The organism is Herbaspirillum huttiense, from assembly GCF_047300815.1.
In the GTDB taxonomy this organism is placed as follows: Bacteria; Pseudomonadota; Gammaproteobacteria; order Burkholderiales; family Burkholderiaceae_D; genus Herbaspirillum; species Herbaspirillum huttiense_A.
In genome coordinates this window covers 3,699,557-3,755,885 of sequence record NZ_CP178608.1, presented here as the reverse complement: position 1 = coordinate 3,755,885, position 56,329 = coordinate 3,699,557, and the positions used below count along the sequence as shown (strand labels likewise).

The window sequence follows — 56,329 nt, the reverse complement described above, 5'->3', positions numbered from 1 at the left end:
CGCAGCTTGTGCGGTGCCAGCGCCAGCGCCACCGCCGGTTCGCCGCGCGACAGATGCATCGGCGGCAGCACGTAGGATTGCGCCGCATGGGCATCACGCGGGGTCAGGATGGGTGGCAGTTCTTCATAGTCGATCACGGCCAGGCGGGCCGCGCGGCGGGCCTGGTCATGGCTGTCGGCCACCACGATGAAGACCGGCTGGCCCACGTATTGCACCAGGCCATCGGCCAGTACCGGGTCGTCATGGATGATGGCACCGCATTCGTTCTCGCCCGGAATATCGGCAGCGGTGAAGACGGCACGCACACCCGGCGCGGCCTTGACCTTCTCCAGGTCGATCGCGCGCACCCGTGCATGGGCCTTCTGCGACAGGCCCAGCGCCGCATGCAGGGTGCCGTGCAGTTCGGTGATGTCGTCGGTATAGGTGGCTTCGCCGGTCACGTGCAGGATCGCCGATTCATGCGGATGCGGCTTGCCCACGGTGGCCCAGTCCTTGGGCGGCTGCACCAGGGTGTTGAGGAATTGTTCGGTTTGCTTGTTCATGCGGTTCTCCTGCAGGTTCGGTCCAAGGGCTTCACGCGGCGCTGACCGCGAAGGCGCGCACATCCTCGCGCGCCAGGGGCGCATCGGTGCGCGTTTCCAGCCAATAGCGATAGAGCAGGTTCTGCGCCGTGCGCAAGCGATAGGCGGCGCTGGCCCGCATGTCCGACAGCGGTGCGTAATCCTGTGCCAGTGCGGCCATGGCCGCCTGCACTTGCGTTTCGCTCCAGGCGCCGCCCTGCAGCAGCGCTTCGGCGTGGGCCGCGCGCTTGGGGGTGGCGGCCATGCCGCCGAAGGCGATGCGCGCCTCGGCGATGGTGTCGCCGTCCATGCGCAGCGCGAAGGCGGCGCAGACCGCAGAGATGTCCTGGTCGAAGCGCTTGGAGAGTTTGTAAACCCGGAAGCGCACGTCCTTGCGCGGCAGCGGGATGCGCACGGCCTGCACCACTTCATCAGCTTGCAGGGCCGACTTCTGGTAGGCCAGGTAGAAGTCTTCCAGCGGCATCACGCGCTGGCCACGCACGCTGGCCAGCACGATCTGCGCGCCCAGTGCGATCAGCCAGGGCATGGAGTCGCCGATGGGAGAACCGTTGGCGACGTTGCCGCCCAGCGTGCCGGCATTGCGCACGGGCAGGGAGGCGAAACGCTGCCAGAGTTCCGAGAGCTCTTCCGGATAGTGGCGCGCGGCTTCAGCATAGGCCTCTTCCAGCGAGACGCCAGCGCCGATCTCCAGCATGCCGTCCTGCACCTGCATGGCGCGCAGTTCTTCCACGCGGCCGATGTAGACGATATCGCCCAGCTCGCGCATCTGCTTGGTCACCCACAGGCCTACATCGGTGGAGCCGGCCAGGATGCGGGCCTTGGGCAGGTCGGCGCGCAGTTGCACCAGTTGTGCCAGCGTGCGCGGTGCGTGGAAGGTCTGGCCGGCATGCGTGACGGCCAGCGGCGTGTCCTGGTCGATGGCGCGCAGGGCGGACTTGACGGCCTCGCGGTCGAACTCGACCTTGGGCAATTCACCCATGCGGCGTGCCGCATCGATGATGGGACGATAGCCGGTGCAGCGGCACAGGTTGCCGGAGAGGGCATCGTCAATCTCGCGCTTGTCGGGCGTGATGCCGTCCTTGTCATGCTTCAGGTACAGGCCCCACAGCGACATCACGAAGCCCGGCGTGCAGAAGCCGCATTGCGAGCCATGGCATTCCACCATGGCCTGCTGCACCGGATGCAGGCAGCCGTCGGACTGCTTCAGGTCTTCCACGGTGAACAAGGCGCGGCCGTCCAGCGTGGGCAGGAATTGGATGCAGGCATTGACCGTCTTCAGTTCCAGCTGGTCATCGCGCAGTTCACCCACGACCACGGTACAGGCCCCGCAATCGCCTTCGGCACAGCCTTCCTTGGTGCCGGTGCAATGCAGGTCCTCGCGCAGATGCTGCAGAACGGTGCGGGTCGTGGGTTGGCCTGCTACTTCGTGGGTCTGGCCGCGAAAGTAGAACTGGATGGGGCGGGTGGTCTCTGGCATTTGGCTTTTACTCGAAATGGATTGTCTACAAAACAGACTGCTTTATGGCGCGCTCCAGGGCGTATCGTGGGGCGTGCTTCTTGTTGTTGGATCTGCTTTCAGGCGGCACCTCCGCTTGGGGCGGTGGCCGGCCTGTGGTGTCTCCCGTGGCCAGATGGCATTCAAGAAACGTGCCGGGGTCGTCAAAAGAGGAAACCGATTGTCCGCGGATGATTGTTGCGAACGATTGTCGGGTTCCCTCTTGTCACGATCCCGAAGAGGCGGCCGGTTTGTCACCGGGCTGCCTCTTCGATTTTTCCTTTTGCTTCATGAGGCGGCGTGGCCGCTCATTCACCGCCGAGGTAGATGATCTTGAACAGGAAGATCGCGGCGATGATCCAGATTACCACTGATACATCCTTCATACGACCCGTCAGCAGCTTCAACCCGGCATAGCTGATGAAGCCCAGCGCCAGGCCATTGGCAATAGAGTAGGTGAAGGGCATCACCAATGCGGTGATCACGGCCGGTAAGCATTCGGTGGTGTCTTCCCAGTCGATATGCACCAGTTCGCGCAGCATCAGGCAGGCCACGAAGAACAGCGCCGGTGCCGTGGCGTAGGCGGGGACCACACCGGCCAGCGGGGCGATGAACAGGCACAGCAGGAACAGCACGGCGATGGCGACCGCAGTCAGGCCGGTGCGGCCCCCGGCTTGCACGCCGGCAGCGCTTTCGATGTAGGCGGTGGTGGAGGAGGTGCCCAGCAGGGAGCCGGCGACAATGGCGGTGCTGTCAGCCATGAGGGCCTTGTTCAGGCGCTCCATCTTTCCATCCTTCATCAGGCCGGCACGGGTGGCCACGCCCATCAGGGTGCCGGTAGCGTCAAACAGCTCGACCAGGAAGAACACCAGCACCACGTTCAACAGGCCCATGGAAATGGCCCCCTTGATGTCCAGCTGCAGGAAGGTCGGGGCGATCGAGGGTGGGGCGGCGAAGATGCCGGAGAAATGGTTGCCGCCGAAGACGAAGGACAGCACCGTCACCAGCACGATGCCAATCAGCAGTGCGCCACGCACCTTCAATCGGTCCAGCGCCACGATCACCAGGAAGCCGATGATGGCCATCACCGGGGCAGGCTGGTGCAGGTCGCCAAGGGTGACGAAGGTGGCCGGATTGGCGGCGACGATGCCGGCGCTCTTCAGGGAAATGATCGCCAGGAACAGCCCGATGCCTGCCGGGATGGCCGTGCGCAAGGACTGCGGGATGCTCTTGATGATCAGCTCACGTACCCGCAGCACACTCACCAGCAAGAACAGGCAGCCCGAAATCAGCACCGCGCCCAGCGCAGCCTGCCACGGGAAACCCATGCCCTTGACCACGGCATAGGCAAAGTAGGCATTCAAGCCCATGCCAGGGGCCAGGCCAATCGGATAGTTGGCATACAAGCCCATGATCAGCGTGCCGACAGCTGCCGCCACACAGGTGGCCACAAAGACCGAGTCCTTGGGCATGCCGGCATCCCCCAAAATGCTGGGGTTCACGAAGATGATGTAAGCCATCGTCAAAAAGGTGGTCAGGCCGGCCAGCAACTCCGTGCGGACGGTGGTGCCGTTCTCTTCCAGGCGGAAGAACTTGTTCAAGGCGTTCATTGTGGGTTGTCTCCGTTTGGTCCGTTTTTATGCGCCGGAAAACTTGCCTGGCATTGGCGCTGTGCATGCGCTTGAGCATGCGTCAGGGCCGGGGGCAGGCAAAAAATGGGCGGTGCTGGTGGGGGTGCTTTTCGCATTGTTTTGGCAGCGTTGCTAATGTCGTTGAAATTCATCTGAGGGATGTAAGGGCTGGCACATAGCCATTATTAACCTGGAGTTATAACTGGGATATTGGGCGGAAATCAGCGCTGGCGCTGGAGATTGTTGCTGCGCATTGGTGACACGGAGGTATCGAATCTTGTGTTTCGCAGGCGAGATTTTGCCAGTTTTATCTGGTGGGGGCTTTTTGCGGCGAGGTTTGTTGTTTTGGGGAAATTATTTGCTTGCTTGCTTGTTTTCTTGCTTGGGTAGTCTGCACGGAATGCTTTCCTGCGCTCTAGCTTAATTCTTGTCTCTCTCCGGTCGGGAGAACGCGCCGGGAGCGGCCCGGCAGCCGCTCACTTTTCTTGTCTCGCCAAGAAAAGTAAGCAAAAGAAGGCGACCCCAAAGAGCCAGCCCTCCTCCGGAGGGTCCCCGCCGCAGCGAAGCGAAAAGTGGGAAGGATAGAGTCGCTTCGCTCCCACTATCCTTCTGATCCACTTTTCGCTCCGCTGCGGCGGCTGGCTCTATGGGGACGACACCCCCACGGGCTCGCCTGCGGCATCGCCCGGCTTGCTCGCCTGCGGCATCGCCCCGGCTTGCTCGCCTGCGGCATCGCGCTTGTCATGCCTTTCGCGCGCGATTCCAGTAGTCTTGTTGGCTGTAGACTTCCTTCAAATAATCAATGAAGAAACGCGTCTTCGCCGGCAAATGCCGCTGCTGCGGATACACCGCCATGATGTCGTAATGCGGCAAAGCATACTCGTCCAACACCGTCACCAACTCCCCCGACGCCAGCTGCGCCTGGATCTCCCACGTCGAACGCCACGCCAACCCCAAGCCTTCACTGGCCCAGCGATGCAACAACTCCCCATCGTTGCAATCCAGATTGCCCTGCACCTTGGTAATCACCGGCTTGCCACCCTGCTGGAAATACCACCCCCGCTGCTGCCCACCCTGCAAATTGAACGCCAGGCAGTTGTGCTGCGCCAAATCATCCAGCGTGCGCGGAACACCATGACGATGCAAATACTCCGGCGCCGCACACACCACCCGCCGGTTGCTCGCCAACCTCACCGCCACAAAACTAGGCTCAATCGCGCCCCCAATGCGGATGCCCAGGTCATACCCCTCACGCACCAGATCCACCACGCGATCCGTCAGATTGAATGAAATCTGCACCTCCGGATGCGCCGCCAAAAACGCCGGCGCATGCGGCGCCACATGCAGCCGCCCATACGCCGCCGGCGTCGAGACCACCAGATGGCCCGTGGCCTTGTGCCGTCCCTCGGCAATGCTCTTTTCGGCCGTGTCCATCTGCTCCAGCAACTTGCGGCAATGATCCAGAAACACGCTGCCCTGCTCCGTCAACGTCAAATGCCGCGTCGTGCGATGCATGAGCTTGGTGCCCAAGCGTTTCTCCAATGCATCAATGCGCCGACCCATCATCACCGGCGTCACCTTGTCTTCCAGCGCCGCCGCCGCCAGGCTGCCCTTGTCCACCACCAGCACGAATGCTTCGATCTGCTTGAGTTTGTCCATCAATCCCTCCCGGCCTGAGTGTAATTCAATACTTTTTGGATGTTTCCATACTTTTGCTCAGTAATCAGTGGACTGTGATGATACTTATCATCCGGATTTGTAATGACTAGCATGGCCTCCAGCGATCACACATCCACCAACGGACATCCTGGAGAACGAGCATGGCAAAGATGAGAGCAGTCGACGCGGCAGTGCACGTATTGGTCAAGGAAGGCTGCCTGCAAGCCTTCGGCGTGCCCGGCGCCGCCATCAATCCCTTCTATTCGGCCTTGAAGAAACACGGCGGCATCAGCCACATCCTGGCCCGCCACGTGGAGGGCGCCTCCCACATGGCCGAAGGCTATACCCGCGCCAAGGCCGGCAACATCGGGCTGTGCATCGGTACCTCGGGGCCGGCCGGGACCGACATGATCACCGGGCTCTATTCGGCCCAGGCCGATTCCATCCCCATCCTCTGCGTCACCGGCCAGGCACCCCGCGCCCGGCTCTACAAGGAAGACTTCCAGGCCGTCGACATCGAATCCATCGCCAAGCCCGTCACCAAATGGGCCGTGACCGTGCGCGAACCCGCCCTGGTGCCGCGCGTGTTCCAGCAAGCCTTCCACCTCATGCGCTCCGGCCGCCCCGGCCCGGTACTGATCGACCTGCCCTTCGATGTGCAAATGGCCGAGATCGATTTCGATCCCGATACCTACGCACCACTCCCGGTCTATCGTCCCGCCGCTACCCGCGCCCAGATCGAGAAAGCATTCGACATGCTCAACGCGGCGCAGCGCCCGCTGCTCACCATCGGCGGCGGCGTGGTCAACGCCGATGCGTCCGCACTGGCGGTGGAGTTCGCCGAGCTCACCGGCATCCCCGTGATCCCGACCCTCATGGCCTGGGGCACCATTGCCGACGACCACCCGCAGATGGCCGGCATGGTCGGCCTGCAAACCAGCCACCGCTACGGTAACGCCACCCTGCTGGCCTCGGACTTCGTGCTCGGCATCGGCAACCGCTGGGCCAATCGCCATACCGGTTCCATCGATGTCTTCACCAAGGGCCGCACCTTCGTCCACGTCGATATCGAACCGACCCAGATCGGCCGCGTCTTCGGGCCGGATTACGGCATCGTCAGCGATGCCGGTGCCGCGTTGAAACTCTTCGTCGACGTGGCCAAGGAGTGGAAGGCCGCCGGCCGCCTGCCCGACCGCTCAGCCTGGCTGGCCGAGTGCCAGCAGCGCAAGAAGAGCCTGCAGCGGCGCACCCACTTCAATGACACGCCCGTCAAGCCGCAACGCGTGTATGAGGAAATGAACCGCGCCTTCGGCCGCGAGACCTGCTATGTGGCCACCATCGGTCTGTCGCAGATCGCCGCCGCGCAATTCCTGCACGTCTATCGCGATCGCCATTGGATCAACTGCGGCCAGGCCGGGCCGCTGGGCTGGACCATTCCCGCTGCACTGGGCGTGGTGGCGGCCGATCCGCAGAAGAAGGTGGTGGCCATCTCGGGCGACTATGACTTCCAGTTCATGATCGAGGAACTGGCCGTGGGCGCGCAGTTCAAGCTGCCTTACCTGCACGTGCTGGTCAACAACTCCTACCTCGGCCTGATCCGCCAGGCGCAGCGCGGCTTCGAGATGGATTACTGCGTGCAGCTGGCCTTCGAGAACATCAACGCTCCCGAACTGAACGGCTATGGCGTGGACCACGTGGCCGTGGTCGAGGGCCTGGGCTGCAAGGCCATCCGCGTCACCGATCCCAATGCCATCCAGGATGCCTTCGCCCAGGCCCAGCGCTGGATGGCCGAGTACCGCGTGCCGGTGGTGGTGGAAATCATCCTCGAACGCGTCACCAACATTGCCATGGGCACCGAGATCGATGCCATCAATGAATTCGAACCCCTGGCCGAGCGCGCCGACGATGCGCCCACCGCCATCAGCCTGCTCGACTAAAAACGAAGGAGACCCGCCATGACCCAACTCGCCGCCAATCTCACCATGCTGTTTACCGAACAGCCTTTCCTGGAACGCTTCCAGGCCGCATCGCAGGCCGGCTTTCGCGCAGTGGAATTTCTCTTCCCCTATGCCTTCGCGCCGGAACAGATTGCCGATCAATTGCGCGCGCATCGCCTGCAACTCGTGCTGCACAACCTCCCGGCCGGCAACTGGGACGCCGGTGAACGCGGCATCGCCTGCCATCCCGATCGTGTAGCCGAGTTCCGTGCCGGGGTCGATGAAGCGATCCGCTATGCCCGCGCGCTGGAGGTGCCGCAGCTCAATTGCCTGGTCGGAATCCTGCCGCCGGGCGTCTCGCGCGAAGCGGCGCGCGAGGTGCTGGTCGGCAACCTGAAATACGCGGCCACGCGCCTGAAGGAGCAGGGCATTCGTCTGCTGATCGAGCCGATCAATCACTTCGACATTCCCGGCTTCTTCCTCAACACCACGCGCCAGGCGGTGGAACTGATCCTGGCCACCGGCTCGGACAATCTCTTCGTGCAATACGACATCTATCACATGCAGCGCATGGAGGGCGAACTGGCCAACACGCTCAAGGCCAACCTCTCTCTGATCGGCCACGTGCAACTGGCCGACAACCCCGGCCGCGGTGAACCCGGCAGCGGCGAGATCAATTACCGCTACCTGTTCAACTGGCTGGAGGCCATCGGCTATCGCGGCTGGATCGGCTGCGAATACAAACCGCAGGCCGGGACCACCGCCGGACTGGGCTGGATCACGCAACACGGATTGCAGCCAGCCTGAACACATGACAGCAGGATTTCATCTTTCTTGAGGAGACACAGCATGGCAAAAGTTGGATTCATCGGCCTGGGCATCATGGGCGCACCCATGGCGGAAAACCTGCAGAAGGGCGGCCACAAGCTCTACCTGCACGACCAGAAAAATCCCCCGGCTCCCTTGCTGGAGGGCGGGGCCACCGTCTGCACGTCAGGCGCGGAAGTGGCGCGGCGCGCCGACATCGTCATCGTCATGGTGCCGGACACGCCCCACGTGCAGGCGGTTCTCTTTGGTGACAAGGGCGTGGCCGAAGGCCTGGCGCCGGGCAAGATCGTGGTCGACATGAGCTCCATCTCGCCCATCGCCACCAAGGAGTTCGCGCAGAAGATCAATGCGCTCGGTTGCCAATATCTGGACGCGCCGGTCTCGGGCGGTGAAGTGGGTGCCAAGGCGGCCTCGCTCACCATCATGGTCGGCGGGTCCGAATCGGCCTTCAACGATGTCAAGCCGCTGTTCGAACTGATGGGCAAGAACATCACCCTGGTCGGCGGCAACGGCGATGGCCAGACCACCAAGGTCGCCAACCAGATCATCGTGGCCCTGAACATCCAGGCCGTGGCCGAGGCCTTGCTCTTCGCCTCCAAGGCCGGGGCCGATCCGGCACGGGTGCGGCAGGCGCTCATGGGTGGCTTTGCCTCCTCCCGCATCCTGGAAGTGCACGGAGAGCGCATGGTCAAACGGACTTTCGCGCCGGGCTTCCGCATCGAGCTGCACCAGAAGGATTTGAACCTGGCCCTGCAAGGCGCCAAGGCATTGGGCATCAGCTTGCCCAATACGGCAGCGGCCCAGGAACTGATGAACGCCTGCGCCGCCAATGGACTGGCGGGGATGGATCACTCGGCGCTGTGCCGGGCGGTGGAGATCCTGTCCAATCACGAGATCGCCAAGGCGTCCTGAGCGGAGCTCATCATCGTCAAGAGGGCTTGCCGGGGGCAAGCCCTCATCGCTTGCGCCTTCGCGCATGTCGTCCACGCCATCACAACCTGTATTACGGGAGATTCCTATGCGCCGCCTGCGCCAGGCCAAAATCGTCGCCACCCTGGGTCCCTCCAGCGCCACGCCGGAGATGATCCGCGCGCTCTTCGACGCCGGGGCTGACGTATTTCGTTTCAACTTCAGTCACGGCAGCCATGCCGATCATCACGCGCGTTACCAGATCGTGCGCCAGGTGGAGCGCGAAGTCGGCCGCCCTATCGGCGTGCTGGCCGACCTGCAAGGACCCAAGCTGCGCATCGGCCAGTTCGACGGGGGCAGGGCAGTGCTGCAGGCCGGGCAGGTGTTCACCCTCGACCGTGATGCCTCCCCTGGCGACCAGCATCGCGTCTGCCTGCCCCATCCTGAATTGTTCGAGGCCATTCGAGCCGGACAAAGCCTGCTCATCGATGACGGCAAGCTGCGCCTGCAGGTAGAAGCCAGCGATGGCCATGCCATTCGCACGCGCGTGGTCAATGGCGGCGTGGTCTCCGACCGCAAGGGCGTCAATGTGCCCGACGCGGTCTTGCCGATTCCGGCGCTCACCACCAAGGATCGCCGTGACCTGGACTTCGCGCTGGAGATGGGCGCGGACTGGATCGCGCTGTCCTTCGTGCAGCGCCCCGAGGATGTGCTGGAGGCGCGGGCGTTGGTGGCCGGGCGCGCTTCCATTCTCTCCAAGCTGGAGAAACCGGCCGCGCTGGAGCGGCTCGATGAGATCGTGGCGGTGTCCGACGCCATCATGGTGGCACGCGGCGATCTCGGTGTGGAGCTGCCGCCGGAGTGTGTGCCGGGCACGCAAAAGCGCATCCTGCGCGCCTGCCGCCAGCAGGGCAAGCCCATCGTGATCGCCACGCAAATGCTGGAATCGATGATTGCCGCACCGGTCCCCACGCGGGCCGAAGTGTCGGATGTGGCCAGTGCCATCTATGACGGATCGGATGCGGTGATGCTCTCGGCTGAATCAGCCAATGGCAGCTATCCCTTGCAGGCGGTCACGATGATGGACCGGGTGATTGCGGAGGTGGAAAAGGATCCGTTGTATCGCACCCTGATGCAGGCCCAATACGCCACCCCCGAACGCAACCGGCCCGACGCCATCTGCGCGGCCCTGCGCGACGTCACCGGCATCCTCGGGGCGAGTGCCACGGTGACCTATACCAGCTCGGGGCATACCAGCCTGCGCGCGGCGCGTGAACGTCCCGCTGCGCCCATTTTGAGCATCACGCCGCAACTGGCTACGGCACGGCGGCTGGCGCTGGTGTGGGGCGTGCATTCCACCATCAGCGAAGCCGTGCATGACGAGCGCCAGATGGTCAGCGCGGCCTGCCAGGCGGCCGTGCGGGAAGGGTTTGCGCGCAAGGGAGACCAGATCGCGATCACCGCGGGCATGCCCTTCGGACAGCCGGGCAGTACCAATCTGTTGCGGGTGGCGGAGGTGTGGGGGTAGGGTGCCGGCACAATGAAAACGGCCCCTTGCGATGTTCCGGAGGAGAAACATCGCAAGGGGCCGTGCTTCATCAAGGCAGCTTACTTCGATTCGGCCAGCTTGCTTTCCTTGACGCCGGCCTGTCCTTCTTCTTCATCGACCAGGTGCAGCTTGTTGCGGGCCATCAGGATACCCATCTTCACTTCCTGCCAGATGTAGGTCAGTACGCCCGGCTTGGCATCGATTTCCAGCGTTTCGGTATTTTCGGCGGTGGAGGTGATGACGTGCTTGCCAGGCGTCAGCTCCTTGTAGAGATAAGTGTGTGCCGCCGTGCGGCCCAGCGGGGCACCATCGACTGCGACATCCATGCGCACGGCCGCGCCCATGGTTTCATTGCGGTAGACGTAGACAGCACTCTTGTCCTTGTCGATCTTGAATTCCTTGAGTTGTGCATCCTTGGCCGGATCGGCCATCGGTACGGCGCAACCGGACAGCGCCGAGACCAGCGCGAGACTGAACAGCATGGCTTTCATTGGTTTTCCCCTTGGGTTGTGATGGCGATGTTTTTCTTGCTTCTTATTTCTGGGAGACGCCTGCTTTGCCGGAGCCATTCGTCTCGATCTTCTTGTCGATCACGGTATGCGTTTGTTCTTCCTCGATCCATACCGCGGAATAATCTTCGCCCAGTTCCCCCTTGACCACGTAGACCTTGCCGGCCTCCGGTGTGAACTGGACCTTGCCTTCAACGCGATAGACAGGATTGGTCAAGGCCAGGATGGGCGCGGCATATTGGGTCTCGCCGCGAATGCCCAGTGTGGTGGGTTGGATCGGGAAATCGTGGCTGATCAGGTAGACCCGCATGAACAGAAACTTGCCCTGGTTCTCCGCACGCGTACGCATGGGGGAAGTGAGGACCGACTCACCGTCAACGGTATCGATGTAGAAGATATCGGCTTTTTGGGAAGAGTGGCGCTTGGTCGAATCCTTGATGGTCGCCTTCGGCCCCTGATAGTTTTCCGGCAGCGTCTGTTTGAGTCCCGCGCAGCCTGTCAATGCGATGGCGGTGGCCAAAGCCAATCCAGTCAATCTCATTTTTCCCCTGACATCTGTGTTGTTGAATGTCTTGTTTTTCTACTTCTTTATTTTCGCCACTGCCAGCGCTCCCGACGCAGCTCAGCAATGACGGAAGGAATAATAATCCATCTTGCAAGAGTTGTCAGTGCACCGCTTGCACCAGCGCCGGTTGCCGAGGATCGTGCCGAACCGGTGCTGCCCGCCGCGCACCTTACGCACCGAGCCTGAACACCTCCACGGCCTCCTGCAACTGTCCGGCCTGATGGCGCATGGCCTGGGCCGCTGCGGCGGCCTCTTCCACCAGCGCCGCATTCTGCTGGGTCGATTCATCCATGAGCGTGATAGCGCGATGAATCTCTTCAATGCCGCTGCTCTGCTCCCGGCTGGCCGCACTGATCTCGGTAATGATGGCGTTGACCCGCTGCACGCTCTGTACCACGTCATGCATGGTGCTGCCGGCCTGCTGTACCAGCGTGGCGCCGCTGTCGATGCGGCCCACCGAATCGTTGATCAGCACCTTGATTTCACGGGCAGCGGTGGCGCTGCGTTGTGCCAGCGACCGCACTTCGGAGGCCACCACCGCGAAGCCTCGTCCCTGTTCGCCCGCGCGTGCCGCCTCCACGGCCGCATTCAGGGCCAGGATGTTGGTCTGGAAGGCAATGCCGTCGATGACGCTGATGATGTCCACGATCTGGCGCGAGGAGGCATTGATGTCGGCCATCGTCCTGACCACCTGCTCCACCACCTCACCGCCCTGCACCGCAATGTGCGAAGCATTGCCGGCCAGCTCGGTGGCCTGGCGGGCATTGTCGGCGTTCTGCCTGACGGTGGAGGTCAGTTCTTCCATGGCGGCAGCGGTCTCTTCGATGGAGCCTGCCTGCTGCTCGGTACGCGCCGACAGGTCCAGGTTGCCGCTGGCGATTTCTTCAGCAGCATGATGAATGGTGTCGGTACCGAGGCGCACGCGGCTGACGATGTTGCGCAGGTTGTCGTTCATCAGTTTCAAGGCCATCATCAGTTCGCCCGTCTCGTCCCGTGAGCTCACCTCGACCCGCGCCGACAAGTCGCCTTGCGCCACCCGCCGCGCCACGTCCACCGCATTGACCAGCGGCCGCGCAATGCTGCGCGAGACCAGCCATGCCACGCCCGCCGCCAGCAGCAGGGCAGCCAGCGCCAGGCCGTTGATGATGTTGCGGGCGCTGGCGGAGTCCTGGGTGGCGGCCTCGCCGGCCGCATCCATCAGGCCACCCTGGTAGTCGAACATGGCATCGAGCGCGATGAAGTACTGGATCTGCACCGGCATGAATTGCTGCGGCAGGTACTGTCTGGCCTCGTCAACCTGGCCCGCCACTGCCAGGGCCAGCAGCTTGTCGCGCGCCGGCACGTAGGCCTGGCGCGCGGCAATGGCAGCCTCGACGTAGCGCTTGTCCTCCTCGGTCCGCGCGACCTCCTTGAGCCTGGCCAGCGAGTCGTTCATCTTGCGGTCCGCCGCCGTGGCGTCGGCAACCAGGGCCTTGATGCGTTGCGGATCATCAGTGAGCAGGATGTCGCGGATGTCGAGCGCAATCTTGTTGACCTGGATCTGTACCGTGTTGGCCATCACCGTCTTGGGATAACGGTCCTTGACGATGAGGCCGATCCCGTCCGCCAGTCGCATCAGCTGAAGATTGCCCAGTACCGCAATGGCCAGCAACAGCACCATGACCGCGCCGAAGCCGAGCGCCAATCGCGCCCCTATTTTCATGTCTGCAATACGCATGCTGCTTTCTCCTTTGCCGATGTCAGCGTGCCGCTTCAGCCAGCTGGTACGCCAGATGATTGTGCCGCTCCAGCACCGCTCCCAGGTCAATGGTGGTGAGCTGTCCCTCGCGCACGATCACGCGGCCGTTGATGATGCTGGTGTTCACGTTGGCGGGTGTGCAGAAAACCAGTGCGGCCACCGGATCATGCAGCGCGCCGGCAAAGGCGATCTGGTGCGTGTCGAACATCACGACGTCGGCGGACATGCCGGGCTTGAGCGCGCCGATGTCGTCGCGATTCAATACCTTGGCACCGCCCAGGGTGGCCACTTCCAGCGCCTGGCGCGCGGTCATGGCGTCGGGGCCGAAGCCGACACGCTGCAGCAGCATGGCCTGGCGGACTTCGCCCAGCATGTGGGCGCTGTCATTGGAGGCACTGCCGTCCACGCCCAGGCCGACCGGCACGCCCGCATCCAGCATCTTGCGGATGGGCGCAATGCCGGAAGCCAGCCGCATGTTGGAACAGGGACAGTGCGCCACGCCCGTGCCGGTGCGGGCAAACAGGTCGATGCCATGCTCGTCCAGCTGCACGCAGTGGGCGTGCCAGACGTCGTGGCCGACCCAGCCGCAGTCTTCGGCATATTCCGCCGGCGTCATGTTGAATTTCTCGCGGCTGTAAGCGATGTCGTTGACGTTCTCGGCCAGGTGGGTGTGCAGCGATACGCCATAGTGACGCGCCAGGTCGGCGGCCTCGCGCATCAGGTCACGCGAGACCGAGAAAGGAGAGCAGGGCGCGACCACGATGCGCTGCATGGCGTGGCGCTGGCTGTCGTGGTAAGTCTCGATGAGGCGTTGCGTGTCCTTGAGGATGGCAGGCTCTTCTTCCACCACACGGTCCGGTGGCAATCCGCCCTTGGACTGGCCTACGCTCATGGCACCCCGCGCTCCGTGGAATCGCATGCCGATCTGGGCAGCGGCCTCCAGGCTGTCGTCCAGGCGCGTCTGGTTGGGGTAGATGTACAGGTGGTCGCTGCTGGTAGTACAGCCCGACAGGATCAACTCGGCCATGGCCGTCAGCGTCGATACCCGGATCATCTCGGGCGTCAGGCCCGCCCAGATCGGATACAGATTGGTCAGCCAGTTGAACAGCTCGCCATTCTGCGCGCTGGGGATCGCACGCGTGAGGCTCTGGTACATGTGGTGGTGCGTATTGATCAGGCCCGGGATGACCACATGATGGCTGGCATCAATGACCTCGTCCGCCTCCTGCGGAAGATCTTCCGTCTTGCCGACCTGCTCAATGACCTTGCCTCTGATGTACAGCGCACCATCGGCGATCTCTTCACGGCCCTCGTTCATCGTGACCAGGACGCGCGCGTTCCTGATCAACAGCGTCTTGCCTGTTGCTTGCTCTTGCATGATGTTGGACTCCTTCTTGGCTTCCTTGTTGATGTGTTTGACTTGCGGGTCGGCGCAGGTGACAGGGGGGAGTCCCTTTCTTGCCCTATTAACGACTGCGACGGGTGGGGTTGTTGGGAGGGTTTAGGTCCGTTTAATGCTTGTTTTGTTTTGCGTTAAGGTTTGCTTAATGCTGGTGTTTTCGTGTTGTTGAGCTTTGGGTAGTCTGCACGGAATTTCTTCCTGCGCTCTAGCTTAATTACTTTCTCTCTCCGGTCGGAAGAACGCGCCGGGAGCGGCCCGGCAGCCGCTCACTTTTCTTGTCTCGCCAAGAAAAGTAAGCAAAAGAAGGCGACCCCAAAGAGCCAGCCCTCCTCCGGAGGGTCCCCGCCGCAGCGAAGCGAAAAGTGGGAAGGATAGAGTCGCTTCGCTCCGGCTATCCTTCTGATCCACTTTTCGCTCCGCTGCGGCGGCTGGCTCTATGGGGACGACACCCCCACGGGCTCGCCTGCGGCATCGCCCTTGTCTTGCTCGCCTGCGGCCTCGGTCGTGCTCGCCTGCGGCTTCGTCCGGCCCGGTGCTGCAAATTCCCGTTCGGACTGAATAGCGGCACAGCCGCGTATCGAAGACGCGCAGAACGCTAAATCATATAAATCATTAACGCTTCGCCTCAAAACTGCGCAGGAAATCCAGCAAAATCTGCCCCGATACCTCCGCATCATCCGCCGTCATCGTCTCCAGCGGATTGTGGCTGATGCCGCCATTGCCACATCGCGTAAACAACATGCAGACATCCGTCAGCTTGGCTATCGCCATCGCATCATGCCCGGCTCCGGAAGCCAACTCGAACGGCGTCACCCCGGCACGCTCCGTCGCGGCACGCAACTGATCCATCAGCCACGGCGCACACGGCGCAGCCGCTGCGCTCAAGGTCTCCTCCAGCTTGAAATCAATGCTGCGCCGGCCACAGATCTCCTCGATCTTGCCCAGGATGTCCTTCACCGCCGCCATACGCACCTCATCCACCGCCGCACGTATGTCCAGCGACAACTGGCACGCACCCGGAATCACATTCGTCGATCCGCGCGGTACCTGCAATTGCCCCACCGTACCCACCAGCGCCGCATGCTGGTCCTGCGAACAACGCTGCTCCACATAAAGGATGATCTCGGCCGCCGCTGCCGCCGCATCCTTGCGCATGTCCATCGGCGTGGTACCCGCGTGGCTGGCCACTCCCTTCAACTCCACCAGGTAGCGCGAACTGCCCGCGATCGAGGTGACGATGCCCACCGGCAAATCACGATTGAGCAATACCGGTCCCTGCTCGATATGCACCTCCACATAGCCCAGGATGTCGGCCGGATCGCGCGCAATCTGCGGGATGGCCGCCACATCATGGCCCGCCTGGGTAATCACCTCGCGCATGCTGATGCCATCCTTGTCCTGCAGGTCCAGCAGCTTCATGTCGAAATGGCCGGTCACCGCATTGCTGCCCAGGAAGGTGCTCTTGAAACGCACGCCTTCTTCTTCCGAAAAACCAATCACCTCGAAATGGAAAGGCAAAGTCTCGCCACGTTCATGCAAATGCTTCACCACCGCAATGGGCAGCAAGATGCCCTCGCGGCCATCGTACTTGCCGCCATTGCGCACCGTGTCGTAGTGCGAACCGGTGAGCAAGGTCCTGGCTTGAGGATCGGTGGAAAGATAGCGCCCCACCACGTTGCCCACCGCATCGATATGCACATGCATGCCCGCCTCGCGCATCCACTGCGCAATCTGCTGGGCAGTACGCTGGTGCGTCTCGGTGAGATAAGTGCAGGTGAGCGCGCCTTCGTCTTCCGACAGGGCGCCGATCTCTTCGGCCCACTGCATCACCGTCGCCCCCATCGCCGGGCGATAGCCCAGCAGGTCATTGATGCGCATCTCGGCAATGCGGCCGATCTGGCGCAACGCTTCACGCAATTCATCTTCCGGCTGGTTGCGCAGGCGGCGGGCAAAGGTGGCGATGATCTGCTGGCGCGTCAGGCCCGCTCCAGTAGGACCCTTCACCGCCAGGATGAAGGGGAAGCCAAACTTCGCGTTGTAGTCGGCATTGAGCTGTTGCAGCCGGGCAAATTCTTCCGGGCTGCACAGGTTCAGTCCGGCCTTGGCCTGCTCGCCCGTGGACTCGGCCGTGAGTTCGCCGGCAATGGCGGCGCGGCCGGCCAGTTCGGGGTGGGCACGGATCAGGCCCAATTGCTCAGCACGGCTGGCATCGGTCACGACCTTGTGCAAGGCCAGCTTGAAGGCCGTGAGATTGCGGAAGGGACGCTGCAGCGCCGCCCGCTCGGGAATCCAGGGAGAGTGCTCATAAATGCCGTGCAGGGCGGCGATGAAGGCCGAAGTCTCGGCTGCGTTCAGGTGTTCCAGTGTCGTCGTCATGTGCTGGCCGGTCGGCTCGCCGCCGGCTCCCTCGCTGTGTTCATGGGTGATGCCGCCAAGCCGGCGTCGACCATCCCTCATGTAAATCAGGATTGTCGGCACCGATTGTTGTCTGCGGCTGTCGTCTCACGGTCTGCGCCAAAGCCCGCCCGGTGCGGTCTGCAGCGCAGATGAGACTTTAAAACATCTTGGCTCGGATGGCATCAACGGTTTCATCTGGGCCGTATGCGCAGCGGCATATCTCACCGCATCCGCTTCAGTGATCCGAACTCTGCGCCGCCGCCACCGCATAGCGGGCCACGTCCTCTTCACTGCCCCGGCCATTGAAGAACAGGTTCAGTCCGACCGCCATGGCCGAGGCCAGCAGGATGCCGCTATGGAAAATGGTGCCCAGCAGATGCGGCATCTTGTCGAAGAAGGTCGGCGCAACGATGGGGATCATGCCCACGCCGATGCTGATGGCCACGATGAAGAGATTGTTGCGGTTGCCGTGGAAATCGACCTTGGACAGGATCTTGATACCGGTCGCCGCCACCATCCCGAACATCACGATGCCAGCACCGCCCAGCACGAATTGCGGAATCGACGCGGCCACGTGCGCCATCTTGGGGAACAGGCCGAAGGCAATCAGGATCACCCCGGCCGCCACGCAGACGAAACGGCTGCGAATGCCGGTCACGCCAACCAGCCCGACGTTCTGCGAGAAGGAGGTATAGGGGAAGGTGTTGAAGAGACCGCCGATCACCGTGCCCAGCCCATCCACGCGCAAGCCGCTGGCCAGCGTGCGGTCGTCGATGCGGCGGCCGACGATGTCGCCCAGGGCCATGAACATGCCGGTCGATTCGATCATCGTCACGATCATCACCAGGCACATGCTGATGATGGAGGCGATGTCGAATTGCGGCAGCCCATAGTGAAAGGGCTGGATGAAGGCGAACCAGTCCGCCGCATCCAGCCCGTCAAAGCTGATCTTGCCCAAGGCAAAGGCAATCACGAAACCGACCACCATGCCCATCAACACCGAGATGTTGGAGATGAACCCCCGCGTGTACTTGGTGATGAGCAGGATCGAGACCAGCACCACCGCCGCAATCGAGAGCGATAGCGGCGAGCCGTAGTCGGGATTGGGCACCTTCACGAACACGCCGTCGACCAGCTTGCCGATCACCGGCTGTCCACCTGCGGCCCAGTTGATGCCCACGCCCATGAGCGAGACGCCGATCACCGTGATGACGGTACCGGTGACCACCGGCGGAAAGTAGCGCATGAGCTTGCTCATGTAGGGCGAGGCGAGGACACAGAACACGCCGGAAGCAATCACCGCGCCATAGATATGCAGGATGCTCAGTTGCGGATTGTTGGCCATGGCCACCATCGGTCCCACGGCGGCAAAGGTCACGCCCATCATGACGGGCATGCGGATGCCGAATTTCCAGAGACCGGCGCTCTGGATGATGGTCACCAGTCCGCAGCAGAACAGGTCCGCGCTGATGAGGTAGGCGATCTCGGACTTGGGCAGGTTCAGCGCACCGCCGATGATGAGCGGCACGGCAATCGCGCCGGCATACATCACCAGCACGTGCTGCATGCCGAGGGCAAAGAGCTTGAATACGGGTAGGCGTTCATCCACCGGATGGCGAGTGGCTTGCATGGGATTGTCTCCTGGTATTTTTTATGTGAAAGGAACCTGGCATGTGACCGCGCCCCCGGGATCAATCTGGGAGGGGGCGTGCCTTGCCGCTTGAAGGTGGTTCCGGCCCAGTACCGTGCTCCGCGTCTTGGTGGGGCCTGTGTGCGGATGCCGGTCTGATGCTGGCGATACTAATGCAATCCGGGAAGTGCGATATATAGGCCCCGGCATACCGGCTGGCGCGCCGCCGATATATGCGGGAATGCCCGTTTCCTTTGCCGGAGCGGCCCGTCACCGGTTCAGGCGCGGCCCTGCGCCATCATCTTGGCCGCCGCACTGACTTGGGCGCGCAGCCATTTGTGCTCGGTAGCCTGGTGCACCCGCTCGTGCCAGAGCTGGTAAAAACGCAGCGGCGGAAATTTGATGGGCACCGTATAACTTTTCAGGCCCAGGAGTTTTTCGTAGAAGCTGGCGAACTGCTGGCCGGCCGTCAACACCAGGTCGGTCTGCGCCACCATGTAGGGCAGCATGCGGAAGTGCGCCGATTCCACCACCACATTGCGATGCAGGTTCTGCTTTTCGAGGAAGGTATCGATGCTGCCGTGATAGCCGGGCAGGATCTGCGAGGGGGCGGCATGGGGCAGCGAGAGATAGTCCTCGATGCTCATGGCGTCGCGCGCGGTGCGCTTGGCGTAGGCGCAGTCAGCGCGCATCAGGCAGACGATGGGGTCGTCAAACAGCTTTGACAGGTGCAAATGCGCAGGCGGCTCGTCCCAGTTGGCAATGACCAGGTCCAGTTCTCCGTCCGAGAGCAGGCGCACGTAATCGGTATCCGGCCCCAGCGCATGGATGACGATGCGGCTGCGCGGCGACTCGCGCCGCAGGCGGGCGATCACTTCGGTGAAGAAGGGCGTGTTCATGTAGTCGGGCGCGGCGATGTGGAAGGTGCGCTCTTCCTCCTGCGGCACGAAGGCAGTCTTGGGTACGAACAGGCGCTCGGTCTCGTCGAGGATGCGCTTGGCGGGTTTCAAGAGGCTTTCGCCATGCTGGGTCGGCACCATGCCGCGCGCACCGCGTACCAGCAGCGGGTCCCCGGTCAGTTCGCGGAGCTTGCGCAGCGAGGCCGAGATCGAGGGCTGCGGCTGGTTCAGTTTCAGGGCCACCCGCGATACGTTCTTCTCGCAGAGCAGGAGATAGAGGATGCGGATGAGGTGGATGTCGAGATGGTCAGGCAGCCTGGACATGGGGATGTCTCCGGGGTCTTGTGGTGCGGGGCAGGTGACGGTTTTTCGTTCACTCTGGGGCGGCTGCATCGGGGCAGGCGCATTATCGTTGTAGTGTGCCAGGCCGGCTCGGGCGGCGGCCTGGCGTGATGCGAGCGCAAGCGTCCCACATCCAGGGGGCATTTTTGTATATCGTCATTCGTATGTCAAATATACGTTGATGACCATGTTTTGCGCGGCCCCCGCGTTTATCGTTCGTGCAACCGTCCCGCACCAGCGAGGCGGCCATAAAACAGATGGCATCAGCCATCGGGTCGTAGCGGCAGCACGACGGGAGACCAGCCAAGGCGCCATCACGGCGCCTGCGCTTCCCGGCGCGCGGGAAGCCTTCACTCCACTCATCCAGTTGCAGCCTTGGTACACGCAGGGCGGGGGAAGACTTTCATGGCGGCCCATTCCTGAGGCAATGCCTCGCCTGTCCGGAGTAGGTCGCGGTGGCGGACAGCAATCCTGCGTGGGGAAGACATGGAAGCACTCCTGGTTTCATATGGCATCGACTGGGCCAATCTGCTGGTCCGCTGGCTGCACCTGATCACGGGCATCGCCTGGATCGGTGCCTCGTTCTATTTCGTCTGGCTGGACAACTCCATCCGCCCGCCCAAACCGGGCAGCGACCTGGAGAAGAAGGGCGTTTCCGGCGAGCTGTGGGCCGTGCACGGCGGCGGTTTCTACAATCCGCAAAAGTATCTGGTTGCGCCGGCCGAGCTGCCGGAAGAACTCCACTGGTTCAAGTGGGAAGCCTATGCCACCTGGATCACCGGTGTGGCCATGCTCTTCATCGTCTATTACTTCAATGCCTCGGCCATGATGGTCGACAAGTCCGTAGCCAATCTCACCGGGCCGGAAGCCGTCGGCGTGGGCATCGGCACCCTGGTGCTGGGCTGGATCGTCTACGACCTGCTGTGCAAGTCGCCGCTGGGCAAGCGCGAAGGGGTGCTGGGGCTGGTGATGTTCGTCTTCATCGTGGCGGTGGCCTACCTGCTCACGCACCTGCTGTCGGGCCGCGCGGCGTATATCCACGTGGGCGCGATGATCGGCACCATCATGGTGGGCAATGTGCTCATGGTCATCATTCCGGGCCAGCGCAAGCTGGTCGAAGCGATGAAGGCCGGCCGTTCACCCGACCCCATCCACGGCCGCAAGGGCAAGCAGCGCAGCGTGCACAACAACTACTTCACGCTGCCCATTCTCTTCATCATGATCAGCAACCACTATGCGATGACCTACACGCATGCCCATAGCTGGCTGGTGCTGGCGGCGATCATGGCGGCCGGTGTGCTGATTCGTCACTTCTTCAATCTGCGGCACAAGGGCAAGGTGTCGGTGGGCTATCCCATCGCCGGTGTGGCCTTGCTGCTGGCGGTGGCCGTGGCGATTGCGCCGCGTCCTGTCGCACCTGCTGCATCGGCTGCACCTGCTGCCTCCGCAGGTGAGGGCGCAGCGCCGGTGGCGGCTGCCGCACCGGACTTTGCACGCATCCAGGCCATCGTCACCCAGCGTTGCGCCAGCTGCCATTCGGACAAGCCGACCCAGGCCGGCTTCGCCACCGCACCAGCCGGGATGATGCTGCAAACGCCCGAGCTGATTCATCAGCACGCGGCCAAGATCTTCCAGCGCGCCGTCCAGACCAAGGACATGCCGCTGGCCAACATGACCCAGATGACCGATGCGGAACGCGCCGAGCTGGCCGCATGGTTCCAGACTGGGGCCAAGTAATCGCACCCGATTCCATCAGAGATCACTCATGCAAACCATTACCATCGACGGATTCAACCTCACCGCCGCGCAAGTCGTCAGCGTGGCCCGCGCGCCTCACCTGAAAGTGGCGCTGGCCGATTCTTCGCGCAGCGCGCTCAAGCAGAGCCGCGACTACATCGAATCGACCTGGATGCACGATGAAGCGCCCATGATGTACAGCTTCAATACCGGTGTCGGTTTGCTCAAGGACACGCGCATCAAGGTCGAGCATATCGAGCTGTTCCAGACCCAGTTGATCCGCGCCCACAGTGCGGGCATCGGCGAGCCGTTTTCGGAAGAAGTCAGCCGCGCCACCATGCTGCTGCGGGCCAATGCATTCGCATCGAATTATTCCGCACCGCGCGTGGAAGTGGTGGACCGCCTGCTGGCCTTCATCAATGCCGGCATCCATCCCATCATGCCGCAGAAGGGATCGGTCGGTGCCTCCGGTGATCTGGCGCCGCTGGCCTATCTGGCGGCGGCCATTGCGGGATTCGATGAAGCGGAAGTGATGTATCAAGGCCAGCGCATGCGCGCCACGCAAGCCATCGAGCAGGCCGGGATAGGTTCGGTCAAATTTGATCTCAAGGCCAAGGATGCTTCGGCCCTCATCAATGGCTGCACCGCCTCGCTGGCAGTCGCCATCCTCGCCGCACACGATGCGCGCCATCTGCTGACTGATGCCTGCCTGTCGCTGGGGCTGACGCTGGAAGCGATGCGGGCCGAAATGGCGGCCTTCGATCCGCGTATCCAGATGGCCCGTCCCCATGCGGGGCAGATCAAGACGGCCGAAGTCATCCGTACCTTGTTGAAGGGTTCGACGCGTACTACACATGAAGCGCGCGCAATACAACTGCCTGATGAATTGCGCCGCACCGATATCCCTTACACCGCGCGCATTCAGGATGTGTACTCGCTGCGCTGCGCACCGCAAGTGTATGGTCCGGTATTCGATGCACTCGACTATATCGACACCATCATCGAGAAGGAAACCAACTCCGCCACGGACAATCCGCTGATCTTCAACAAGGAAGACGGCGAAGGTTTCGAAATCATTTCCGGCGGCAACTTCCACGGCCAGTACCTGGCGCAGGCAATGGACTTGCTGGCCATGGCCATCACCGACCTGGGCAGCATCTGCGAACGCCGCATTGCGCGCCTGATCGATCCGACCTTGTCGTGGGGATTGCCGCGCAACCTGATGAGTGGCGTGCGGGGCGTCAACACCGGCTATCCGGTGGTGCAGTGTTCCATGAGTTCGCTGGTGATGGAAAATCGTACGCTGAGCATGCCGGGCAGCGTGGACAGCATCCCCTCCAAGGGCAACAGCGAGGATCACGTTTCCAACTCGACCTGGTGCGCCCGCAAGGCCATGACGGTGGTGCAGAACACGCAATACATCGTCGGCGTGGAAATGCTGCTGGCAGCGCAGGCGCTGACCATGACCGAGGAATTGCTCAAGGACTTCAAGCTGGGGCAGGGGACGCAGGCGGCCTATGAGGAAATCCGCCGGCAGATCCCGGCTTGTCTGGATGGCGATCGCTGGTTCCATGATGACGTGCGCGCGGCACATGACTTCGTGGTCAGCGGATCGGTACGGGAGGCGGTGATCGGTGCGATCGGGCGGTTCGTCTGATCCCGCACTGGCTTGCATGAAAAAGGCCGTCCGGTGCAATGCCGGACGGCCTTCGTCTTTGGCGTATCGGGATACGCTAATTTAAAAACGATATAAAACAAATAAACAATTTGGCGTAGTCAGACATCCGCCCACTGCCGCAGCAGGTTGTGATAATGCCCGGTCAGTCCCACCACTTCCTCGGTATCGCCCAGTTTTTGCCGCAGGCCGAAGATGTTGCGGTCCAGTTCGAAGAGCATGCTGCGTTTCCAGTCGTCGCGGATCATGCTCTGGGTCCAGAAGAAGGAGCATACGCGCGCCCCGCGCGTGACCGGTTCCACCCGGTGCAGGCTGGTGGAGGGATAGACGATCATGTCCCCCGCCGGCAGTTTCACTTCATGGGTGCCATAGGTATCGACCACGACCAGTTCGCCGCCATCGTATTCGTCCGGCTCCGACAGGAACACCGTGGTCGAGACATCGGTACGGATGCTGCCAGCCGCGTTGGGCAGCATGCGCACCGAGCCATCCACGTGCATGCCGTAGTGCTCGCCGCCTTCATAGCTGTTGAAGAGCGGCGGCATGGTCTTTTTGGGCAGCGCAGCGGCAAAGAAGAGGGGATTCCTGCGCAGCGCTTCCAGGATGATCTCGCCGAGCTGGAAACCCAGCGGCGAATGTTCCGGCAACTGCCGGTTGCGCTTCACGCGCGCCCCCTGTTCACCCACCGTCTCGCGGCCGTCCACCCAGTCGGCGCGCTGCAGTTCGGAGCGGATGTGGCTGACCTGTTGCGGGGTCAGGACCTGGGGGATGTGCAGCATCATGATGGAATTCTCCTGTAGCGAATGAAAAAACCCCTCCGCACGGGAGGGGCCGTCAAGTCGCCGATCGCTGGCTCACCGGATGGGACTCGAACTCTTGCGAGTCAGAGCACAACGCCCGGTGAGGGCTTCAATGCCAGGGGCAGGATCAGAACTTGAAGTTGGCGGTCAGCGCCACCGAACGCGGCGTGCCTGGGGTGTAACGATAGCCGCTCTTGTTGATTGCCGCTACATAGTCCTTATCGAAAATATTGTAGATATTGAGCTGTAGATCAACGTTCTTGTTCACGATATAACCAACCATGCCGTCGAAGACCCAGTAGCTGTTGGCGTACTTGGGCGTACCGACCGCACCATCGGTGCCGCGCAGCAGCGAACTGACGTAACGTGCACCACCGCCGACCGTAAAGCCCTGCGGCAGGCGATAGGTGGCCCAGGAAGTGAAGGCTTGCTTGGGCGTATAGGCAAGGTTGTTCTCGCCGGAGGCCGTGGTGATGGCGCCGCTGTTCACTTTGGTATCCATCCAGGTGTAGCCCGCTGCCAGCGACAGGTTGCTGGTCACGTCACCGGTCACGCCCAGCTCGACGCCTTGCACGGTCTTCTTGCCGGTCTGGAAGTATTGCAGCGAGGTCGGATCTTGCTCGACTTCATTGGTCACTTCGGTATGGAACAGGGCAGCAGTGACGGCCAGTTTCTTGTTGAGCAGATCCCACTTGGTCCCCAGCTCGGAAGTCTTGGTCTTCTGCGGGGTGTAGTTGGTGTTGGACGCGCTGTTGGCCGAGGCCGACAGGGCGAAGTTGCTGCCGCCCGGGGGCTGCTGCGAAGTCGCGTACAGGGCGTAGATGCTGCTGTAGTCGGTCGGCTTGAAGATCGCGGCCAGCTTCCAGTTGAACAGGTTGCCCGAGGTCGACAGGTTGGTGATGGTGCCGGCCGCATTGGAGTAGTACGTGGTGCGGTAATGGTCCTCGCGGATGCCGGCGTTGATCGACCACTGGTCGTTGAACTTGATGGTGTCGAACAGGTAGGCCGAGACGGTATCGGTCTTGCCATCGTTGTAGCCGGTGGCGCGGATGGAATAGGTGCCGGCACCGAAGTTCGGATCCGGGTTGTACAGGTTGGCCGCCGGCAGCGTGCCGGTGGCGGTGAAGGACGTGGCGTGCTGCTTTTCCTGGGTGAACTCGAGGCCGCCCACCACCGTGTGCTGCAGGCTGCCGCTCTTCAGGTTGGCCGTCACGTTGGTCTGGTTGGTGATGATCTCGTTGGACTGGTCCTTGCGGGTGGGCAGGTTGCGGGCCAGGGTCCAGCCCGCCAGGTTGGTCGCCGACGGCGTCACCAGGCCGGCAGCGCGGGTGCTGCTGGCGGCCGAGGCCATGAAGGACGTCAGGAAGTAATCCTGGCTGGTCTTGGCGTAGCGGGTGGTGTTCTGCAGCTTCACGTCCTGCGAGAAGTCATGCTCCACGCGGGCGGTGAACATGTCGGCCGTGACCTTGTCGTAATCGTTCACATTGCCGTAGAAATTCTTCGAGGACACGCGCGGGGCGCCCGAGATGTAGGGGCGCGCCGCATCCGGCGAGGTGTAGCCGGGCAGGCCGATGGTGGGCACGCCGCCATCGGGCACGTTGTCCTGGTCGATGTGCAGGTAGTTCAGGAACACGCGGGTCGGGCTGTTCAGGCCAAAGGCCAGCGAGGGCGCCACGCCCCAGCGGTCGTTCTTGACTTCATGGCGGCCGGGGACGCCGCTGTCCTGCTTCATCACGTTCAGGCGCAGGGCGATGCCGCGCTCTTCATCGAGCACCTTGTTCCAGTCGGCGGTGCCGCGCTTCTGGTTCCAGCTGCCATAGGTGGCCGAGGAGTTGAAGAAGTTGCTCATCTCGGCCTGCTTGGTGACCATGTTGATCGAGCCGGTCGGCGAGCCGCGTCCGTTGTCGGTACCCGCTGGGCCCTTCAGGACTTCCACTTGCTGGATGTTGAACATGTCGCGCGAGATCGAGCCCAGGTCGCGCACGTTGTCCACGAAGATCGCGCTGGAGCTGTCGAAGCCGCGCATGTAGATGGCGTCGCCGGTACTGGTCGAACCGTTTTCACCGAGATAGAAGGTCCCCACGCCCGGGCTGTTGCGCAGTGCTTCGGTCAGGGTGGTAGCGCCTTGCTGGTCGATCAGCTGCTTCTTGATCACGGTCAGGGTCTGCGGGGTGTCCACCAGCGGCTGGCTGTACTTGGCCGAGGAGGCCTTGTCGGCCTTGTAGTCCGATTCCTGGGTGGCGGTCACTTCGACCTTGGGCAGGGCAGTGCTGGTCTGGGCATGCACGCCCACGGCCGGCAGCAGCAGGGCGCCGGCAACGGCGGCGGACAGTCGGGTCGAAGCAAAGGCAGGCTGCGCGTGCTTGCGGCTCTTGATGTAACTCATGGCAAGGTTCCGAGAGAAAGTGTTGAGGGTTCTCTTGGCTGGCTATGAGTCGTACGGGCGATCGCGGTCTCGTAAGACCGGGCAGGCTCCGCCGGATGGCTGGCGAGGTTGTAATTTTGTGTATCCCGTTTCTGTCGTTGTGTATCGAATTACTTCGGGATTTTTACAATTATAGACTTGCGCCAAATAAAAGTGATTCTTATTCTGAAAAAATTTATGTTCCCGCTTGGCCTGCCGTTTGTCCGGTATTCAGGACATATTGCGCAAAGCCGCGTCCACGCGGGCAATCCGTGCCGTTTATCCTGATTCGTCATTTGTTGTGCAAAAGACACGAAGCCTCACGCCATCGCACAGGGCGATGGCGTGCGGGCTGGAGAGGGTGCAGCGAAAGGGAAGGTCAATGGTGGCGGCAGGACGCCGCCACCAGGAGGGGCTGCGGGATCAGAAGCGGAAGTTGCCCGTCAGCGAGAAGGCGCGCGTGCCGCCGGGGGTGTAGCGGTAGCCGCTCTTGTTGATGGCGGCGGCATACTGCTTGTTGAACAGGTTGGTCACGTTGAACTGCAGCTCCACGGTCTTGTTGATGGTGTAGCTGGCCATGGCATCGACCAGCCAGTAGGCATCGGTCCTGGTGGGCGTGCCCAGCGCATTGCTGTCGGTGCCGCGCAGCAGGCCATCGGTATAGCGCAGGCCGCCACCGAGCGCCAGACCCGGCGCCGCGCGCCAGGTGGCCCACGAGGTCAGGGACTGGCGCGGCGCGTAGGCCAGGTAGTTCTCGCCGTTGGCGGTGACCACGCGGCCCTTGTTGACGCGGCTGTTCATGCGGCTGTAGCCGGCGGTGAGCGAAATGTCCCGCGTGAGCTCGCCGGTGACGCCCAGTTCCACCCCTTGCGTGCGTTTCTCCCCGATCTGGAACCAGGTATCGGCCAGCGTTCCCGGCTCGATCTCATTGTGCACGTCGGTGCGAAAGAGCGCGGCTGTGACGGCCAGGCGGCGTTCCAGCAGGTCCCACTTGGTGCCGAGTTCGGCGGTGCGGGTCTTTTGCGGGGCGTAGTCGGGGTGGGAGGGATTCCTGCGGCTGGCACTGAGGGAGAGATTGTTGCCGCCCGGTGGCTGCTGCGAACTCGCCAGCAGGGCGTAGACGCTGCTGTAGCCGGTGGGCTTGAAGACGGCTGCCAGCTTCCAGCTCAGCAGGTTGCCCGAGGTTTTCAACGCTGTGGTGGTGCCTGAGGTGACGCCGTCGAAGGAGGTGCGGTAATGGTCCTCGCGCAAGCCCAGGTTCAGTGACCAGCGCTCATCGAACTTGAGCGTGTCCAGCACGTACAGCGCGACGGTATCGATCTGCCCCTCGTTGCGGCCGGTGGCCCGGATGCTGACTTCCGACTCGTCGAAGCGGGGATCCGGCTGGTACAGGTTGGCCGGGGGACGGAAGCCGTCCACCGTGAAGGCCAGCGCATGCTGGCGTTCGCGCATCAGTTCCAGTCCGCCGACCAGGGTGTGCCGGATTGTGCCGGTATCGAACTGCGCCGTGGCATGGGTCTGGTTGCTGAGGATCTCGTTGGCCTGGTCGCGCCGCGTGACGATGTTGCGCGCCAATAGCCAGGTGGAACGGTCAGTGGCCGAGGGCGTGCGGATGCCGGACTTGTACTTGCCCCGGTCGCTGCCGGTGGCGATGAAGGAGGCCAGGCGGTAATCCTGGTCGGTGCGGGCGTAGCGGGTGCTGTTTTCCAGCTTCAGGGTGGGCGACACATCGTGCTGCACCCGCAGGGTGTACATGTCGGCGTTGACCCGGTCATAGTCGTCCACGTGGCCATAGTAGTTGCTCGGATTCACCTTGGGGGCATCACCAATGAAGGGACGCGCCGGATCCGGCGAGCGATAGCCGGGCAGGCCCAGGGTGACTACGCCGCCATCCGGGACGTTGTCCTGCTGCATGTGTACGTAGTTGAAGAGGATGCGGGTGGGGCCGTTCAGGCCCCAGGCCAGCGAGGGGGCAAAGCCGTCGCGGCTGCTGTGCACCTGGTGGCGGCCGGGTACGCCGCTGTGCTGTTTCATCAGGTTCAGGCGCAGCGCCAGGCCCTGGTCAGGGTCCAGGACCTTGTTCCAGTCCACGGTGGCACGCTTCTGGTTCCAGCTGCCATAGGTGCCGCTGGCGCTGACCGCATCAGCCAGTTCGGGCTGTTTGGTGACCAGGTTGACGGAGCCGGTCGGAGAACCCCGGCCGTTGTCGGAGCCCGCCGCGCCCTTCAAGACCTCCACCTGCTGCAGGTTGAAGACGTCGCGCGAGATCGCGCCCAGGTCGCGCACATTGTCCACGAAGATGGCGCTGGAGATGTCGAAGCCGCGCATGTAGATGGTGTCGCCGGTACTGGTGCTGCCGTTCTCGCCGAGGAAGAAGGTGCCCACGCCCGGTGTATTGCGCAGCACCTCCGTGAGGGTGGTGGCGCCTTGCTGCTCCATCAGCGGGCGCTTGAGGATCTGCAGGGTCTGCGGGGTGTCCACGAGCGGCTGGCTGTACTTGGGCGAGGCTGATTGTTCGGCCTTGTAGGGCGACTCCTTGACGGCATCGACCTGCACCGAGGGTAGTTTGGCGCCGCCCGACTGCGCCTGCGCAGTAGCCACCGGCAACAGCAGGGCGCCGGCGAGCGCCGCCGAGAGGCAGCTGGACGGAGAGAGGGCCGAGGGAGGTGAAGAAGGGTGCTTGCGGCTCGTAATGAAGCTCATGTCAGGTTCCAAGAGTAAGGGTGGCGAAATCTCTTGGCTGGCGAAGAGCGATGTGCGGGGCGAGTTGAAGCTTTATGAAAAAAGCGGAACACGCGTCCGGGCAGGGGCTGGCGGGTAGATGTCAGGGAAATCCGGCCGGCCGTGCATGCGCACCGGGAGCGGATCCGAGCGAGTATAGGAAGCGGAGGGAAAAAAAGAACTCCTGCAAATTTCGATTTTTTGCAGGAGTTTTTGAGATGAAAAACTTATTGGGGAAGCTCGATTTTCTTCAATCAGAATCGTCTGGCGCGAGAGAGGTCGCGCGGCTTCCCGTCAGGCAGGTCGATCAGAAGTGGTATTCGGCGCGCACCATCGGTGTTTTGGCCAGCGAGCCCGGCACGGTGTGCGGGTTGCCGAACTTGTTGCGCCAGTACTGGTATTCCAGGCCCACGCGGAAGGTGTTCTTGCCCAGGCCCAATGCCGTACCCACGTCATACATCACCTGGCCATCGAAGTTGACTTCGGGTCCGGTCGAGCCGCCGAACTCGTTCTTGCCCTTGGCGGCGATGTAGTTCATGTAGCCCTCGAAGGCCCATCCGCTGCCGCCCAGCGGGATGCCCCAGGCCAGGTTCAGCATCGGGTGCGTGTCGTAGGTGTAGCGGCTGGTGATGCCCTTGGGCTGGTTGCTTTCAAACAGCGCCAGCACGCTCACGTTGAGGAAACCCGGCACATCCATCATCAGGGTCGGACCGACCACCCACATGCGCTTCTTGGAGGCGTAGCTGTTGTCGTTCTTGGTGTTCCAGTCAAAGCCCAGGGTCAGGCCCACGCCGCGCGCCGGACCGAAGGACAGGTCGCGGCCGCTGATCTTGCCGAGGTCCAGGGTGTGGCGATAGGTGATGTAGGCTTCCTGGGCATTGTCATCCTTGCGGTCCGACATCAGCAGGTCCACATTCAGGAAGTTGGTGCCGTACTTGTAGCCGCTGGCGTGCTGGAAGTTGATGATGTTCTTGGTGATGTCCTGCGTATTGAAGGGCTCGGCAAACTTGGTGCCGTAACGGTAGCCGATCGAATTGTCGGCCCAGTCGGCCGCCAGTGCGCTGCCGCCGGCCATGAGCAGGACGCCCGCGAGCGTGCCGTGCAGACGCAGGGATGGAATGGGCATGGTGTCTCCTCCAGTGATGGATGTTGTTTGATATAAATGATTTAGATGATTGCCGCGCCGGGCCCGTGCGGGTATCTGCGGTCCGGATGTCGGCTCCGGTTTGGCAGGGGGCTGCGCGGTAAGGCATTATGTCCGCTGCAGCGATGGCCGGTATAAGCGCACTCGTATAGGGTTCGGCGGGCGGCGGTATATCATCGGCGCTCACGATCACTCATCCGCACTCATCCATTACACAGGGAAAGGACAGCAACATGGGCAAACTGAGCACGCACGTGCTGGATATCACCAAGGGCAAGCCCGGCGCGGGCGTGAAGCTGGCACTCTATGCCGTCAACGACGGCAGCAAGACGCTGCTCAAGCACGTCGTCACCAACAGCGATGGCCGCGTCGATGTGCCGCTGCTGGAAGGGGAGGCACTGCAGCCCGGCAAGTATGAGCTGGTGTTTGCGGCCGGCGACTATTTTGCGCAGCAGGGCGTGAGCCTGCCGGAACCGCGCTTCGTCGATGAAGTGGTGATCGCCTTCGGCGTGGCCGATGCGTCGCAGAACTATCACGTGCCGCTGGTGGTGTCGCCCTGGGCTTATTCCACTTATCGCGGCAGTTGATGATGCGTGCCTGATTCATCTCTGGCATCGATGAATGAAAAATCCGGCTTTCGCGCAAGAAGCCGGATTTTTTTATGCCCGTAAGAGGCGGCGCAGGCTTGGCGACAAGCAATTCATCAGCGGCCATTGATGGCGTGGCCAGATGTTGTGGGTGAATGCAAAAGGGCAAGGAGCAGCGCAGCGAGTTTGATTTGGATTAAGGGGCGCGGGGCGGAAATCGGGTCCAATCTCAACTCCTCTCTGTTGTATTTGCGGGGCTGCGGCAATATGTCGCAGCCCCTTTTTTTCGTCCCTCACTACGGCTAACTGCCTGTGCGCAAAGGATTTTTTCGGTGCGCACTCCGCAAGCTTTCCTGCGGGCAGCATGTTGCCCGGAACGCAGCGCACAGGCTGCGTGATAGATTGCGCCGATGAAAAAAACAGGGAGGGCGAACGTCACGGCGGTCGCGGGTGCGGCTGCGCGCCTCCCCTGAAAACACCAAGAAAAGACCAGACACGCTCGCCATGAACCCGCCGTTCTCCCCCTCTCGTTTGACCTCGCCCCATTCCCGCCTGCGTCCCTCGCCCTTGCTGCTGGCCGTGCTCTGCGCCTGGAGCGGCAGCGCCCTGGCCCAGCAAGCCGCGACCGATGCGGCCAGCAGTGATGCGGCCTTGCCGACCATCGAAGTGCGCGGCAGCGGCTCGGTGGCCGAACGCAAGCAGCTGCCGCAGACCACGGCCAGCGTGACCGCCGACACCGCTGCGGCGAGCATCAACGTCACCGACAGTTCGGATGCGCTCAAGTACCTGCCCAGCCTCTCGGTGCGCAAGCGCTATATCGGCGACACGCAGTCGCCCCTGGCTACCCGCACCACGGGTGTGAATGCCAGTGCCCGCAGCCTGGTCTATGCCGATGGCATCCTGCTCTCGGCACTGGTGAACAACAACAACGGCAATGGCTCGCCCCGCTGGTTCATGGTGGCGCCCGAAGAGATCGAGCGCATCGATGTGATGTATGGACCGTTTGCGGCGGAGTATCCGGGCAACTCCTATGGGGCCGTCACCGAGATCACCACGCGCATGCCGCAGCAGTTCGAGGCCAGCATCAAGGCGCAATATGCGCAGCAGGATTTCAGTCACTACGGCGCCTCCGGCACCTATCGCGCGCAGGAGTACAACGTCGGGTTGGGCAATCGCAGCGGCGCGTTGGCGTGGCGTTTTTCGGTCAATCACCTGGACAGTTATTCGCAGCCGGTGACCTACATCACCGCCGCCAGCCAGCCGGCCGGCACCACCGGCGCCGTGCTGGTACAGGATCGCACCGGCAAGAACCAGTATGTGCTGGGCGCCGGCAACCTCACGCATACGGTGCAGGACACGGCGCGGCTGAAGGTCTCCTATGACTTCACGCCGTCACTCACGGCCACCTATACCCTGGGCTTCTGGCAGAACCAGGCCAATGCCGATCCGCAGAGTTTCCTGAAGAACGCCAGTGGCGCCACCGCCTACGGCAGCGGATTTTCCAGCAACGACGTGGACCAGCAGCAGTGGATGCAGTCGCTGGAATTGCGCAGCAAGACCGGCGGCGAGTGGGACTGGCAACTGGCGGCCTCGACCTTGTCCGCCTCACGCGACCTGACCCGCACCTCCACCGCCGCCTTCCCGGCCGGACAAAGCGGCGGTACCGGCACCATCGCCGATGCCAGCGGCACCGGCTGGAGCACGGTCGATGCCAAGGGTATCTGGCGCCCGCAAGGCAGTGCCCAGGTCATCAGTGTCGGCGCGCATGTGGACCGCTATACCCTGGCCACGCCAACCTGGAACACCAGCAACTGGATCAGCGGTGGCAACGGCACGCTGGCCTCCGACTCGCGCGGCAAGACCGAGACCTCGGCGCTGTGGGCGCAGGATGTGTGGCGTCTCGCGCCTTCGCTCAAAGCCACGCTGGGCGCGCGTTACGAGTGGTGGCGCGCCTTCGATGGCCGCAACGTCTCGACCTCGGGCAATACCGTGTTTGCGGTCAATCAGCCGCAGGTCAGCCACAACGGACTCTCGCCCAAGGCTTCGCTGGCCTGGTCCTTTGCCGACGACTGGGTGACGACGCTCTCCACCGGCCGCGCACTGCGCTTCCCCACCGTCGGTGAGCTGTACCAGAACGTGCTGCTCAATGGCGTCTATCTGCAGGCCAATCCGAACCTGAAACCCGAGAAAGTCTGGTCCACCGAACTGGCTCTCGAAAAGCAGTTGCAGGAAGGGCAGGGCAAGTGGCGCGTGTCGCTCTTCGAAGAGCGGGTGTCCGATGCCCTGATCTCGCAATCCTCGACCATCGGCAGTGGCGTTGCCTCCTACACGCAGAACGTGGACCGCACCCGCCAGCGCGGCATCGAAGCCGCCTTCGAGCGCAACGATTTGCTGGTGCGCGGCTTCTCGCTCAATGGCAGCCTGACCTGGGTGGATGCACGCATCCTGGAGAACAAGGGCTATGTGGCCACCACGGCCGGCGCCACGTCAGTGGGCAAGCGCACGCCCTATGTGCCCGAATGGCGTGCCACGCTGGTGGCCAGCTACAAGCCCGATGACCGCTGGACCTACACGGTGGCCGGGCGTTACAGCGGACGGGTCTATGCGACGGTGGACAATACCGACATCAACACCCACACCTACCAGGGCTTCGACGGCTACACCGTCTTCGATGCGCGCGTGCGCTATCGCATCGACCGCCACTGGAGTGCTGCGCTGGGCGTGGACAACCTGACCAACCGGGATTACTTCCTGTTCCATCCCTTCCCGCAGCGGACCGTCTTTGCCGAGCTGAAATATGACTTTTGATGAGGGAGGTCGCTGCAGTGGCTGTTGCCATGTGACCGGGCAGGCCGGAGTGAATCCGGCTGCCGGATGAGGTGAAGGAAGGCGCTAGCGCGGCCTCTGCTCAGCTGCCGCGCGCCTTTTCGATGGTTTCGCGGGCGGCTTCCATCAGGGCGGCCGGTTCCGGGGCGTTCGATTCCAGGTAGGAATTTTCCAGCGTGACCGAGAGATTGCTCATCTTCTCCGACAATTCCGCCAGCGCCACGCTGAGCTCGCACATCAGGGCCGAGATATTTTTGGGTGACTGCGTCATTACGTTTCCTTTTCAGATGTCGCACCTTGATGACGTGTCTACGGCGACGAAGAGGGGGGATTCATCGCGCAGCAAGCCGGTACGTACCAATCGATTACGTCGTGAGCTTCGAACATTCTAAGCCATGCCGAATGCCGGTACGACTGTACCTTGGTATAAAAGTGCGACAAAAAGTGAAAGTTTTTGCGGCGATGTTGCACCGTGGACATGCATCCACGACTGCGTTGCCGTTCTGGCATGGATGAGGCGGCAGGCTTGCCGCTATCCGATGCAGAATCCGTGCCATGCGGGCATTGCCCGCAAGAACACATCTGAAAAGTCCTGGTGACCAGCCAGGATGAGGAGGTACCCGGGAACGGCTTCAGCGCCGTGCCACCACCACCAGTCCCGGTACGGGCTGCTGCAATTCCACACGCAGGCTTTCCTCGCGCACCAGCAGTACTTCCAGCCCGGCGGCTTGCAGGCAGTTTTCCACATAGCGGCGCTGGTGGTGGAAGCGGCCGCTGGGATGGAGAACGTAAGGGGTGTCGCTTTCTTCATCGGCCAGTTCCACCGTGAAGATCAGGTGGCCCCCTGCCTGCAGCGCCAGATGGGCCGCAGTGAAGAAAGACGCCAGCTGCCCGCAGTAGATCAAGACATCGCAGGCAGCGATGAGACCATAGCCTGCCGGGCGGGCCGCCATCCACTCCACCGCGTCCGCTTGCGCCAGCGTGCTGTACTGCGGGTGCTGCGCGGCATGGCGCAGCATGTTGGCCGAGAGGTCCACCCCTTCCAGGGCCAGCGCATGGGGCGCCAGCACCGGCGCGCACAGGCCCGTACCACACCCGGCATCGAGCACATTTGCGGGCGGCACGCCCTGCAGCACGCACGGCAGTATCTCGCCCAGCACTTGCGGTCCGCGATAGTCGAGATGCGCGACCAGGTTGCTGTCGAAGTGATCGGCGTAGTCGTCGAAGCGGCGCTCGATGTAGTCGCGCGGCACGGCATCGCTGGGCAGTCCTGCATAGGCCGTGTACATGTGGCGGGCGATGGGGTGATCCGGTTCTTCCAGCAGCCATGCGCGGCACACCTCGGCGGCTTCCTCCACCCGTCCCAGGAAATAGAACGAGATCGCCAGCAGCTCGCGTGACTTGCCCGCGTGCGGCGGCAGCACGAAGGCCAGGCACTGGTAGCGCGAACTCTGCATGCGGTCACCCAGCTGGGTGTAGATCTCTGCCAGGTGATGCAGGGCCGGCAGGAACTGCGGATCCCGCAGCAAGGCCTGCTCGCAGGCATCGATGGCGGGCTGGAGCTGCTGCTGCGCACGTCTTGACGCGCCCAGGTTGGTCCACAGCTGGGCGTCGTCCGGACGCAGGGCCAAGGCTTTTCCGTAGGCCAGGCAGGCTTCGTCGAAGCGTTCACAGGCGAACAGGACATTGCCCAGGTCATTGCACCAGTCGGCATCGGGCGCTGTGCTGCGCGCGGCCTCGTGCATCAGCGCCAGGCCTTCCTCGTGGCGGCCGCACTGGTGCAGCAGCACGCCCAGGTAGTGCTGCGCCGGGGCATGGTGTTCTTCCATGGCGAGGATGAGGCGATAGTCTTCCTCGGCCGCGTCCAGACGGCCCGCTGCATGATGGTTGAAGGCCGAAGTGAAGCTTTCTTCGATCAATTCTTCCAGGACCCCGGCAGACGGCATGCTTGTGCTCCTCTTGATGTGATCGCCAGCGCGATGTGAATTCATTGGCTCAACGCGGGCAGCGAGGACAGCGGCAGGGCCGCCGCATCGTTGCGTCCGGCTGTTTGCATGGCTGGCTCTGCGGCCAGCGTGAAGACCGCCACCGAGGCCGTGAGCGCAGCGGCCTGTTCGGCCAGGGCATCGGCAGCAGCCGAGGTCTGTTCCACCAGGGCGGCGTTCTGCTGGGTGGCGCGATCCATGTCGGCCAGGCTGAGACTGACCTGGGAAATGCCCTCGGCCTGCTCGCGGGTGGCGGTGGCGATCTCGTTGACGGTGGTCATGACGTTGCCGAAGGACTGCACGATCTGCACGATGGCCTGGTCGGCCTCCTTGACCTGCTGCGCCGCCTGGTCGACCGAACCGATGGAGGTGGCGATGAGATCCTTGACCTCGCGCGCGGCCTCGGCGCTGCGCAGCGCCAGCGAACGCACTTCTGACGCCACCACGGCAAAGCCGCGTCCCTGGCTGCCCGCACGGGCCGCTTCCACTGACGCATTCAAGGCCAGGATGTTGGTCTGGAAGGCGATGCCGTCGATCACGCTGACGATGTCGGAAATGCGTCCGGCACCGGCCGTGACCTGCGCCATGGCGCCGGCAATGCCGCTCATGACCTGGCCGCCGCGCTGGGCATCACGGGCGGCGTCGGCCGCCAGGGCATTGGTGCGCTCGGCATTCTGGGCATTGTTGCGGACCGCGCCGGAGAGCCGCTCCAGGGTGGCGGCGGTGGTTTCCAGGGTGCTGGCCTGGGCTTGCGTACGTTCTGCCAGTTCGCCGTTGCCCTGGGCGATATCGGCTGCACCGTGATGCAGGTCGCGCGTGGCTTCGCGGATGTCGCCGACGGTGCGGGCCACGCCCGCCTGCATGCGTTGCAAGGCGGCCAGCAGGACGCCGATTTCATTGCCGGAGATACCTTGCACCGGCCGGCTCAGGTCGCCGTCGGCGATGCGGTCGAAGTGGGCGGCGGCGCGTTTGAGGGGCTGCAGCAGCAGGCGGTCGAACAGCAGCCAGCAAATGCCGATGAGCAGGATCGACGCCGCCAGCATGGCACCGGCCAGCAGCGACGCCTGGGCCGAGCGTCGTTCGGAGGCCTGGCGCAAGTCTTCCTTGACCTGTACGGCACGCTGGATCACGGCGCGCAGGGTGGCGGCGAATTCACGGTCGGCCGCTTCGGCGCTGACGGTGGCGGCTGCGTAGTCCTCCAGCGAGACGTCATAGAGCGCCACCTCGCGCAGGTTCAAGACTTTGACGTAGCTGTCGTAGGCGGCCGAGACGCGCACCGCTTCGGGTTCGGCCAGCGCCTGCGGCGAGAGTCCCTGTCGGTAGCCATCGAAGGCCTTGCGCGCTTCCTGCAGCGCGGCCGAGGCGCGGCGGCTGTAGTCGTTGGACTTGATCTCGTCGCCCTTGACCAGGTTGATGTAGGCGTTGTCCATGTTGATCAGGGTGGAGAGGAACAGCCGCTCCGTGTCGTGCAGGGGCTGGATGTGGCGGTCCGAGAGTTCGATCAGCGCAACCGTTGCACGGCTGGCCGAGCGCGCACCCTGCCAGGCCATGGCGACGGCCAGCCACAGCGCCAGGGTCAACAGTCCCAGTACCAGCACCAGGCCGGTACGCAGCTTCATTCTGGTCAACATGATGGTGTCCTTTCAGGGGTCAGCGCAGGCCGAAGCGGCGGTCCAGCGACCAGGCGCCGCCACCGCGTGCGACCAGCAGCAGCAACAATCCGGCCCAGGAAAGATGGGTGGGCCAGGCATCCGGATAGACGAAGATCTCGATGACCGCCGTCATGCCCAGCAGTGCCAGCGCCGCGCCGCGCGTAAACAGGCCAAGGATCAGCAGCACCGGGAAGAAGTGTTCGGCATAAGTGGCCATGTGCGCGGCCAGGTCGGGCGGCACCAGCGGCAGGTGGTATTCCTCCTGGAACAGCACATAGGTACTGTCCTTGATCTCAAGTAAGCCGCTGACCTTGGTCCGCCCGGAGAGGAAGAAGATCGAAGCCATCGCCACCCGTGCCACCAGGGCCAGCAGCGAATCAGTGATGAGGCGGCTGGCCAGGTCGGTGGCGCGTGCGCAGAGCGTGCAGCGGGGCTGGGCCTGGCTGTCCAGGGTGAGAGGTTGTTCCATGATGTTCTCCGATGCGTTGTTCAGTGAAAGGATGTGAACGTTCCTGCCAGTACCAGCTGGCCCAGCAGCTGCGCGATATCCAGGCCGGGCTCATGCGCCAGCGCCTGGTCGGCCGCGCTGGCGATGCCGCAGCCATCGCGGCAGGCCTCCAGGAAGTGGACGCCGCCCAGCCCCAGCGATTGCCATTGCACCTCGCCTTGCGGGCGGGTCAGCAGGGCGCCTTCGCCCTGCCAATCCGGATCGAGTTCGGCCGGGCCATCGTCGCGGCGGTTGGCGTTCCAGATGGTGTAGACCGGGTGCTGCGCATCGTGATGCCAGCGGCTGGCCGCATGCGGCACCAGGCTCACGTCCTGCCCGGCGGCCAGCGCCGCATGCAGGGCCGAGACGTCCAGCAGCGGGTCATCGGCGGCCAGGTGGGATTCGGTCCAGCAGCGGTCCAGGGCCGCTACGCCAGGCAGGTAGGGAAGTTCAGTGGCGGCCTCCAGCGTACGGAGGAAGTCGGCGAAGCCTTCGCCATAGGCGATCAGGCTGGCCTGGCGCGGCAGGTGCTGCTGCGTGAAGGCCAGGGCGGCGGATTCCATCCAGGCACTGCCGACCAGCCGGTGTACCGCAGGATAGTTGGCCAGCAGCGCATCGACGCAGCCCTTGAAGACGGTATTGCGATAGACCGCGAAGGCCGGCTGGGCCAGCAGCGCGCCCACAGTGGGATCGTCGCTTTGCCCCTCGAAGAGCGCCTGCAGGAAGGCGTCGTAATAGCGGTGTTCGGGGGCGTTCATGCGGTCTGCTCCTCGCGTGCGGCGATGGCCGGCTGCAGCAAGGTGCTGGCCATGTTGCGCTCGGCTAGCAGCACATCGAAAGCGGGCACATTGCCATCGCGCTCGATGAGCGTGGGACGCTCGCCGGTGCGTGCCAGCAGGTGTTGATACAGCTCCCAGACGGCAGCGGCAATCGGCGCGTCGTGCGAATCGACCAGCAGGCCGGGGAGGCTGGTGTCGGCGCTGTGGCCGGCCAGGTGGATTTCGAGGATGTCCGCGACCGGCAACTGGTCCAGGTAGTGGCGGGCATCGAGGCCGAGGTTGGTGGCGCTGACGTGGACATTGTTGACGTCCACCAGCAGGCCGCACCCTGTTCGGCTTACCAGCTCCTGCAGGAAGTCAGGTTCGCTCCATTCGTGCTGGTCCATGCGCAGGTAGTGCGAGGGATTTTCCAGGGCGATGCGGCGCTTGAGCACATCCTGAGTGCGGCTGATGTTGGCGGCCAGGCGCGCCAGTGTCTGGCGGGTGCGCGGCACCGGCAGCAGGTCGGGCAGGTAGTGCCCGCCCGCGCGCGACCAGGCCAGGTGTTCGGAGACCAGCACCGGTTCGATGCGTGCGGCCAGTTGCGCCAGCTGGCGCAGGTGCAGCGGATCGGGCGCGTCGGGCCCGGCCAATGACAACGACACCCCGTGCAAGGACACCGGATGCTGCGCGCGGATGGCCTGCAGCCAGGCCAGGCGGGGGCCGCCTTCCATCAGGTAGTTTTCCGGATGGACCTCGAACCACAGTCCCGGTGCGGTGCAGGCCAGCGCTGCATCGAAATGCTGGGGCTTCAGGCCCAGGCCGGCGGTGAGGGTGTGCGTTGTCATGGCCGATGGCTCCGCCAGGATCAGATCGGCTTGAGCGAACCCATGCCGCGCGGGGTCTTGATGGAGGTGCAGGTGCCGGCCGGAACGTTCTTCCAGGCGTTGCCCTGGTAATCCATCTTGGCGGTGCCGGCGCAGGTGGTGCCTTCACCGGCCTTGCAGTCGTTCTGGCCGGCCATGGAGACGCCGTAGCACTTCTCGACGGCAGTCTTGTTCATCGGTTGCTTGTCTTGGGCCATGGCGACGCCGGAGGCGAGGGTGGCGAGGGTCAGGGCGGCGGTGGCGACGAAGTGGTTCATGGTGTGCTCCTAGTAATGGATGAAGTGGAAGTGACACTGACCGGTGCCGTTGCGAATGCTGCGTGGCGTCCGATCTGCTTGTTAATTCGCAGGGAGGGGCTGGCCGGTTACAGCGCGTTGAAAAATTTTTGAAGAAATATTTTTCGCGCCTGCTGTAACCGGCGCGCGGTTGTGAACGAATACAAAGGAGAGCGCGCCATTGCGCAGTCCGCCCGCAGGGGCTCACAGGGGATGTGAATGAAAACGATGGAACTGGTCAACATGCTGGCAGCCGGCACGGGCGAAGCCACCGGTCCCGTCCCGCGCAGCCTGGTGCGCAACGTGGCCGCGCGCATGGCGGTAGCGCTGGCACTGGGACTGATCGGGGCGGCCCTGCTGCTGGCCATCCTCTATGGGGTGCGCAGCGACTTGCGTGAACTGTTGCAGCAGCCGCTGTTCTGGATGAAGGTCTCGTTCCCGCTGGCGGCCCTGCTGGCCGGGCAGCTGGCGGCCTCGCGCCTGGCGCTGCCGGGCATGCGCATGGGGCTGGCGCCGGCAGCCGGACTGTTGCTGCCGCCGGCCTTGCTGTGGCTGGCCGGCGGTAGCTGGCTGGCGCTGGCGCCGCCCTCGCAGCGGCTGGACCTGCTGCTGGGCAGCAGCTGGGAAGTGTGTTCGGCCAATGTGGCCTTGCTGTCCTTGCCCACGCTGGCGAGCATGCTGTGGTTCCTGCGCGGGATGGCGCCCACCCAATTGCGTGCGGCGGGTGCTGTGGCGGGATTGGTGGCCGGCGCACAGGGCGTGCTAGTCTATTCCCTTTATTGCGTAGAGATGGCGCCGCCGTTCTGGGGCGTCTGGTACGTACTGGGGGTGGCGCTGCCGACGGGGGTTGGCGCCTTGTGCGGCCCATGGCTGCTTCGTTGGTAATTTGGCGGCATTCCATGACTGAAAGTCCTTACCTGTTGGCCGCTGGCGGCCCGGCCGTGCCGGAGGAGGCCACGGGCCGTCCCGGCCAGTCCGCGCATCCGGCCGAGGAGCGCCTGCGCACGCTGCTGCTGGCCGGTCTCGATGGCGACGCCGTGGCCTACCGCAACTTCCTGGCCGAACTGAGCGGCCGCCTGCGGGCCTTCCTGCGCAAGCGGCTGGTCCATCTGCAGGACGATGTGGAGGATGTGGTGCAGGAAACCCTGCTGGCCATCCACAATGCGCGCCATACCTATCGTCCCGAGCAGCCGCTGACGGCCTGGGTACACGCCATCGCCCGCTACAAGCTGATGGACTTCCTGCGCGCCCGTTCGCGCCGCGAAGCCTTCAATGACCCCCTGGAAGAAGAACACGACCTGCTGGCCATCTGCGACGACGAACCGGCCCAGGCGCGGCGCGATGTCGGCGCCCTGCTCGAAGAATTGCCCGACAAGCAGCGCCTGCCGATCGTGCACGTCAAGCTGGAGGGCCTGTCGGTGGCCGAGACGGCGCAACTGACGGGGATGTCGGAATCGGCCGTCAAGGTGGGTATCCATCGCGGCCTCAAAGCCCTGGCCCTGAAGATCAGGGAGAAACTGCAACCATGAAGACTGAAGACCTTATTTCGATGATGGCCACCGGCGTGGCGCCGGTGGACCGCCGCTTGCCTGTCAGGCAGATGGCCCAGGCCCTGGCGCTGGGTGGCCTGGCGTCGCTGTTGATGATGCTGAAGATCTACGGGCTGCGGCCAGACCTGGCCGTGATGCTGAGCGTGCCGCTGTTCTGGATCAAGCTGGCGTTTCCCACCACGCTGGCCGTGGGCGCCATGCTGGTGCTGCGGCGCCTGGTGCGTCCGGGTTTGCGCGTGGGGGCGCGCTGGGCGGGCATCGCCTTGCCCAGCCTGGCGGTTTGGCTTGGTGGCGTGCTGGTATTGTTGAGCGCTCCCGTAGCGCAGCGCCTGCCATTGTTGATGGGCATCAGCTGGCGCAGCTGCCCCTTCAATATTGCGCTGCTGTCCATTCCGCTGTTCATCGGCATCTTCTGGGCCGTGCGCGGCATGGCCCCAACCCGGCTGCGCCTGACTGGCGCGGTGGCTGGCTTGCTGGCCGGCGCCACCGCGACCATGGTGTATTGCCTGCATTGTCCGGAAATGGGCGTTCCCTTCTGGGGCGCCTGGTATTTCCTGGGCATTCTCATTCCGGCTGCAGTGGGTCTGCTGCTGGGTCCGCGCCTGCTGCGCTGGTAACTTCTTGAGGGACAAGGCATGAGTGTCATCCAGACCGCCTTCGTGGCGGGTACCCGTGGTGCCTGGCGTATCGAGCGCATCACCGCTGTCACGGGCCAGGCGCTTGCCCTGGCCGACCGGCTGGCCGTGGTCGGGCCGGACGAGGCCGGCGATGTGGCCGCCGGCGCGCAGTGGCGCCTCGATGGTGCCACCGGGCATCCGCGCTATGCCACACGGCAGGAGCTCGATACCCTGGCAGCGGTACAGCAGGGGCTGGGCAGGCCGGAGGCACGCTGTGCGGCGCTCATCCCGATCCGCAAGAACCCGGCCTGGTGGGCCCTGGCCCAGGATGAACGGCGCGCCATTCTGGAAGAACAGTCGCACCACATTGCCATCGGCCTGGAGTACCTGCCGCCCATCGCACGTCGTCTCTATCATGCGCGCGAACTGGGCCAGCCCTTCGATTTCCTGACCTGGTTCGAGTACGCGCCGCAACACGCCCAAGCCTTCGAAGAACTGGTGGCGCGTCTGCGCCAGAGTGCGGAATGGCGGTTCGTCGATCGCGAGGTCGATATCCGGCTGGTCCAGGACAATCCCACCCTGCAAGGAGTTGTTTGATGAGTCTGCTTTCCCTGTGGCAGCGTGCCACGCGCAAGACCGCTGCGCGCCAGGCCGCGCGCGACGAACAGTTGTTGATGAGCCTGTTCCTGCTGGCCTGGGCCGTGGAGGCCCGCGACCCCTACACCGGCGGACACCTGTGGCGGGTGGCGCGGCTCTCGCGCCTGCTGGCCGAGGCGGCAGGCTTGCCCTCCGAACAGATAGCCCGCATTACCGTTGGCGCCTTCCTGCATGACCTGGGCAAGATCGGCATTCCCGATGCCGTACTGGGCAAGAAATCGCGTCTGGATGACACCGAATATGCCGTCATCAAGACCCATCCCGAGATCGGCCACCGCATGCTGGCCGGCCATCCGCTGGCGGCCCTGGCCGAAGACGCGGTGCCGCTGCATCACGAAACCCCGGATGGCCGCGGCTATCCCTACGGACGCCGTGGAGAGGAAATCCCCCTGGCCGCGCGCATCGTCGGCATCTGCGACGCCTTCGATGCCATGACCAGTACGCGCCCCTATCGCAGCGGCATGCCCATCGAGCGTGCCATGGAGATCATCGAGGGCGAGCTGGGCAAGCAGTTCGATGCGAACCTGGGACGTCTCTTCATCGGCCTGCAAGCCCATGAGGAACTGGCCCACATCGTCGGCCACAGTGACGAAGGCATTCCGCTGCAGCGCTGTCTTTCCTGTGGTCCGGTAGTGGTGCGCCCGCGTCACGCCGCCGTCGGCGATACGCTGTATTGCCCGGCCTGCCACAGCGAATACACCATCGCCCCGCACGACCAGGGCCTCATTGCCACCGGCAAGCAGGATACCGCCCGCGCACTTGCCGTGGCACCCGACAGCGGCCTCATCGGCCGCCTGGTCGGAGAAAACCTGGCGGCGCTGGCCTGAACCAGGCTGCATGCACCATGAAAAAAGCCCGCGCAAGGCGGGCTCGTGGTGCAGCCAACTGATCCCTCAGAAGGTTTCCCAATCCCCTTCGTCCTCTCCTGCAGGCAGGCGAGAGGGCTTGGCTGCCGGCTTGGCGGCCGTCGCCTCTGCCTTGGGCGCTGCGGCAGGTTTGGCGGGAGCGGCTTTGGGGGCCGCAATGACTGCCCGCGCAGCCGGTGCTGCGGCCGGCTTGCGGGGTGCGGCGGCCGGTGCCGGGCGTGGGGCCGGTTTGGCGCTCGCTGATGCGGCCGGAGCCGCTTGCACCGTGCGCGCCTGGCTGCCATCGGTATGGAAGCGTCCGACCAGGCCGGCCAGGGTGGCGGCCTGATCCTGCAGCGATTGGGCGGCTGCGGCGGCTTGTTCCACCAGCGCGGCGTTCTGCTGCGTACCTTCATCCATCTGCGTGATGGCGCGGCCGACTTCGGCGATGCCAGCGCTCTGTTCCTGGCTGGCCGAGCTGATCTCGCCGACGATGTCGGTGACGCGGCGCACGCTGGCCACCACCTCGGTCATGGTAGCGCCGGCCTGTTCGACCAGCTTGCTGCCGGTATCGACCTTGGCCACCGAATCATCGATGAGGGTCTTGATCTCCTTGGCGGCCGAGGCTGAGCGCTGGGCCAGCGAACGCACTTCGGACGCCACCACCGCAAAGCCGCGCCCCTGCTCGCCGGCACGGGCGGCTTCCACCGCCGCGTTCAGGGCCAGGATATTGGTCTGGAAGGCGATCCCGTCGATCACGCCGATGATGTCGGCAATCTTGCGCGAGCTGTCGGTAATCCCGTCCATGGTCTGCACCACCTGGCCGACCACGCTGCCACCCTGGATCGCCACTTCGGAGGCCGATTCGGCCAGCTGGTTGGCCTGGCGTGCGTTGTCGGCATTCTGCTTGACGGTGGCGGTCAGTTCTTCCATGGCCGAGGCGGTTTCCTCGATGGAGCCGGCTTGCTGTTCGGTGCGCCCCGACAGGTCGAGGTTGCCGCTGGCGATTTCCTGGCTGGCCGTGGCGATGGTGTCGGCCGAGGTCTTGATGTTGGCGATGGTGCTCAAGAGCGAATCGCGCATGCTGCGCACGGCAAAGAGCAGGCTGCTCTGGTCGCCCGGCGCGGTCTCGATGTTGGGGGTGAGGTCGCCGTGGGCGATGCGGTTGGCGACTTCGGCCGCCTTGGCCGGATCTCCACCGATGGTGCGCAGGATGCCGCGGTTGATCACGATCACCAATCCGACCAGCGCTATCGCCACGACGGCAAAGAGGATGGCCATCTGCGTCAGGGTACGCATGAAGGCGGCGTTGATGTCATCCATGTAGGCGCCGGTGGTCAGGTGCCAGTCCCAGGGCTGGTAGGAGATCACGAAGGAGGTCTTGGGTACCGGTTCGGCCGCACCGACCTTGGGCCACAGGTAATTGACGAAGCTGCCGCCGGGCTGGCTGCCGGCCTTGGTGATCTCGACGAACAGGTTCTTGCCGGCCGGATCCTTGAAGTTGGTGAGATCCTTGCCATCCAGTTCCGGCTTGATGGGATGCATGACGATGATCTGGCCCGAAGTGGAAATCGAGAAGTAGCCATCGGTACCGTAGCGCAGGCTCTTCATGGCGGCCTTGGCGCGTTTTTGCGCTTCTTCCTTGGTGAGCGCGCCGCTTTCGGCCAGCGCACCATAGGCCTTGACCATGGACAGCGCGGTCTGGCCGATGTTGGTGAGGTCGTTCTTGCGTTCTTCCAGACGCACGTCACGCACCATGAAGGCGCTGAAGACGGAAATCGCCAAGAGTGCGACAAGGCTCAAACCGAGTGGCAGCCACAGCTTCTTGCTGAAGGACAACTGGCCCATGATGAATCTCCCATTTTTGTAGAGGCGCTCGCTGGCATCGTTGTGCCGGGACGGTGTCACCTGGCCTGGCGGGCCGGGTGCATCGCCTTGCGTGAGCGTGGTTGTTGCTTGGTCAAGGTGGTGTTCACGGGCTTTTGCTGACGAAATGCGCGCGACTTTGTCACTCTACCGCTGGTTTGCCGCGCTGAACGCCGGAACAGGGGGAGCAAGGGCGCGCATTTTTGCTCTTGGCTTGTGCGGCGGCAGCTGATTTCACTGGCCCAAGGCGTGGCGCACGCGATACCAGCATTGGCCGATCCATTCGCGCAGGGCATAGCTGGCCAGGTCCAGGTTGCCGGCACGCGGCAGGTAATCGGTGGGGCGCGCTCGCGCACGGTCCAGGAACAGGGTGGGCGCGGCCTGCACCTGCAAGCCTGTCTGCGTGAAGACGCGCATGGCGCGCGGCATGTGGAGGGTGTCGGTGACCAGCAGGACACGTTCTATACCCTCGGCCCGCAGCATGGCTGCCGAATAGCTGGCATTCTCGGCCGTGGTGTCGGAGCGGGTCTCTTGCCAGCACACTGCCACCCCGAAATCCCGCTGCAGGGTGCGCGCCATCACCGCCGCTTCGCTTTGCGGCGAGCCATCGGGACTGCCACCCGTGACCAGGATGGGCAAGCCGGTCTGGCGGGCGAGATAGGCACCGTATTGCAGCCGCTTCATGCCCAGGGGCGTTGATTCGTCGCTGCCCCCGTATTCCGGGGCCTGGTCCATGCGGCCCGAACCCAGGATGACGATGGCCTGGGCCTGGCCCGGGCTGGCCAATGGCGGGTATTGCGTTTCCAGCGGCCGCACCACCCACAGGGCGCCGATGCGCGTGCTGAGCACCAGCAGGATCGCCCCACCCAGCAACATCAGGGCCAGGCCAACGCGCGGCGCGCGGCGGCGCAGCATCACGCCGGCCAGGTAGAGCAGCACGGGCGAGACGGGCGGCAGCAGCAGGCTGCTGGCAATGGCGGAGATCAGGACCGGCAGGGACATGGACATGATAGAGAGACAAGGAAGTCGGCCCGGCATTGTGCGGCATTGTGCCCGGCTGGGCCAGTCTTGCCGGCGGCTGATTTGCCTCGCGCCACGTAATCCCCCAGAATGCGGGATCGCAAAGGGAAGGGCGCAGCCCCAGGGAATGCCGTGATACGACTTGTCTTGTTATTGCTGGGCACCGATTTCATCCGCCGCAACTGGCATGCCCTGGCGGTGGCCGGTCTGGCCTGGGGCACCATCGGCGTTTCGCTGATCATCGATGCGCTCGATGGCGTGCTCAATTTTCCGCTCACCCTGTTCGGCTACCTGCTCCTGCTGGAAAGCCTGCTGACCCTGTGGGTGGCCAACAGCGGCATGGGCGCCCAGAAAACCCTGCGCTATGCCAAGGGCGGGGTGTTCCTGCTCATCGCGGTGCTGGTCGTCACCCAGCACCAGGCCAGCAACATGGCACTGGCCATGCTCTTTGGCATCGCCTTCACCATAGGCGGCGCGCTGCAGATCACCTCGGCCCTGGTGGTGCGCTTTCCGCGCTGGCGCATGGCGCTCCTGGGCGGCGTGGTGCAGATCGCGCTGGCGATCTTCTTTTTCCAGCCTTATCCCACGCATTACAAGGGAACGCTGCCTTATTGCCTGGGGCTGGGGCTGATGTTTGGCGGCTGGAACATGCTCTGGCTGGCGCTGCGCAGCCGCATGTTGCCGCAGCAGGCTTCGGCGGCCGTACTGGCCGAGCGCAACAGCGGCGACGACCGGCCCTTCGATGCGGGACTGCATGACGGTGCGTCCGACCTGCAAGTGCGGCTGCACACGCCGGCTACCGACACGTCCCCATCCGTAGCTGCGGCGCCGATGACGGTGCATGTGTGGACGCCTGCCGGCAGTGCCAAGGGCCCCGCGCGGCGTCAGCCGGTGATCGACCGTTACATCGCCGCCGTCGACATGCAGGGCGTCATCTCCACTGGCCATGCGGCGCTGGAGATCCAGCCCGACCTGTACATCAGCCTGTATCCGGCTGAGGAAATCGACCGCTCTCCGGACCAGTTCGCCCGCCTCTTGCGCGCCACGGCCGACAATGACGTCAAAGGGCGCTACCTGAGCGACTACCGTAGCGAAGCCGACGCCTGGTGCGAATCGACCGAGAAGATCGCCTTCCGCGATTACCGCCGCGCCTCCCTGGACCGCTTCTGGCAGCATTACCGCCAGACCGAGATCTACAACCTGACTTATCGCAACTGCTCCAGTACCGTTGCCCACGCACTGGAGGCGGCGCTGGAAGGCGTCATCGGCGCGCGCGACCGGCATTGGTTCAATGCGGTGCGGATGATGTTCACCCCCGAGATCTGGGTCGCCAGCCAGATCCGCAAACGGGCCGTGACCATGGCCTGGACCCCCGGCATGGTGCTGGACTATGCCCGTGCGTTGCGGGCGGTGGTGCATCCGCGCCCCTTGTCCTGGGCCGCCTCGCTGCAGTTGGCAGTGCGCCAGAGCCGCCGCCTGCGCAAGGCCTGGCGCGCCAGGCGTAGCCAGGCGGATGCCGATTCCTCTCTCCTGAAGAAACCATGACACTTCCCCTGACTGCACAGGAACACTGGATCGACGCCGCCGACGGCACCCGACTGTTTTGCCGTGACTGGCTGTTGCCCGGCGCCACCTCGGCCGTGCAGATGGTGCACGGCCTGGGCGAGCATGGCGGGCGCTATGGCGCACTGGCGCGGCTGTTCAACGAAGCAGGATTGTCGGTGCGCATCTGCGACCATCGCGGACATGGCAATTCCGGCGGTCGGCAGGGCAGCCTGATCCAACCGGATGACCTGCTGCGCGACCTGAAGCAGACTTTCGATGACTTCAGTCGCCGCACCCAGTGCACGCCGATCTTGTTCGGCCACAGCATGGGTGGCCTGGTGGCGGCACGCTTTGCTACCGGCGGCTTCAGCCCGGTACGGGCGCTGGCTTTGTCCTCGCCTGCGCTGGCGCTGGATCTGTCGGGCTGGCAGCAATGCCTGCTGAAAGTGTCCTCCTTGATCGCCCCTGGCCTGGCGCTGCCGACCGCCTTGCCGGCCCAGCGCATCTCGCATGATCCGCATGCGGTGCGGGCGTACCGGCAAGATCCGCTGAACCACGGCAAGATCGCCCCGCGCATGCTCAACTTCATGCTCGACGCCATGCACCAGGCGGCGCGCGATGCCGGGCAATTCACCCGGCCGGTGCTGTTGCAGGTGGCCGGCGACGATGCCTTCGTGGCGCCGCGCGGCAGCCGGGCATTCTTCGAGGCCCTGCCGGGCCAGCGCAAGACGCTGCATTGGTATGCCTCGGCTTACCACGAGATCTTCAATGAAGAAGCCGGATTGCGGGAGCAAGCCATGCACGATCTTCGCGAGTGGCTGCGAGCGCTGCCGCCGATGGAGTGAGAAGACGCCTGGCAGCGGCGGAAGAAAGGTTCTGGAATTAACGTGGAATTACGCATGTAAAGCGCCGACATGGACTCCCGGAGGAGCCGATGCGGCGCTTTTCTTCATTCAGGGTTGTCCGCTGGGAACGTTGGTGAACTGGCAGCGGCTGTCAAAGCCGATGAAGCCGGGCGCGCAGGCGCAGCCTTGCACGGCCAGCAGCAGGGCGGAGGCGGCGAGGAGAGAGGCAAGTCGCTTCATGCATCACTTTCGTTGCGGTGGCAAAGCTTGCGAGTGTAATGCGCTGCAGCAGGTTTGCAAGTGAGCGGAAAAGATGGATTTACCTCGGCGGGCCGGTGATTTCGGCATGGCGAATCCGGGGCAAGATATCAGTTCTGATGATAATGGTGCATATTTGCACCAAATTAATGCAACTTCAATCGTCCGCGCGCCCAAAAAGAAAAAGCGGCTTGTCAGCGTTGCAACGCGACAATAACCGCTTTTCAGGACTGCTCCGTGGCGCCGCACTGCCTCCTCAAGGAGACTGGCGCTGGCCCGGCCAGAAGGCTGCTTACTTGACCGAAATCAGGTAGCGCGCGACCATGGCGCCGATGAGCAGGGTGTACGGGAGGATGTCGGCGACGATGTTCATGGTGAGCTCCGTGAGGAAGAAATTGATCTGTTGCATTGCAATATATTCGCTTCACGGGCGCAGTTCCAATTTTGAATCCCAATACCAGTTATCTAAATTGTGAATAATGAGGCGGATGGTCGTTACCGTAGCTTCATCATTTTTAAAAAATCTATTTTAATCAAAGACTTGCGTAAAGGTGCGCGGCCAGAAGCAAACCGCCCCTGCAATGCGGTGTGTCATCCGCACGACAGGGGCAGTGATGTAAAACAACGCGGTCCGGCGCCTCTTGCTGCGCGGGGCGTTTGGCTTACCTGGCCAATTGCAGGCTCAGGCCGCGCAATTCGGTACTGACCTGCACCTGGTAGCTGGCGCCCTGGGCCACCTGGACGGTCAGCTTGTCCCGGGTCGGGCCGGCATTGCTGCCCAGGCTGCTGACGCGCTTGATGCTGAAATCGTAGCTGCCGGGCTTGAGCCAGATCGACAGGCGCTCGCCGCCGGCGATCTGGGCCAGCACGACGTCGTTGATGGCCAGTTCCAGCATGTCGTTGTTGAGCAGTCCGGCGGCGCGGGTGAAGGTGACCTGCGACAGCCCAGTGGCCTGTTCGGTCATGCTCTTGATGTAGATGCGTGCGGCGGGAATGTCGCCGGTGGCAGTGCGTTCCACCGGGGTGGTGCAGGCGGCGAGGGACATCAGGAGGGTGAGGTCGGCGGCAATGGTCTTGATCATGTTCTTTTTCCTTGTTGGAGTAGGGGATGCCTGGCTCAGGGGCGTGGGGCAGACGATAGCACGGCGGGTTGCCCGGTCAGCTGCAGCAGGTGCTGTTCGATGGCGAAGACGTGGCTATCTTGGGCGCCCAGCTCGCGCAGGGCTTGGGCCAGCTTGAGCAGGTATTCGCTGTTGCGCCCGCTGGGTCCGACGGCGCCGGCGATCTGGCGCGCGATCTCCAGCTCGCTGGCGGGGCCGGCAAAGGCTTCGTTGTCTTCGGCGGCGATGTAGATGAGGCCTTCGGCGCTCTGGCCGTCGTCGAAGCGCATGGCCGTGGCCAGCCGCAGGTAGCCGTTTTTTTCACGGTGATCCAGGTGGGCGAAGACTTCCGGGGTGATCAGGTAAGCCATCCCGGCACACTCGGCGCCTTCTTCGGGTACCAGGGTCACGACCCGGCCGGGGGCCTCGGCGGTGCCACGGTGATCGTGCGAGCCTTGCCAGAAGCGCCGCGCCCAGCCGGTGATGTGGGCCGGACGGCGTTCCAGATACGGGAAGTCAGCCTTGAAGATGATGGAACCGTAACCGAACAGCCAGACGCTGGCGTGGTCATCGAAACGGCGCATCTGGCGATTGATGGCGATGGTGTTGACGGACATGGACACAAAGCAGGGCGACGGCCTGGCCGCCGGAAGCTTGCCATTATAGAGGGGAACCGCAGGCGGTTTTGCGCGGAAACTTTCACAGATGGTCATCGTGAGGTGATCTTTTGCGCATAAAATGGCGCCTGCCGGCCCGCGGTGCTGCCCGCCGGGGCGCACGCCATGGCGCTGTCCGCCTGCCCGCGGGAGGGGAGCGCGACTTGCCGGGGCCTTATCCGAAATTTCAGGGGAATATCATGCGTGTCGTCGTCATGTTGCTGACGCTGGTCGTTGGCGTTGTGCTGGCCGGTTGCGAAAAGACCGATTTTGAAAAGAAATCCGAATCGGACGCCAATGCGCGCCGGATCTTCAATCTCAAGAAGGAGTCCTCCAAGCAGTAAGCGCGCGCGGCGCCCACCCTGGCGCAGCTTCAAAGAGAAACAGCAGGCACCAGGCCTGCTGTTTTCGTTTGTGCCTGGTGGCCCAGGTCAGTGATGCGCCGCCGCCACAGGCGCCTGAGGTGCACGCAATGCCTCGGCGCATTCATGCACCAGCGCCGGTCCCTGGTAGATCAGGCCGGTGTAGAGCTGCACCAGCGAGGCGCCGGCATCGATCTTGGCCTGCGCATCGGCACCGCTGAAGATGCCGCCCACGCCGATGATGGGCAGGGCCTCGCCCACTTCAGCCTTCAGGCCGCGGATCACCTGGTTGGACAGCTCCAGCACCGGCTTGCCCGACAAGCCGCCGGCCTCGTCGCCATGGGGCAGGCCTTGCACGGCATCGCGGGTGATGGTGGTGTTGGTGGCGATGACACCGTCGATCTGATGGCGCAGCAGCGCGTCGGCAACATTCTTCACTTGCTCCAACTCCATGTCCGGCGCGATCTTGAGCACGACCGGCACATAGCGGCCGTGACGGTCGGCCAGGCGGCGCTGGGCGGTTTTCAGTTGCGACAGCAGCGAATCCAGTTCGGAGGCCCCTTGCAGCTGACGCAGGTTCTTGGTGTTCGGCGAAGAAATATTCACCGTCACATAGCTGGCATAGGGATAGACCTTTTCCAGGCAAGCCACGTAATCCTCGGCGGCGCGCTCGATGGGGGTGTCGGCGTTCTTGCCGATGTTCAGGCCCAGCACGCCCTGGCGCTCCTGGTAGAAGCGCGAGGATTGGACATTGGCCACGAAGGCATCCACCCCGCCATTGTTGAAGCCCATGCGGTTGATCACCGCGTTGGCGGCCGGCAGGCGGAACATGCGCGGCAGCGGATTGCCCGGCTGGGCGCGCGGCGTGACGGTACCCACCTCGATGAAACCGAAGCCCAGCGCAGCCAGGCCGTCGATGTAGGCGCCGTCCTTGTCCAGTCCGGCGGCCATGCCGACCGGGTTGGGGAAGGTAATGCCCATGACCGTGCGCGCATCGGCGGCCGGCTTTTTGGTGACGAAGTCGGTCAGGCTGTAGCGTGCGGCGCAGCGCAGGGCCGGCAGCACCAGATGGTGGGCGGTTTCGGGTTCCAGGGAAAACAGCAGCGGACGCGCGAGCGCGTAGAGGAATTTGTCGGACACGATGGGACGATCAGGAAAGGAAGAGGGCCAAAAAAACTGCCGCTATTCTAACGCGCAGCGCCCATCCTTCCCCGCCCCGGCGCCGCCCTTGCCCAAAATTTGATGCCTCTGCGCCCGTTTTTGCAGACGATGCGCCACAGAGATGAAGCGCGCTTCAGCCTTCCAGCAGGCGCCATTCCCCCTCGTGCAGGGCTTCGAGCGGCTGGTAATTGGTCTTGTAGGCCATTTTCTGGCTTTCCTTGATCCAGTAGCCGAGGTAGACATAGGGCATCTCGAGCTGGCGCGCCTGTTCGATCTGCCAGAGGATGTTGTAGGTGCCGAAGGAGGCCGCCGGCAGGTCCGGATCGAAGAAGGTGTAGACCGAGGACAGCCCGTCATTGAGCACATCGATGATGCTGACCATGCGCAGGGTGCCGTCAGGCTCGCGGAATTCCACCAGGCGGGTGTTGACCTTGCTCTGCAGCAGGAACTGCGCGTATTGGTCGCGGCTGTCCTGGTCCATGCCGCCGCCGGCGTGGCGGGCGCACTGGTAGCGCAGGTAGAGCTCGTAATGTTCGTGGGCGTAGGTCAGGTTGGTGACCAGGGTTTGCAGGCCGCGATTGCGTTCCCAGGCACGGCGCTGGCTGCGGTTGCGGTCGAAGTCGGCCACGCGGATGCGTACCGGGGTGCAGGCATTGCAGCCATCGCAGTAAGGGCGGTACGTAAAGATGCCGCTGCGGCGAAAGCCCGTCTTGACCAGCTCCGAGTACACATCGGCATTGATGAGGTGCGAGGGGGTGGCCACTTGCGAACGGGCCTGTTGGTCATCGAGATAGCTGCACGGGTAGGGCGCGGTTGCATAAAACTGCAACGTGGAGAAGGGCAAGTCTTTGAGATGCGTCATGTGCGTCCTGTCCTGTCTTGCGGGAGGCGGGCGGCGAGGTCTCTGCTGCCCCGTGCGGTCCCTGGAGTCAGATTCCAATTTACACCATTTTGATGCCTGCAGTGAAGAACGGCGCCAGGCTCAGTCGCGCCGGGCCGACGGGATGCCGTGCTCCAGCAGGTTCAGCGGCTCCCAGCCCCGGATCTGCGGCCACTGGATGGCCGCGCGCAGGTGTTGCAGGAAGTCGCTGCGGGGGATCGGGCGGGCTCCCAGCGAGGCCAGGTGCGAGGTTTCCTGCTGGCAGTCGATCATCTCCACGCCGTGGCTGCGCAGGAAGAACACCAGGTGCGCCAGCGCCACCTTGGAGGCATCGCTCACGCGGGCGAACATGGATTCGCCGTAGAACATGCGTCCGATGGAGACGCCATAGGCGCCGCCGACCAGTTCGCCGTTGAGCCAGACTTCGGAGGAATGGGCGTAGCCGGCGCGGTGCAGGCCGGTATAGCCGGCCATGATCTCGGGGGAGATCCAGGTGCCCTGTTCGTGGCGGCGCGGCCCGGCGCAGCCTTGCATGACCTGTTCGAAGACGGTATCGAAGGTGACTTGCCAGAGGCCATCGCCCTGGCGGCTGCGTTCGATGCGGCGCAGGGTTTTCTTGAGGCTGTCGGAGACGACGAAGTGATCGGTGCGCAGGACCATGCGCGGATCGGTACTCCACCAGAGGATGGGCTGGCCTTCGGAGAACCAGGGGAAGATGCCATGGCGATAGGCTTCCAGCAGGCGCTGTGGCGACAGGTCAGCGCCCGCCGCCAGCAGCCCGGCCGGGTCGGCCAGGGCGCGGGAGACGTCGGGGAAGGGCGTATCGAGGTCCAGCCAGGCGATCATCCGCGTGCTCCTGCGGATCAGATCATGCGGCGGCGGATATCTTCGGTGTGCAGCGTGAAGCTGCCTTCACCGCTGCGCACGTTCTTGAGATCGGCAAAGAAGGCGCGCAGGGTGAATTCCACCGTGGGGAAGGCGATGTCCTGCCAGGGGATCTGGTCTTCTGTATAGAGGGCCACTTCCAGGCTTTCGACACCGGCCTGGTAGTCGAGGTCGAGCAGGGTGGCGCGGTAGAAGAGGTGGACCTGGTGCACGTGGGGTACGTTGACCAGGGAGAACAGGTCGTGCAGATCGATGCGGGCGCCGGCTTCCTCTTCGGTTTCGCGGCGGGCGGCGTCTTCGGTGGTTTCGGCGTTTTCCATGAAACCGGCTGGCAGGGTCCAGTAACCGAGGCGCGGCTCGATGGCGCGCTTGCAGAGCAGGACCTTGGTTTGGCCGTCCTGATCCCAGACGGGGATGGAGCCGACCACCATCTTTGGATTCTGATAATGGATTGCGCCGCAGTTGCCGCACACATGGCGCAGCCGGGTGTCATCGGGAGGGATCTGCAGGGAGACTGTGTGGCCGCACTCGGAACAGAATTTCATAGAGGCTCGGAAGGTGTCTGTCTATATATATAGTAGGGAAGGGCCCGTGGTGCATTTTCCTGCTGCGGCGACGGGGCGTTGGGACGCTGTCGTGGACGGCGGCGGGAAGCTGCAATGCGGTTAGGAGTGTATCACTGTAAAAAGATTGCAGAAAATGTTTGCATTCCTATTTTAGCTGCCCTATAATTGTTTTCTTCAGACGCGGGGTGGAGCAGTCTGGCAGCTCGTCGGGCTCATAACCCGAAGGTCGTAGGTTCAAATCCTGCCCCCGCAACCAGTTTTAGAGACATGCCGCTAGAAGCGATCAAAAGCTTCTCAGCGGCATTGTTGTATTCAGCCCAGACATTCTCGCCATCGGCGACGACATCGATTTTCCCATAGAGCTCGGCTACCAGTATGCGCGCCTGCTGTACTTCAGCGGTCAGGGCGGTTTCCAGGTTGGCCAGTGTCTTCCGTATCCTTCCCCCAATTCCCGCAGCGGATGGCCCATCCGGCCTTCGTTCAACATTGCTTGACGCCGGAAGTGAGCATATTTCCTGTTATACGAGAACAGAAACATCTATACTATTGCCAGGGGGAACTAAAATGATCATCATCTGGCAAGGTTTGGGCTTTTTGGGTCTGTTGATCCCAATTCTGTTTTCCGCGGCGGCCCAATTGGCGACGGACGCGTTCTTTGAAAAAGGCTTTTACACAGGCCACCCATTTCTGGCCGCTGCAGCGCTGCTGGCTTCGTCGGCGGTGGTCTGGATGGTCGGGGTCAAACTCAACAGCGGACCGAGTCAGCTCCTGGTTGATCCCAAGACCGGCCAGCAGTTCGAATTCAAGAAGAAGCACACCATGTTCTGGATCCCGATGCAATGGTTCTCGGCGGTGATCGCGGCAATGGCAATGTATATCGCTTTCAAATGAGGCCGTCCGCCATTGCTTGCCCCATGAACACTGGCTGCCTGATTTCCATGCATTGCTTTCCGGGTCCTTGGCTTATGCGTTTTATCGCACTCATTCTGCTGCTGATCGCTTCCAGTGCCGCCTTCGCCGGTTATGAACTTCATATCACCAGAAAAAACCACTGGGCCGACGTGGCGGGTCCGAGAATCACCGAGTCAGAGTGGCAAAGCTATGTGCAACAAGACACAGCGATCCAGAATGACGCGCAAAATTCCCGGGACGCGTTCATCGTCTCGACGGATGATGGCGAGTCATTCTCGATCTGGTACAACCCTCGATCGGGTGAACTCTCAACGAAAAATCCTTCGGATGCAGCGATAGAGATAATGAAGAAGATCGCAGCCCGCTTGAAAGCGAAAGTGCAGGGCGACGATGGCGAATCCTATCCCTGAAGATGAGCCCCATCTCGGCATCATTGGCGCACTGCCTCAGTCGATAAAGGCAGTCCTGGCATCTCCCGACGCACGCCCTGCGGCTGAAAAGACATCAGCGCTTTGTCATAGTCTGTATTTTCCTGTTCATTGATCATGATAGGATTTACGCACATTCATTCACCCCAACAGAGAGACGCCCATGT

At 63.3% G+C, this 56,329-nt stretch carries 50 protein-coding genes and 1 tRNA gene (2 of these 51 cut by a window edge); 20 read left to right on the top strand and 31 right to left on the bottom strand.

All coding sequences use genetic code 11. The features are described 5' to 3' along the window. The 4 genes from xdhB to ACLRDN_RS17200 form a co-directional block, all read right to left on the bottom strand. A protein-coding gene (gene xdhB / locus ACLRDN_RS17215; protein WP_413457278.1) for a xanthine dehydrogenase molybdopterin binding subunit crosses the window boundary here: on the bottom strand, positions 1-542 show its start. It extends 1,828 nt beyond the left edge of the window; 542 of the gene's 2,370 nt are visible here — the first part of the coding sequence; it begins with the start codon at positions 540-542; its stop codon lies beyond the left edge, outside the window. Positions 543-573: 31 nt separating this feature from the next. Continuing rightward, positions 574-2,058 carry a xanthine dehydrogenase small subunit gene (gene xdhA, locus ACLRDN_RS17210; protein ID WP_413457277.1) on the bottom strand — a complete coding sequence of 495 codons (1,485 nt, stop codon included), beginning with the start codon at positions 2,056-2,058 and terminating at the stop codon, positions 574-576. 326 nt (positions 2,059-2,384) lie between these two features. After that, positions 2,385-3,686 carry an NCS2 family permease gene (locus ACLRDN_RS17205; RefSeq protein ID WP_413457276.1) on the bottom strand — a complete coding sequence of 434 codons (1,302 nt, stop codon included), beginning with the start codon at positions 3,684-3,686 and terminating at the stop codon, positions 2,385-2,387. A gap of 762 nt (positions 3,687-4,448) precedes the next feature. Then, entirely contained in the window at positions 4,449-5,366 is a 918-nt protein-coding gene (locus tag ACLRDN_RS17200; RefSeq protein ID WP_413457275.1) for a LysR substrate-binding domain-containing protein, read from the bottom strand. A gap of 161 nt (positions 5,367-5,527) precedes the next feature. Between ACLRDN_RS17200 and gcl the strand changes: the two genes are divergently transcribed. The 4 genes from gcl to pyk all read left to right on the top strand — a co-directional run bounded on the left by gcl (position 5,528) and on the right by pyk (position 10,568). Next, the gene (gene gcl, locus ACLRDN_RS17195; protein ID WP_413457274.1) at positions 5,528-7,303 is read left to right on the top strand and encodes a glyoxylate carboligase; all 1,776 of its coding nucleotides are present in this window, start codon (positions 5,528-5,530) and stop codon (positions 7,301-7,303) included. An 18-nt stretch (positions 7,304-7,321) separates the two neighbouring features. Further along, positions 7,322-8,110, top strand: coding sequence for a hydroxypyruvate isomerase (gene hyi, locus ACLRDN_RS17190; RefSeq protein WP_413457273.1), 789 nt, complete (start codon positions 7,322-7,324; stop codon positions 8,108-8,110). A gap of 42 nt (positions 8,111-8,152) precedes the next feature. Beyond that, entirely contained in the window at positions 8,153-9,043 is an 891-nt protein-coding gene (locus tag ACLRDN_RS17185) for a 2-hydroxy-3-oxopropionate reductase (RefSeq protein WP_413457272.1), read from the top strand. A gap of 106 nt (positions 9,044-9,149) precedes the next feature. After that, positions 9,150-10,568 (top strand): pyruvate kinase, encoded by a 1,419-nt coding sequence (gene pyk, locus ACLRDN_RS17180; RefSeq protein WP_413457271.1) that lies wholly within the window; start codon positions 9,150-9,152, stop codon positions 10,566-10,568. Between the two features lie 80 nt (positions 10,569-10,648). On the opposite strand, the gene ACLRDN_RS17175 is transcribed toward pyk, so the two are convergent. From ACLRDN_RS17175 to ACLRDN_RS17145, 7 genes are all read right to left on the bottom strand, one after another. Next, entirely contained in the window at positions 10,649-11,080 is a 432-nt protein-coding gene (locus ACLRDN_RS17175) for a DUF2846 domain-containing protein (protein ID WP_413457270.1), read from the bottom strand. A 43-nt stretch (positions 11,081-11,123) separates the two neighbouring features. Continuing rightward, entirely contained in the window at positions 11,124-11,618 is a 495-nt protein-coding gene (locus tag ACLRDN_RS17170) for a hypothetical protein (protein WP_413457269.1), read from the bottom strand. A 214-nt stretch (positions 11,619-11,832) separates the two neighbouring features. After that, positions 11,833-13,380, bottom strand: a complete 1,548-nt coding sequence (locus ACLRDN_RS17165; RefSeq protein ID WP_413457268.1) for a methyl-accepting chemotaxis protein — start codon at positions 13,378-13,380, stop codon at positions 11,833-11,835. 22 nt (positions 13,381-13,402) lie between these two features. After that, complete coding sequence (locus ACLRDN_RS17160) at positions 13,403-14,779, bottom strand: 8-oxoguanine deaminase (protein ID WP_413457267.1); 1,377 nt, start codon at positions 14,777-14,779, stop codon at positions 13,403-13,405. Between the two features lie 636 nt (positions 14,780-15,415). Beyond that, positions 15,416-17,179, bottom strand: coding sequence for an allantoate amidohydrolase (locus ACLRDN_RS17155; RefSeq protein ID WP_034332620.1), 1,764 nt, complete (start codon positions 17,177-17,179; stop codon positions 15,416-15,418). Positions 17,180-17,435: 256 nt separating this feature from the next. After that, positions 17,436-18,830, bottom strand: a complete 1,395-nt coding sequence (locus ACLRDN_RS17150; protein ID WP_413457266.1) for a nucleobase:cation symporter-2 family protein — start codon at positions 18,828-18,830, stop codon at positions 17,436-17,438. Positions 18,831-19,108: 278 nt separating this feature from the next. Then, on the bottom strand, positions 19,109-20,053 hold the full coding sequence (locus ACLRDN_RS17145) for a LysR substrate-binding domain-containing protein (RefSeq protein WP_134137335.1): 945 nt from the start codon (positions 20,051-20,053) through the stop codon (positions 19,109-19,111). 504 nt (positions 20,054-20,557) lie between these two features. Between ACLRDN_RS17145 and ACLRDN_RS17140 the strand changes: the two genes are divergently transcribed. Then, positions 20,558-21,808 carry a urate hydroxylase PuuD gene (locus ACLRDN_RS17140; RefSeq protein WP_413457265.1) on the top strand — a complete coding sequence of 417 codons (1,251 nt, stop codon included), beginning with the start codon at positions 20,558-20,560 and terminating at the stop codon, positions 21,806-21,808. A 28-nt stretch (positions 21,809-21,836) separates the two neighbouring features. Continuing rightward, positions 21,837-23,465, top strand: coding sequence for an HAL/PAL/TAL family ammonia-lyase (locus ACLRDN_RS17135; RefSeq protein WP_413457264.1), 1,629 nt, complete (start codon positions 21,837-21,839; stop codon positions 23,463-23,465). Between the two features lie 119 nt (positions 23,466-23,584). Here ACLRDN_RS17135 and ACLRDN_RS17130 read toward each other — a convergent pair whose 3' ends face one another. The 4 genes from ACLRDN_RS17130 to ACLRDN_RS17115 all read right to left on the bottom strand — a co-directional run bounded on the left by ACLRDN_RS17130 (position 23,585) and on the right by ACLRDN_RS17115 (position 30,534). Further along, on the bottom strand, positions 23,585-24,265 hold the full coding sequence (locus ACLRDN_RS17130; RefSeq protein ID WP_286868827.1) for a Fe2+-dependent dioxygenase: 681 nt from the start codon (positions 24,263-24,265) through the stop codon (positions 23,585-23,587). A gap of 145 nt (positions 24,266-24,410) precedes the next feature. Continuing rightward, positions 24,411-26,669: a catecholate siderophore receptor Fiu gene (locus tag ACLRDN_RS17125; protein ID WP_413457263.1), complete on the bottom strand. Its 2,259-nt coding sequence runs from the start codon at positions 26,667-26,669 to the stop codon at positions 24,411-24,413. Positions 26,670-27,110: 441 nt separating this feature from the next. Continuing rightward, positions 27,111-29,390 carry a catecholate siderophore receptor Fiu gene (locus tag ACLRDN_RS17120; protein WP_413457262.1) on the bottom strand — a complete coding sequence of 760 codons (2,280 nt, stop codon included), beginning with the start codon at positions 29,388-29,390 and terminating at the stop codon, positions 27,111-27,113. A 325-nt stretch (positions 29,391-29,715) separates the two neighbouring features. Further along, positions 29,716-30,534 (bottom strand): outer envelope protein, encoded by an 819-nt coding sequence (locus tag ACLRDN_RS17115; protein ID WP_413457261.1) that lies wholly within the window; start codon positions 30,532-30,534, stop codon positions 29,716-29,718. A gap of 251 nt (positions 30,535-30,785) precedes the next feature. On the opposite strand from ACLRDN_RS17115, the gene uraH reads away from it, so the two are divergent. Both uraH and ACLRDN_RS17105 read left to right on the top strand, forming a co-directional pair. Then, positions 30,786-31,139, top strand: a complete 354-nt coding sequence (uraH, locus tag ACLRDN_RS17110; RefSeq protein ID WP_413457260.1) for a hydroxyisourate hydrolase — start codon at positions 30,786-30,788, stop codon at positions 31,137-31,139. 504 nt (positions 31,140-31,643) lie between these two features. Then, positions 31,644-33,947: a TonB-dependent receptor gene (locus tag ACLRDN_RS17105; protein WP_413457259.1), complete on the top strand. Its 2,304-nt coding sequence runs from the start codon at positions 31,644-31,646 to the stop codon at positions 33,945-33,947. Between the two features lie 100 nt (positions 33,948-34,047). On the opposite strand, the gene ACLRDN_RS17100 is transcribed toward ACLRDN_RS17105, so the two are convergent. The 7 genes from ACLRDN_RS17100 to ACLRDN_RS17070 form a co-directional block, all read right to left on the bottom strand. Then, on the bottom strand, positions 34,048-34,236 hold the full coding sequence (locus ACLRDN_RS17100) for a hypothetical protein (protein ID WP_034333213.1): 189 nt from the start codon (positions 34,234-34,236) through the stop codon (positions 34,048-34,050). A gap of 361 nt (positions 34,237-34,597) precedes the next feature. After that, complete coding sequence (locus ACLRDN_RS17095; protein WP_413457258.1) at positions 34,598-35,911, bottom strand: tetratricopeptide repeat protein; 1,314 nt, start codon at positions 35,909-35,911, stop codon at positions 34,598-34,600. Between the two features lie 41 nt (positions 35,912-35,952). Beyond that, on the bottom strand, positions 35,953-37,581 hold the full coding sequence (locus ACLRDN_RS17090) for a methyl-accepting chemotaxis protein (protein WP_413457257.1): 1,629 nt from the start codon (positions 37,579-37,581) through the stop codon (positions 35,953-35,955). Positions 37,582-37,600: 19 nt separating this feature from the next. Further along, entirely contained in the window at positions 37,601-38,071 is a 471-nt protein-coding gene (locus ACLRDN_RS17085) for a DoxX family protein (RefSeq protein ID WP_413457256.1), read from the bottom strand. A gap of 20 nt (positions 38,072-38,091) precedes the next feature. Continuing rightward, the gene (locus ACLRDN_RS17080) at positions 38,092-38,847 is read right to left on the bottom strand and encodes a putative DNA-binding domain-containing protein (RefSeq protein WP_413457255.1); all 756 of its coding nucleotides are present in this window, start codon (positions 38,845-38,847) and stop codon (positions 38,092-38,094) included. Further along, complete coding sequence (locus ACLRDN_RS17075) at positions 38,844-39,695, bottom strand: DUF692 domain-containing protein (protein ID WP_413457254.1); 852 nt, start codon at positions 39,693-39,695, stop codon at positions 38,844-38,846. The genes ACLRDN_RS17080 and ACLRDN_RS17075 overlap by 4 nt, the downstream gene beginning before the upstream one ends. A 20-nt stretch (positions 39,696-39,715) precedes the next feature. After that, entirely contained in the window at positions 39,716-39,991 is a 276-nt protein-coding gene (locus tag ACLRDN_RS17070; protein ID WP_413457253.1) for a DUF2282 domain-containing protein, read from the bottom strand. 237 nt (positions 39,992-40,228) lie between these two features. On the opposite strand from ACLRDN_RS17070, the gene ACLRDN_RS17065 reads away from it, so the two are divergent. Genes ACLRDN_RS17065 through ACLRDN_RS17045 form a run of 5 tightly spaced genes read left to right on the top strand, consistent with a single transcriptional unit; the run spans position 40,229 to position 43,660 of the window. Then, entirely contained in the window at positions 40,229-40,894 is a 666-nt protein-coding gene (locus ACLRDN_RS17065) for a DUF1109 domain-containing protein (RefSeq protein ID WP_413457252.1), read from the top strand. Between the two features lie 14 nt (positions 40,895-40,908). Beyond that, complete coding sequence (locus ACLRDN_RS17060) at positions 40,909-41,538, top strand: sigma-70 family RNA polymerase sigma factor (RefSeq protein WP_413457251.1); 630 nt, start codon at positions 40,909-40,911, stop codon at positions 41,536-41,538. Beyond that, positions 41,535-42,176 carry a DUF1109 domain-containing protein gene (locus tag ACLRDN_RS17055; protein WP_413457250.1) on the top strand — a complete coding sequence of 214 codons (642 nt, stop codon included), beginning with the start codon at positions 41,535-41,537 and terminating at the stop codon, positions 42,174-42,176. The genes ACLRDN_RS17060 and ACLRDN_RS17055 overlap by 4 nt, the downstream gene beginning before the upstream one ends. Positions 42,177-42,194: 18 nt before the next feature. Beyond that, on the top strand, positions 42,195-42,773 hold the full coding sequence (locus ACLRDN_RS17050; protein ID WP_413457249.1) for a chlorite dismutase family protein: 579 nt from the start codon (positions 42,195-42,197) through the stop codon (positions 42,771-42,773). Further along, on the top strand, positions 42,773-43,660 hold the full coding sequence (locus ACLRDN_RS17045) for an HD domain-containing phosphohydrolase (protein ID WP_413457248.1): 888 nt from the start codon (positions 42,773-42,775) through the stop codon (positions 43,658-43,660). The genes ACLRDN_RS17050 and ACLRDN_RS17045 overlap by 1 nt, the downstream gene beginning before the upstream one ends. Before the next feature lie 66 nt (positions 43,661-43,726). Here ACLRDN_RS17045 and ACLRDN_RS17040 read toward each other — a convergent pair whose 3' ends face one another. Together ACLRDN_RS17040 and ACLRDN_RS17035 are read right to left on the bottom strand one after the other, a co-directional pair. Further along, positions 43,727-45,526, bottom strand: coding sequence for a methyl-accepting chemotaxis protein (locus ACLRDN_RS17040; protein ID WP_413457247.1), 1,800 nt, complete (start codon positions 45,524-45,526; stop codon positions 43,727-43,729). A 252-nt stretch (positions 45,527-45,778) separates the two neighbouring features. Next, positions 45,779-46,552, bottom strand: a complete 774-nt coding sequence (locus ACLRDN_RS17035; protein ID WP_413457246.1) for a YdcF family protein — start codon at positions 46,550-46,552, stop codon at positions 45,779-45,781. A gap of 144 nt (positions 46,553-46,696) precedes the next feature. Here ACLRDN_RS17035 and ACLRDN_RS17030 point away from each other — a divergent pair, with 144 nt between their 5' ends. After that, positions 46,697-48,109 carry an HdeD family acid-resistance protein gene (locus ACLRDN_RS17030; RefSeq protein ID WP_413457245.1) on the top strand — a complete coding sequence of 471 codons (1,413 nt, stop codon included), beginning with the start codon at positions 46,697-46,699 and terminating at the stop codon, positions 48,107-48,109. Further along, positions 48,106-48,954 carry an alpha/beta hydrolase gene (locus ACLRDN_RS17025; protein WP_413457244.1) on the top strand — a complete coding sequence of 283 codons (849 nt, stop codon included), beginning with the start codon at positions 48,106-48,108 and terminating at the stop codon, positions 48,952-48,954. The genes ACLRDN_RS17030 and ACLRDN_RS17025 overlap by 4 nt, the downstream gene beginning before the upstream one ends. A 108-nt stretch (positions 48,955-49,062) precedes the next feature. Here the strand turns inward: ACLRDN_RS17025 and ACLRDN_RS17020 are convergent, their stop codons facing one another. The 3 genes from ACLRDN_RS17020 to ACLRDN_RS17010 all read right to left on the bottom strand — a co-directional run bounded on the left by ACLRDN_RS17020 (position 49,063) and on the right by ACLRDN_RS17010 (position 50,929). Further along, entirely contained in the window at positions 49,063-49,194 is a 132-nt protein-coding gene (locus ACLRDN_RS17020; protein ID WP_413457243.1) for a hypothetical protein, read from the bottom strand. A gap of 680 nt (positions 49,195-49,874) precedes the next feature. Next, on the bottom strand, positions 49,875-50,294 hold the full coding sequence (locus ACLRDN_RS17015) for an NAD-GH domain containing protein (protein WP_413457242.1): 420 nt from the start codon (positions 50,292-50,294) through the stop codon (positions 49,875-49,877). A 35-nt stretch (positions 50,295-50,329) separates the two neighbouring features. Then, positions 50,330-50,929 (bottom strand): gamma-glutamylcyclotransferase, encoded by a 600-nt coding sequence (locus ACLRDN_RS17010; protein WP_413457241.1) that lies wholly within the window; start codon positions 50,927-50,929, stop codon positions 50,330-50,332. A gap of 239 nt (positions 50,930-51,168) precedes the next feature. Between ACLRDN_RS17010 and ACLRDN_RS17005 the strand changes: the two genes are divergently transcribed. Then, complete coding sequence (locus ACLRDN_RS17005) at positions 51,169-51,312, top strand: hypothetical protein (protein WP_006464155.1); 144 nt, start codon at positions 51,169-51,171, stop codon at positions 51,310-51,312. An 87-nt stretch (positions 51,313-51,399) separates the two neighbouring features. On the opposite strand, the gene ACLRDN_RS17000 is transcribed toward ACLRDN_RS17005, so the two are convergent. The 4 genes from ACLRDN_RS17000 to ACLRDN_RS16985 all read right to left on the bottom strand — a co-directional run bounded on the left by ACLRDN_RS17000 (position 51,400) and on the right by ACLRDN_RS16985 (position 54,801). Then, positions 51,400-52,470, bottom strand: coding sequence for a quinone-dependent dihydroorotate dehydrogenase (locus ACLRDN_RS17000; RefSeq protein ID WP_413457240.1), 1,071 nt, complete (start codon positions 52,468-52,470; stop codon positions 51,400-51,402). A gap of 154 nt (positions 52,471-52,624) precedes the next feature. After that, positions 52,625-53,353, bottom strand: a complete 729-nt coding sequence (locus ACLRDN_RS16995) for an arginyltransferase (RefSeq protein WP_413457239.1) — start codon at positions 53,351-53,353, stop codon at positions 52,625-52,627. Between the two features lie 120 nt (positions 53,354-53,473). Beyond that, the gene (gene aat, locus ACLRDN_RS16990; protein WP_413457238.1) at positions 53,474-54,217 is read right to left on the bottom strand and encodes a leucyl/phenylalanyl-tRNA--protein transferase; all 744 of its coding nucleotides are present in this window, start codon (positions 54,215-54,217) and stop codon (positions 53,474-53,476) included. Between the two features lie 17 nt (positions 54,218-54,234). Then, positions 54,235-54,801, bottom strand: coding sequence for an NUDIX hydrolase (locus ACLRDN_RS16985; protein WP_413457237.1), 567 nt, complete (start codon positions 54,799-54,801; stop codon positions 54,235-54,237). A gap of 200 nt (positions 54,802-55,001) precedes the next feature. On the opposite strand from ACLRDN_RS16985, the gene ACLRDN_RS16980 reads away from it, so the two are divergent. The 4 genes from ACLRDN_RS16980 to ACLRDN_RS16965 all read left to right on the top strand — a co-directional run. Then, positions 55,002-55,078 (top strand) — tRNA-Met (locus ACLRDN_RS16980). 308 nt (positions 55,079-55,386) lie between these two features. After that, positions 55,387-55,713 carry a hypothetical protein gene (locus tag ACLRDN_RS16975; protein WP_413457236.1) on the top strand — a complete coding sequence of 109 codons (327 nt, stop codon included), beginning with the start codon at positions 55,387-55,389 and terminating at the stop codon, positions 55,711-55,713. Continuing rightward, complete coding sequence (locus tag ACLRDN_RS16970; protein WP_413457235.1) at positions 55,662-56,144, top strand: hypothetical protein; 483 nt, start codon at positions 55,662-55,664, stop codon at positions 56,142-56,144. The genes ACLRDN_RS16975 and ACLRDN_RS16970 overlap by 52 nt, the downstream gene beginning before the upstream one ends. 181 nt (positions 56,145-56,325) lie before the next feature. Continuing rightward, a protein-coding gene (locus ACLRDN_RS16965; RefSeq protein ID WP_088757477.1) for a hypothetical protein crosses the window boundary here: on the top strand, positions 56,326-56,329 show its beginning. The gene runs 245 nt beyond the window's last position; only the first 4 of its 249 coding nucleotides appear in the window; it begins with the start codon at positions 56,326-56,328; its stop codon lies beyond the right edge, outside the window.

Coding starts and splice junctions, on each gene's coding strand:
- xdhA (WP_413457277.1), bottom strand. CDS start 2,058: ATGCCAGAGACCACCCGCCCCATCCAGTTCTACTTTCGCGGCCAGACC.
- ACLRDN_RS17205 (WP_413457276.1), bottom strand. CDS start 3,686: ATGAACGCCTTGAACAAGTTCTTCCGCCTGGAAGAGAACGGCACCACC.
- ACLRDN_RS17200 (WP_413457275.1), bottom strand. CDS start 5,366: ATGGACAAACTCAAGCAGATCGAAGCATTCGTGCTGGTGGTGGACAAG.
- gcl (WP_413457274.1), top strand. CDS start 5,528: ATGGCAAAGATGAGAGCAGTCGACGCGGCAGTGCACGTATTGGTCAAG.
- hyi (WP_413457273.1), top strand. CDS start 7,322: ATGACCCAACTCGCCGCCAATCTCACCATGCTGTTTACCGAACAGCCT.
- ACLRDN_RS17185 (WP_413457272.1), top strand. CDS start 8,153: ATGGCAAAAGTTGGATTCATCGGCCTGGGCATCATGGGCGCACCCATG.
- pyk (WP_413457271.1), top strand. CDS start 9,150: ATGCGCCGCCTGCGCCAGGCCAAAATCGTCGCCACCCTGGGTCCCTCC.
- ACLRDN_RS17175 (WP_413457270.1), bottom strand. CDS start 11,080: ATGAAAGCCATGCTGTTCAGTCTCGCGCTGGTCTCGGCGCTGTCCGGT.
- ACLRDN_RS17165 (WP_413457268.1), bottom strand. CDS start 13,380: ATGCGTATTGCAGACATGAAAATAGGGGCGCGATTGGCGCTCGGCTTC.
- ACLRDN_RS17160 (WP_413457267.1), bottom strand. CDS start 14,779: ATGCAAGAGCAAGCAACAGGCAAGACGCTGTTGATCAGGAACGCGCGC.
- ACLRDN_RS17155 (WP_034332620.1), bottom strand. CDS start 17,179: ATGACGACGACACTGGAACACCTGAACGCAGCCGAGACTTCGGCCTTC.
- ACLRDN_RS17150 (WP_413457266.1), bottom strand. CDS start 18,830: ATGCAAGCCACTCGCCATCCGGTGGATGAACGCCTACCCGTATTCAAG.
- ACLRDN_RS17145 (WP_134137335.1), bottom strand. CDS start 20,053: ATGTCCAGGCTGCCTGACCATCTCGACATCCACCTCATCCGCATCCTC.
- ACLRDN_RS17140 (WP_413457265.1), top strand. CDS start 20,558: ATGGAAGCACTCCTGGTTTCATATGGCATCGACTGGGCCAATCTGCTG.
- ACLRDN_RS17135 (WP_413457264.1), top strand. CDS start 21,837: ATGCAAACCATTACCATCGACGGATTCAACCTCACCGCCGCGCAAGTC.
- ACLRDN_RS17130 (WP_286868827.1), bottom strand. CDS start 24,265: ATGATGCTGCACATCCCCCAGGTCCTGACCCCGCAACAGGTCAGCCAC.
- ACLRDN_RS17125 (WP_413457263.1), bottom strand. CDS start 26,669: ATGAGTTACATCAAGAGCCGCAAGCACGCGCAGCCTGCCTTTGCTTCG.
- ACLRDN_RS17120 (WP_413457262.1), bottom strand. CDS start 29,390: ATGAGCTTCATTACGAGCCGCAAGCACCCTTCTTCACCTCCCTCGGCC.
- ACLRDN_RS17115 (WP_413457261.1), bottom strand. CDS start 30,534: ATGCCCATTCCATCCCTGCGTCTGCACGGCACGCTCGCGGGCGTCCTG.
- uraH (WP_413457260.1), top strand. CDS start 30,786: ATGGGCAAACTGAGCACGCACGTGCTGGATATCACCAAGGGCAAGCCC.
- ACLRDN_RS17105 (WP_413457259.1), top strand. CDS start 31,644: ATGAACCCGCCGTTCTCCCCCTCTCGTTTGACCTCGCCCCATTCCCGC.
- ACLRDN_RS17100 (WP_034333213.1), bottom strand. CDS start 34,236: ATGACGCAGTCACCCAAAAATATCTCGGCCCTGATGTGCGAGCTCAGC.
- ACLRDN_RS17095 (WP_413457258.1), bottom strand. CDS start 35,911: ATGCCGTCTGCCGGGGTCCTGGAAGAATTGATCGAAGAAAGCTTCACT.
- ACLRDN_RS17090 (WP_413457257.1), bottom strand. CDS start 37,581: ATGTTGACCAGAATGAAGCTGCGTACCGGCCTGGTGCTGGTACTGGGA.
- ACLRDN_RS17085 (WP_413457256.1), bottom strand. CDS start 38,071: ATGGAACAACCTCTCACCCTGGACAGCCAGGCCCAGCCCCGCTGCACG.
- ACLRDN_RS17080 (WP_413457255.1), bottom strand. CDS start 38,847: ATGAACGCCCCCGAACACCGCTATTACGACGCCTTCCTGCAGGCGCTC.
- ACLRDN_RS17075 (WP_413457254.1), bottom strand. CDS start 39,695: ATGACAACGCACACCCTCACCGCCGGCCTGGGCCTGAAGCCCCAGCAT.
- ACLRDN_RS17070 (WP_413457253.1), bottom strand. CDS start 39,991: ATGAACCACTTCGTCGCCACCGCCGCCCTGACCCTCGCCACCCTCGCC.
- ACLRDN_RS17065 (WP_413457252.1), top strand. CDS start 40,229: ATGAAAACGATGGAACTGGTCAACATGCTGGCAGCCGGCACGGGCGAA.
- ACLRDN_RS17060 (WP_413457251.1), top strand. CDS start 40,909: ATGACTGAAAGTCCTTACCTGTTGGCCGCTGGCGGCCCGGCCGTGCCG.
- ACLRDN_RS17055 (WP_413457250.1), top strand. CDS start 41,535: ATGAAGACTGAAGACCTTATTTCGATGATGGCCACCGGCGTGGCGCCG.
- ACLRDN_RS17050 (WP_413457249.1), top strand. CDS start 42,195: ATGAGTGTCATCCAGACCGCCTTCGTGGCGGGTACCCGTGGTGCCTGG.
- ACLRDN_RS17045 (WP_413457248.1), top strand. CDS start 42,773: ATGAGTCTGCTTTCCCTGTGGCAGCGTGCCACGCGCAAGACCGCTGCG.
- ACLRDN_RS17040 (WP_413457247.1), bottom strand. CDS start 45,526: ATGGGCCAGTTGTCCTTCAGCAAGAAGCTGTGGCTGCCACTCGGTTTG.
- ACLRDN_RS17035 (WP_413457246.1), bottom strand. CDS start 46,552: ATGTCCATGTCCCTGCCGGTCCTGATCTCCGCCATTGCCAGCAGCCTG.
- ACLRDN_RS17025 (WP_413457244.1), top strand. CDS start 48,106: ATGACACTTCCCCTGACTGCACAGGAACACTGGATCGACGCCGCCGAC.
- ACLRDN_RS17020 (WP_413457243.1), bottom strand. CDS start 49,194: ATGAAGCGACTTGCCTCTCTCCTCGCCGCCTCCGCCCTGCTGCTGGCC.
- ACLRDN_RS17015 (WP_413457242.1), bottom strand. CDS start 50,294: ATGATCAAGACCATTGCCGCCGACCTCACCCTCCTGATGTCCCTCGCC.
- ACLRDN_RS17010 (WP_413457241.1), bottom strand. CDS start 50,929: ATGTCCGTCAACACCATCGCCATCAATCGCCAGATGCGCCGTTTCGAT.
- ACLRDN_RS17005 (WP_006464155.1), top strand. CDS start 51,169: ATGCGTGTCGTCGTCATGTTGCTGACGCTGGTCGTTGGCGTTGTGCTG.
- ACLRDN_RS16995 (WP_413457239.1), bottom strand. CDS start 53,353: ATGACGCATCTCAAAGACTTGCCCTTCTCCACGTTGCAGTTTTATGCA.
- aat (WP_413457238.1), bottom strand. CDS start 54,217: ATGATCGCCTGGCTGGACCTCGATACGCCCTTCCCCGACGTCTCCCGC.
- ACLRDN_RS16985 (WP_413457237.1), bottom strand. CDS start 54,801: ATGAAATTCTGTTCCGAGTGCGGCCACACAGTCTCCCTGCAGATCCCT.
- ACLRDN_RS16975 (WP_413457236.1), top strand. CDS start 55,387: ATGATCATCATCTGGCAAGGTTTGGGCTTTTTGGGTCTGTTGATCCCA.
- ACLRDN_RS16970 (WP_413457235.1), top strand. CDS start 55,662: ATGGTTCTCGGCGGTGATCGCGGCAATGGCAATGTATATCGCTTTCAA.